Below are 52947 nucleotides of genomic sequence, written 5' to 3' on the forward strand. Positions count from 1 at the left end.
AAGTGTTTGGCTGCATTGTAACTGGCCATCATATAAGCATCTTCGACCGGGACTCCTTGTTCCAGGGCTATGCGGATGCACTGATTCATCATGCCTTTTTCATAAAAAGAAGGTGTCGATCCATCCGTGGTCATCGTAAGCTGGTCGAACTGATCCACGCCAAGTTGTCTGATTTCCTTGAGTATTTCTGGTAAATCAGGTCGGATCGAGGAATAGCGCAGTCCTACCTGATACCCGTTTTGCAGACGTTCCACCACCTCCTGCCCGGACATGGATTCGTGATCGGCACTGGCGCCGAGCAGCTTCATTTTAACCAAGGTATGCTCCGAGGCTCCCGGAAAATGGCCTTCGATCGGTTTTCCCAACCGTTTGGATTCCTGCATCCAGTACAATATTTGATCATCGTCCTCCAATACCTGCGGCCACGAGGTAAGCTCCCCGCCTTGGACAACCGCTTCATGTTCAAGCCAGGACAGAACCTGCGAATTGCTGAACACACCAAGTTCTTCCTGTAAAGAGGATTGGGCATCGAATCTGGCCCACCAATACATCGAAATGGGTAATTCCATAAATCGATCCATTAGTGTAAACGCTCTCTTAACATCCAATAAATAAAGCCAAATCAGGTTGTCATTCATCAAGGTTGTCGTTCCAGACTGGGCAGCATATTCACTCAACTGATGCGGATTATATAATTGCGATGGGTGGGCGTGCGGCTCGATGTAACCCGGTACAGCGTACTTCCCCTTACAGTCGGTTACTTCGGTCCCTTCGATATTTTGCGGCAGGCGTTCCCCGACATAAACGATACGATCCTGATACACCCAAATATGTGCTTTGATCCATTTTTTAAGAAAGACATTTAAATAAACGACATTTTTCAATAATAATGTCGGAGCAATCAAACCGTCGATGACGGAAACATGTTCACGTAATTGTTTATTTCTCCAGCGATAGCGATGCTCATTCATGCAAATTCTCCTATTCTCTGATTGTTTTTTCTATCGTACCATAAGGTATCTTCCCAAAGTAAGCGGTTGCAAGTTAATATAACAAAATTTTCATATTTTCTAATATCATTCTATTCATGCATACAGTTTTTATTAAGAAGGAAGTCAGTACCGTTTGAAAACCGTGCTTTATTCCTGCAGCATGAGTGTTTCTACCTCTTTGTGGCAAAATCATACGGGATGAGCAGCTGCCAATCGTTAAATAGAGGAAAAGCTTTCTTATATATAAGAAAAAATGTTAGCAGCGGAGGAAATACTCGAAGACTCCAGCGGGAGGAAAGGCATCGGTGAGACCCCGCAAAGCGAAGCTTGAGGAGGCTCACCAGCCGCCCGCGGAAAGCGAAGGGTATTTCCGCAGCGCGCAGTACACTTATAAAAACGGTCTTATTTTAGTATCGGAAATGTCGGGAAAATGTTAAGGACATGAAAAGACAGCCGGCGAGCGGCTGCCTTTTCATGCTTTTTCTGTGTTTTGTTGAAAACCGATATCACGACGATAAAAAAAGTCCTCACTGGCGTCAAACCTTTTCAAAAAACGGGAAACCGCTTCCTGAGCAGCCAGCTGATCTTGCTGAACCGATCCCGTCAGCAGTACCCGACCACCTGCAGAGACATACCGATCCTCTTCAAGCTTCGTACCAGCGTGGATGACAAAGCAGCCTTCTGCTTCTGCCCCGTCAAGCGAAGGTAGCGGTCTCCCCTTTTCATACGCACCCGGGTAACCGGCAGAAGCAACCACTGTGCCGATACAAGCTGCATCCTTCCAGGTAAGCTCTGGATCTTTTCCTGCTTTGACGTCGATAATCACTTGCATGAAATCATTTTCCAGAAGCGGAAGGACTACCTGCGTCTCCGGATCGCCCATCCTGGCGTTGAATTCAATGACCTTCGGACCATCGGACGTTTCAATTAAACCAGCATAAAGCACACCCGAGAAGGGGCGGTTTTCTATTACCATACCAGCCGCGGCAGGTTCAAGGATGTCGGCAATTGCCGTCTCGACAACGGCAGCTTCTAAGTCAGGGATAGGTGCATAAGCTCCCATTCCACCCGTATTCGGTCCCTGGTCCCCCTCATATGCCCGCTTGTGGTCCCGGGCAGGCACCATCGGATAAACCTGCGAGCCGTTTACAAAAGCCATCAGGGAAAACTCTTTTCCTTGTAAAAACTCCTCGATGACGATTTTGCTTCCCGCACTGCCGAACTCAATATCTAGCAGTATATGATCAACTGCGGCCAGTGCCTGTTCCAGCGTCTCAGCGACGACTACTCCTTTTCCGGCTGCAAGTCCATCTGCTTTGATTACAATCGGGACTCCGTGCTCACGGATATACGCCTTGGCTTCACCAGCATCGGTAAAGGTTTGATAGGAAGCTGTCGGGATACCATATTTGTGCATGAACCTTTTGGCAAAATCTTTGCTTCCTTCTATAATGGCCGCTTCCTGTGCAGGACCGAAGATTTGCAGCTGCTCTTTTTCAAAGGCATTGACAATTCCGGCAGCCAACGGATTTTCCGGACCGACGATCGTCCAATCGATAGCCGCCTCCTTTGCAAAAGCAGCAAGTTCTTCAATTTGGCTATCGTTTATCGGAACACACTGTGCATCCCTGCTGATTCCACCGTTTCCCGGCGCCGCATACAACTTTTCTACAAGCTTGCTTTCCTTTAGTTTTTTGATCATGCTGTGTTCCCTTCCGCCGCCGCCAATTACTAATACGTTCATCCAATCCCTCCCCTTTACTGGTTGGTGGAAAGCAGCGGAGCCCTTGCCTCTGGTTCCGCTGTTGCGTTTACTTTTAGTGTTTAAAGTGCCTCATGCCGGTAAACACCATAGCTATGCCATGCTCGTCACAGGCTTTAATGGAATCTTCATCCCGTTTCGAACCACCAGGCTGAATAATCGCACTGATTCCTGCCTTTGCAGCGGCTTCTACCGTATCGGGCATCGGGAAAAAGGCATCGGAAGCCATAACCGCTCCTTTCGTCTGGTCTCCGGCTTGTTCGAGCGCGATTTTAGCAGCACCCACACGATTCATTTGTCCGGCACCAACACCTAAAGTCTGATCCTGATTCGCTATGACAATCGCATTGGATTTAACATGCTTGACTGCTTTCCATGCAAACAGCAAATCTTTCATTTCCTGCTCAGTCGGCTTTCTTTTCGTCGCCACAGTTAACGCTTGTTCAGTGACTCGGCCCTCATCGACATCCTGAACAAGCAAACCACCGATCACACTTACGACTTTTTGTCTGGTCGTACCGGCGTCTTCCATCGGAATTTTTAACAAACGGATGTTTTTCTTTCCTGTCAGCAGTTCCATTGCCTTCTCAGAGAAGGAAGGAGCAATGACGATTTCCAGAAAAATCGCCTTGAGCTGTTCCGCGGTTGCTGCATCGACTTCACGATTCAAAGCAACGATGCCGCCGAAAATCGAAACGGGATCCGCCTGATATGCCTTTTGAAACGCAGCAGCTACTGTATTCCCAATCCCAATGCCGCAAGGGTTCATATGCTTGACGGCTACTGCGGCGGGCTCTTCATATTCGAGTACCATTTCCAAGGCTGCATTTGCATCCTGGATGTTATTGTAGGAAAGCTCTTTTCCATGCAATTGTTCCGCATTGGCAATCGAAGCCCCTTTTACGTTAGGCTGTTTATAAAAGGCCGCTTGCTGGTGCGGATTCTCTCCATAGCGCAATGATTGTACTTTCTCATATGTAATCGTATATGTTTCCGGAGTGATGTCCCCGGTAATGTCGGAAAAATAACCCGCAATCATCGCATCATAATTCGCAGTATGACGGAAGACTTTGGCAGCTAACCGTTTTCGGTTTTCCTCCTGCAGGCTTTCCTGTTCCAATTTGTCCAGAACCGGCTGGTAATCATCAGGATCGACAACCACTGTTACATCCCGGAAATTCTTTGCCGCTGCCCGAAGCATTGTTGGTCCGCCGATATCAATGTTTTCAATCGCTTCTGCTTCCGTTACACCGGGTTGATCAATCGTTTGTTTAAATGGATACAGGTTGACTACCACGATATCAATCGGATCGATTTCCCGCTCTTCCAGCTGCTGACGGTGTCCGGCATCATCCCGTTTGGCGAGCAGCCCACCATGGATATTCGGATGCAGTGTCTTGACCCGGCCATCCAAAATTTCTTCAAACCTGGTGACATCCGAAACAGGAATCGCCGGCAGGCCTGCTTCCTGCAGTTTCTTCAAGGTTCCTCCTGTTGAAACCAATTCATAGCCGAGCCGGTCCAGTCCTTTCGCAAAATCAACGACATTGCTTTTATCTGACACACTGAATAATGCGCGCTTTTTCATGATTTAATCTCCTCTTTCTTTTCTGTCTGAATGAGTGCTTGGATCGTTTCCGGAAAAAGCCGGTGTTCGATAATTTGAATGTTTGCCTGTAAAGAGGCTCGATCATCGTTTTCCTGAATTCTTATCGCCTCCTGATCAATAATTGATCCGGTATCCATCCCTTCATCGACGAAGTGGACGGTCACCCCGGTCTGTTTGACTCCCGCCGCGAGTGCCTGCCCGATTGCATCTTTTCCCGGAAATGCGGGCAGCAGGGAGGGATGGATGTTGACGATTCTCCCTTCGAAAGGGCTAAGGAGCGTATTGCCGATCAACCGCATATAACCGGCCAAAATCAGCCAATCGACGTGATAGTCGTACAGTCTTCGCAAAATCTCCTGTTCATAATCGGCTTTTGCAGGGTATTTTTTAGCGTGAAATACAAAAACAGGTATTTGACGGTTTCTTGCTTTTCCGATAACTTTAGCTTCAGGTTGATCACAAACCAGCAAGGCGATTTCAGCATCGAGACGATCTTCATCTATTGCTTCTGCAATGGCGGCAAAGTTGCTGCCGGTCCCGGAAGCAAATACAGCCAAACGCTGTTTGTTAGTCATGACAAACGTTCACTCCCTTATTTGCCGTCACTTGCCCGATATGATACGCCTTTTCTCCCTGCCCTTCCAACAACGAGATTGCATCGGCTGCCTCGGAATTCGGTACGATGATGGCCATTCCAATTCCCATGTTGAATACGCCAAGCATCTCCTCAAATGATAGGCCCCCATATTGCTGAAGTACATCATATACTAGTGGGATTTTCCAAGAACCTGCCTCTATCTTAACGCCCAATTGGTCCGGAAGTGCACGCGGAAAGTTTTCATAAAAACCGCCGCCGGTAATATGGGAAATACCTTTTACCTCGATTCGACCGCGAAGCGATTTAACCGCCCGCGCATAAATCTTCGTCGGTGCCATCAATGCTTCACCCAGTGGTTGTGCCAACGGCTCATATGTTTTGCTCCAATCGAGTCCATGCTCCTCGACAATTTTTCGGACAAGCGAAAAACCGTTGGAATGAACGCCGCTCGAGGCCAATCCGATAACTGCGTCGCCAGGCTGGATGTCCCTTCCGGTAATGATCTCCCGCTTCTCGGCAATGCCTACGACAAATCCGGCCAGATCGTACTCACCGTCCTGATACAAGCCCGGCATTTCAGCAGTTTCCCCTCCGATTAGTGCGCAGCCTCCCTCCACGCAGCCTTCCGATACCCCTTTTACGATTTGTTCGATTTTTTCCGGGACGTTTTTACTGCATGCAATATAATCGAGAAAAAACAACGGATCCGCTCCTTGCGCGACAATATCATTGACGCACATAGCCACCAAATCAATTCCCACTGTATCATGTTTATCCATTTCAAAAGCAAGCTTCAGTTTTGTTCCGACCCCATCTGTTCCAGAAACAAGAACCGGATCCTGGTAGGAAAAGGAACCGAGTTCGAACAATCCAGCAAAGGCACCGACACCTCCGATCACTTCTTTTCGATCGGTTTCGGCAATGTGTTTCTTCATCAACTCTACTGCGCGGTAACCAGCTTCGACATCCACGCCTGCTTGTTTATATGCTTCACTCATAAAAACGCTCCTTTTCCATCCACCTGCATAATGTGGTATTCGGCAGGATTGCTATCCTTTTGTAGCCGGAAGTGCCGTTTCAGGATAAATTTCTGTGGGATAATTCCCGGTAAAACAGGCATTGCAGATGCCGTGTTCCGCTGTGTTCCCGCCAGCGACAATCGCATTTTCCAACCCTTCTGTCGTCAAGTAGGAGAGACTGTCGGCACCGATCAGTTCTCTGATTTCTTCCACGGTGTGGTTCGAAGCGATCAATTCACCTTTTGTTGAAGTATCGATTCCATAATAACAAGGGTTCTCAATCGGCGGGGAGGCAATCCGGACATGGACCTCTGTCGCGCCAGCTTCCTTCAGCAACCGGACAATTCGTTTACTTGTCGTGCCGCGGACAATCGAATCATCGACCATGACTACACGTTTGCCATCTACGATTCCTCTGACGGCAGAAAGTTTCATTTTGACGCCCTGTTCACGCAGCTCCTGGGACGGTTGGATGAATGTCCTGCCGACATAACGGTTTTTGATCAATCCGAGTTCATATGGAATCGCGGAGGCTTCCGAGTAGCCGATAGCGGCAGAAATGCTGGAATCCGGCACACCAGTCACTACGTCTGCTTCAACCGGTGCTTCCTTGGCTAGTTCTTTCCCCATCATTTTTCGCGAAGCATGGACGTTCTTTCCGTTCAGATTACTATCGGGACGAGAGAAATAAACATATTCCATCGAGCATAGCGTCCGATTCAACGGAGAAGCAAAGGTCCTGGAACTCACTCCGTGATCGTCTATGATCAGCAGTTCTCCTGGCTTAACCTCTCGCAAATAGGAGGCGCCAATCACGTCAAATGCACAGGTCTCGGAGGAAACGACATAAGCACCGCTGAGCATTCCCAGGGACAATGGGCGTAAACCACGCGGATCAAGAGCTATGTAAAGCTTGTTCTCAGTTAGGATGGAAAAGGCATAAGCACCTTTAATCATACTTAGCGCCTGGATGATCGCTTCTTCCATCTGCAAATGGCCGCTCCGCTTTATCAAATGAGCCAACACCTCGGTATCAGAAGTCGTCTGCAGAATGCTTCCTTGCGCTTCCAACTGATGCTTCAAGGCATAAGCGTTGACTAAGTTTCCATTGTGGGCAAGTGCCATGCTCTCTTTTTGGGAACGGAAAACGAGAGGCTGTACATTCTCATAACCGCCGCCACCTTGTGTTGCATAGCGGACATGGCCTAACGCTGCATGACCCTTCAACCTGGAAAACTCATCCTGTTGAAAAACGTCATTGATCAGGCCGTTTCCTTTATGCAAATGCAAGGATTCCCCATCACTCGTCACAATTCCTGCGCCTTCCTGTCCGCGGTGTTGCAGTGCGTGCAGGCCGTAATAGGCGACTTCTGCCGCCTTTTCGTGCCCCCAAATGCCGAATACGCCACACTCTTCGTTTAAGCCTTTGATTTCAGCAAGCATGGTATGGCCCCTTTCCACAGTGCTTTCAAGCTTTCTACTGACTGGTCGATCACTGATTCCCCATTTAGATGGACGCGGTACTGCCCATCGTCTGTGACGGAGCCGATTTGAATCGCATCGTCCATGATTTTTTCAAACGCCTGTTGTTGCTCACGATTAACGGAAACAAGGAATCGGGACTGCGTTTCGCTGAACAACTCGGTAACAGCGTCCCCTTCGAGTTGAACGTACAGGCCGACCTGGCCGGCGAAACAGCTTTCCGCCAGCGCTACTGCAAGTCCGCCTTCCGCCAGGTCATGAGCAGAGGCGACAGTACCTTTCCGGATTGCCTCCAGCAGCTGATTTTGCCGCTTTGCTTCCAGTTGTAAATCCAAGGCTGGCGCTTTGCCGAAGTAGTCGTTTTCCAGTACATTCTGCAATTCGCTTCCGCCAAATTCCGGTTTCGCTTTGCCGATTACGTAAATGGCATCTCCTGCTTCCTGAAAGAAGGAAGGGGTCACATGATCCAGCGACTCCAGGAGGCCGACCATTCCTACGACAGGTGTCGGGAAGATCGACTGGCCATTCGATTCGTTATATAACGACACATTCCCGCTGATGACCGGCGTATTCAATGCAAGACTTGCCGCACTCATGCCATCAACGCTCTTTTCCATTTGCCAGAAGTTTTCCGGTTTATCGGGGTTTCCGAAGTTGAGTCCGTCGGTCAAAGCAAGCGGCTTACCGCCAGAACATACAATGTTCCGGGCTGCTTCTGCGACCGCTATTTTTCCGCCGGTTTCCGGGTCTAAGTAAATGTAACGGGAATTGCAGTCAGTAGTCATCGCCAACGCTTTATTTGTCCCCTTTACCCTGATGACGGCCGCATCGGAGCCAGGCATGACAACGGTATTTGTCTGTACCATCGAATCGTACTGATCATACACCCATTCCTTGCTTGCAATAGTCGGCTGTTGCAAAAGTGCTTTGAGCGTTTCTCCGTAATTCCGGACACCTTCCGGATAGTAAACAGCACCTTGCTGAAAAGTTTTAAAGTAAGCAGGTACCTTGGAAGGTTTATGATAAACCGGCGCATCCTCCGCCAGGGAGTCTACCGGTATATCCGTGACCACTGCCCCTTTGTGCAGCAGACGAAATTGCTTATCGTCCGTTACCCGTCCTACCGCGACAGCTTCAAGTCCATACTTTTTAAAAATATCGATGATTTCCTGTTCTTCGCCCTTTTTTACCACCATCAACATCCGTTCCTGTGATTCGGAAAGCATTAGTTCGTAGGGAGTCATTCCTAATTCTCGCTGCGGTACCAGGTCAAGGTCCATTTCCATCCCCATCCCTGCTTTACTGGCCATTTCACTGGCAGAGGAAGTCAATCCGGCAGCTCCCATATCCTGCATGCCAACTAGTGCTTCACTATGGATGGCTTCGAGGCAGGCTTCAATCAAAAGCTTTTCCATAAATGGATCGCCGACTTGGACAGATGGACGCTTGCTTTCTGATTCTTCCGACAAATCTTCCGATGCAAAGGTTGCGCCATGGATGCCATCCCTTCCGGTAGGCGCTCCGGCATATAGTACAGTATTGCCGCTTCCGGCAGCGATTCCTTTTTGTATATCCTTCTGATCAATCAATCCGACACACATAGCGTTGACGAGCGGATTGCCCTCATAGCAATCATCAAACTGCACTTCCCCTCCGACAGTCGGGACGCCGACACAATTGCCGTATCCGGAAATGCCGTTTACAACCTCTTCAAACAAATAGTTGACCCGTTCAGAAGCAAGTTTTCCAAATCGGAGCGAATTCAGCAAAGCTACCGGCCGTGCTCCCATGGAAAAAACATCGCGGATAATTCCTCCGACACCGGTGGCCGCTCCCTGGTAGGGTTCTACTGCTGAGGGATGATTATGGCTTTCGATTTTGAATACGGCTGCCTGACCATCTCCGATATCGATGATTCCTGCTCCTTCTCCCGGTCCTTGAAGGACATGCGGCGCCTTTGTCGGGAACTTCTTCAATAGCGGCTTTGAGGTTTTGTAGCTGCAATGCTCCGACCACATGACCGAAAAAATGCCTGTCTCAGTAAAATTGGGCCTGCGGTTTAATACGTTTTTGATGTGCTCGTATTCTGCATCGGTAAGCCCCATCTCTCTGTAAAGCAAATTCTTTTCAATCAATTCCGGGCTTATCTCAGACGCCTGCAACATATGCTTCCCTCCAATGGTTCACGACCGATTTAAATAGCTTCAATCCATCAGCATTGCCCAACACCGTTTCTGTGGCCCGTTCCGGATGAGGCATCATGCCAAGTACATTTCCTTGTTTATTGATGATTCCAGCAATATTTCCGACTGAGCCATTCGGATTGTCCGCGTAACGGAATACAATTTGTCCATTCGCTTCCAGATCAGCCAGTAATTCCTCGTCACAATAATAATTGCCTTCCCCATGCGCAATTGGCAGACGAATCATTTCCTTATTCGCATAGGAAGAGGTAAATCGGGTGTGATTATTCTCCACAATCAGCGATTCCTGACGGCAGATGAATTTCAGTTTCTTGTTGCGCAGCATGGCGCCGGGCAGCAGACCAGACTCCAACAATATCTGAAATCCGTTGCAAACACCTAAAACCGGCGTGCCCGCAGCCGCCCTTTCCTTGATTTGATCGACGATGCTGGAAGATGCAGCAATCGCACCGGAGCGTAAATAATCTCCATAAGAGAAACCACCAGGCAGCAGGATGGCGTCAAATTCAGACAAGTCCGCATGCTCATACCAGACGAGTTCCGCTTCTTCACCGAGGGAGTCCTTCACAGCGTGATACATGTCTCTGTCACAGTTCGAACCTGGGAAAACAATCACCGCAAATTTCACTGGACTGCTCCCTCCTCAATCGTATATTGATAGTCTTCAATCACTGGATTGGCCAGCAGTCTGGCACACATTTCCTCGATTTGCCGGTCGACATCCGTATGTTCATCCAACTGTAGTTCCATGTATTTGCCAACCCTGGCTCCCTGTACTTTTGGAAACCCTAATTTATTTAAAGATTCCTGAACTGCTTTCCCCTGCGGATCCAATACACCTTGCTTTAATGTAACCGTGATTTTCACTGTTTTCATACCGCTGCCTCCAGTCGTTGAAGAATCGTGTTATATACTTGCAAAAGGTCACCCAAATCCTCCCGAAAAACATCCTTATCCATTTTCGCTCCACTGTCTTTATCCCAGAGACGGCACGTATCGGGGGAGACCTCGTCAGAAAGAATGATGTCGCCAGCTTTATTCCTGCCAAATTCAAGCTTAAAATCTGCCAGTTTCAGATTGATATTTTCAAAGAATGCCTGAAGATGCTTGTTTACTTCTAATGCCATGGCTTTAATCTGTTTCAACTCTACCTGTTCGACATCCGCCAGCATCATCGCATGTTCGTCGTTGATCAACGGGTCGCCGAGCTCATCTTGTTTGTAAAATAACTCTACCAATGGAGGTGTGAACACTGTCTTCTCCTCAATGCCGAGCCGGCGTGTGATACTGCCGGCAGCCAAATTCCGGACAACTATTTCAACCGGAATGATCGTTGTTTTTTCCACGAGCTGTTCAGAATCGTTGAGGCTGCGGACAAAATGACTGGGAATACCTTTTTCCCGCAAATAATCAAATACTCTTGCCGATATCAAATTGTTGTACTTGCCTTTACCCGAGAATACCGCTTTTTTCTCGCCGTTGAATGCAGTTGCGTCATTTTTATAAGACAGCACTAATTGATCGTTATTGCTTTCCGCCTGAAATACTTGCTTTGCCTTGCCTTCGTACAATAGCTCGCCCTTCATTACGTCACCCCATCCATATTTGTTTAGTTGTCCGGATTTTGGCTTCTCATCCAGCTTTAAAGGCCGATTCGTTCAAAAATGCCATCCACATTTTTCAAATGGTACGTATAATCGAAACAGTCCTCAATTTCTTCTTTCGTTAACAGGCTGGTGATCTTAGGCTCCGCTTCTATCAGACTGCGGAACGGAGTCCCTTCTTCCCATGCTTTCATGGCATTTGGCTGTACCAAATCATACGCTTCCTCCCGGCTCATCCCTTTATCGATCAATGTGAGCAGCACCCTTTGGGAGAAAATGACGCCGTATGTTTTATTAATATTGGCTTTCATGTTTTCTGGGAATACCGTCAGGTTCTTCACGATAGTTGAAAAACGGTTCAACATGTAATTCAAGGCAATCGTTGCATCGGGAAGAATGATCCGTTCTGCTGAAGAATGCGAAATATCCCGCTCATGCCAGAGGGCCACATTCTCATAGGCTGTCACCATATGACCGCGCAGCACACGGGCTATGCCAGTCATATTTTCCGAACCGATTGGATTGCGTTTATGCGGCATTGCCGAAGAACCCTTTTGCCCTTTTGCGAAAAACTCCTCCACCTCACGGGTTTCGGTTTTTTGCAGGTTACGGATTTCCACTGCGAACTTCTCAATCGACGTGGCAACCAGTGAAAGGGTCGACACATAATGCGCATGACGGTCACGCTGCAAGGTCTGCGTCGAAACAGGTGCTGGTGTAAGTCCCAGCTTCTCACAAACATACTTTTCGACAAACGGATCAATATTGGCATACGTTCCTACTGCGCCCGAAAGTTTGCCTGTCTCGATTGACTTTGCTGCTGCGTCAAACCGCTCTAGGTTTCGCTTCATTTCCTCGTACCAAAGTGCCATCTTTAAACCAAATGTCGTCGGCTCTGCATGAACACCATGTGTGCGCCCCATCATCACGGTGTGCTTATGCTCCTGTGCTTTAACAGCCAGAATATCGATGAACCGCTGAATATCGCTGCGCAAAATATCATTGGCCTGTTTCAGCAAGTAAGATAATGCCGTGTCGACAACGTCCGTCGATGTCAGACCATAATGAACCCATTTACGTTCTTCCCCCAACGATTCTGATACAGCTCTTGTGAAGGCAACGACATCGTGGCGTGTTTCCTGCTCAATTTCCAGAATACGGTCGACGTCAAAAGTAGCGTTGGCTCTTAACTTCTCCACATCTTGTTTCGGAATGTAGCCAAGCTCACTCCACGCTTCACAGGCGAGGATTTCCACTTCCAGCCACGCCTTGTATTTATTTTCATCTGTCCAGATTGCTCCCATTTCTTCTCTTGTATAACGATTGATCATAAACGTACCTCCTGAATGTACACGACTCAGTGATCGCCTTTCTCTTAGTATCCTTCAAAGAAGAAAAACTACTGACGAATCACTGATTCTTTCTCTACTTTATTTAATAAATCTGTTAATTTTCGACCGACAAACGTGATGTGGCCCATTTTCCGGTTCGGCTTGACGCCATTTTTTCCATAAATATGCAAGTGCCCTTCAGCGAAGGACGAAATATCCTCGAGACATGCAGTCATTTCTTCGCCGAGCAGGTTCTTCATGATCGCTGCCCCGTGGAACCACACTGGGACAAGCGGCAAACCACATACCGCACGGACATGCTGTTCAAACTGCGATACGTTGCATGCTTCGATGGTAAAGTGTCCAGAGTTATGTGGTCTCGGTGCCATTTCGTTGATCAATACCTGTTCACCGGCTACGAACATTTCGATTGCAAACGTGCCGACAACTGCAAGACTTTCCGCAGCGGTTTTGGCTGCAGTCAGCGCTTTATCCCGCACGGCGTCGGAAACAGCAGCAGGAGCCTTGGTTTTATGAAGGATATGGTTCTTGTGCTCGTTTTCCGCAACAGGGAAAAAGGTGATTTCGCCTGTTGTCGATCGCGTAAAAACGACCGATATTTCTTTATCGAAAGGAATCCATTCTTCCAAAATACAACGGCCGCTATTGGTGATGAACTGATAAGCCTTAGCCAAATCTTCTTCCGTTTTAGCTGTCATTTGGCCTTTCCCGTCATAACCACCCCGACAAGTCTTCAACACGAAAGGTAAGCCCACTTTTGCGACTGCTGCGGACAATTGCTGTCCATCTTCAATAATGGTAAAAGCAGGTACAGATAGTCCGCTTTCCACCAAACGTTTCTTTTCCGTTTCACGGTCCTGCGTGACTTGCAACAGTTCCGCTCCCTGTGGAAGAACCCCTTCCCGCTCCAGGTAACGCGCTGCCTGTAAATCGACATTTTCAAACTCATAGGTCACCACGTCACTGATTTCCGCCAATTGCTTGATTGCTTCCATATCATCGTAGGCAGCAATGATGTGGTAGTCGCTTACTTGGGCTGCCGGGCAGTCCGGCGTTGGGTCCAGGACAGTGATTCGGTATCCCATATGTTTAGCTGTCGTTGCCATCATTCTTCCGAGTTGCCCGCCTCCAAGTATTCCGATCGTACCGCCAGGTAAAACCTTATTTGTCTGCAAGCTGATCCCTCATTTCCGAAACTTTTTGTCGCTGCTTCATTTGAAATGCTTCCAGTCTTTCAGCTGTCTTTCCATCGAACGCTCCAATCATTTGAGCGGCTAGCAATCCGGCATTTTTCGCACCTGCCTTGCCAATCGCCACGGTGGCTACCGGTACACCGCCAGGCATTTGTACGATGGACAACAGGGAGTCCATCCCATCTAAAGCCTTTGACTGGACCGGAACGCCGATTACCGGGAGAGTCGTCTTTGCAGCCACCATTCCAGGCAGATGAGCGGCCCCGCCTGCTCCGGCAATAATGACTTTTAAGCCCTTCTCTCTCGCCGATTCGGCATAAGTAAACATGTCGTCTGGTGTGCGATGGGCGGAAATAATGTTCTTTTCATAGCTGATGCCGAGCTCCTCCAGCATCAGACAGGTGTGTTCCATCGTTTCCCAGTCTGAAATACTTCCCATGATAACCCCTACACTTGCCATAGCAGACTCTCCATTTCCGATTTATTATGTAGCTCAAACGGATCTTAACGAATGGAAAATGAAAATGCCCATTCTTCTCCTCCTCACTTGCATGAGAGAAGATGAATGGGCACACGTCTACTGTATATAGATGCATCCATAAAACCACCCGAACATGGACAATCCATGCAGGTGACATCCTCCCTCATAGTCCGTCATTTACGGTGACGGGTAGAGACTATCGGGCCGTATTCCCGAAATTATATGAGGAGTGATTCATTTAGCTGATTATGTTGATGCGGCTTCGAAACTCCGCCCTAATTTGCGAATGCATATCTATGATAACAAGCTTTATAAAAATGGTCAATAAAAATCGAACAATTCATCAATGAATGTTTTTAATGTTCGTGTTTTGCTGGAACAGCTTCGAAAATGATTGTTCGATCCACAGGCTGATAGCTGGTTTCTCCATTTTCGGACACCTCCGCAAAAATCGGTTCCTCCGTCCGCCTGATCGGTCTATAACCTTCCTTGGCAATCCGTTCCAGACACTGATCGATGGTTTCCCCATCCTGCAATTCAAATTTCCGTTTACTGCTGTTCGTTTTGCTCGATGGATTCCTGTTGTTCCTGCTGTTCTTCTTTCTTGGCACTTTTGATCCGTCCCCTCCTTACTTGTTTCACCCAAAATCCGCCGTAAATTTGCTTTGGTTCATAGGCGATAATGAAAGCCTTCGAGTCAATCAGGCGGATCGTTTCGTAAAGCTGCAGCTCGTATTTACGCGGGGTCAAAATTTGCATGGCGAGCCGATCACCATCCATTCCGTAAGCGTACCAGCTGGTTACACCATATCCTTTGTCACGCAGCTGTTTGGTAAATTCTATTTCCGGATCAGAAGAGATGACGTTTACGGTTATATAACCGAGGGCAAGCTTTTCTTCAATCATCGAGCCGACGACAACCCCGATTCCGAATCCAAGCGCATAGGCGATAATATTTTCAATTTGATCCAGGTTATCAAGAACAAGGCCGAGCCCTAATACATAAATGGTGATTTCAAACATACTGACAAGAGCAGCTATATATCTTCTTCCCTTCAAGGTCAGAATCATACGGATTGTGGAAAAAGAGACATAAATAATATTGATAACCAAAATGACGGATACCATGATGATCGCATTATCTAGCATGCAATACCCCCTGACTATTACTTAAAAGCCCGGCTCCTATTTTCCGGGACATTCACCTATCTTTGTTTCATGCATACAATATATCGCATTTTAATTGGCCAAAACAACTAAAAGGGGGAAACGCTGTGGATCCATTTAAAAGCATGGGCGAATGGAAGCGGAACATGGATAACTTTTTCGGCGATCACTTCTGGAATGAATTCGAAGGGGTATTGAAACCGCCTCTGCCACAAATCAATCTTTATCAGAAGGAAAAAGAAATTGTCTGCATAGCAAGTCTTCCAGGAGTGAAAAATTTAAAAAATCTCGATATCTTTGTCAACCACGCTACATTGGAAATCAGAGGAAGCATTGATATGAAGGAAGCGGAAGGGCAGGTCGTCCGCGAGGAAATCCTCCATGGCAGCTTTGAACGAAAAATCGATTTACCGTTCCCCGTTCGTCGGGAGAAAGTGGATGCCTCCTACAATCGCGGACTGCTTGTAATCCGTCTGCATCGGCTGATGAAAGATGACAAAAAGCAAACGAGGCTCGAAATCGTCGACATGGAAGATGCATGATTCCCCCTGAGCATAAAGGCATCCTATTATCTACCCTACATTAGTGCTTGGTTTTAAATTCAAAGATTGCTTCGCTCTCCAAGAGGATCATCTCCATGGAAATATAAACCGTGCGATGAGTTGCCGCCAAAGTGTCCCATACCCCAAGGAGTGCCGCATTTTTCCGCACGGGGGTCTGCATCCGCGATACGAATCCGTTAACAACATTTTCCTCAATAAAAAAGCATTACCCGCTACGGGCAATGCTTTTCTTCTTAGCTTAAGAAAATAAAATACAAGATGAAGATCACGAACAATAGATACATAATCGGATTGATTTCCTTTGCTTTGCCTTTCACCAGCATCGTAATTGGATAAAAGACAAAACCGATGGCAATCCCGGTGGCGATGCTGTAGGTCAACGGCATCATGATGATCGTAAGGAATGCCGGAACAGCAATTTCAAAGCTGCCCCATTCAATGTCTCTCAAGGTGGAGCACATCAGAACACCAACGATAATCAAAGCCGGCGCAGTCACGGATGATGTTACAATACTCAACAGTGGAGAGAAGAAAAGAGCGAGTAAGAAAAAGGCTGCTGTTACTACAGAAGTGAAACCTGTCTTCCCTCCAGCACTTACCCCGGTTGTCGACTCCACATAAGAAGTGGTTGTCGACGTACCAAGTGTTGCACCTACGACCGTTGCTGCTGAGTCAGAGAACAGCGCTTTGCCTGCACGCGGCAGCTTGTTGTCTTTCATAATACCTGCTTTGGTCGCTACCGCTACCAAGGTTCCAGCCGTATCGAAAAAGTCTACGAACAAAAACGTCAAGATGACAACAAGCATCTGAATCGTGAAGATATCACCAAAATGTGCGAAGGCTTGTCCAAAGGTCGGTGCCAGGCTTGGGGCAGGACCAACAATATCGCTGGCACTTGACGGCGGGTCGATCAATCCGACGACCATCCCAGCAATCGCAGTGATGATCATTCCATAAAACACGCCGCCTTTCACATTCGCAGCGAGTAAAATCACCGTTGCAACCACTCCGAAGATGGCCAGAAGCGTATTCGGATCGGTCAAGTCACCAAGAGCTACCATTGTATCAGGGTCCCCGATAACAATACCTGAATTTTGAAAGCCAATAAAAGCGATGAACAAGCCAATACCGGCTCCAACCGCCATTTTCAGGTTGGCCGGAATTGCATTGATGATTCGTTCACGCAGCCCTGTAAGTGTCAATACGATAAAAATCAGACCGGATGCAAGTACACCAGCCAAAGCGGTTTCCCATGGAATACCATAGCCAAGGATGACCGTATAAGCAAAGAACGCATTTAAACCCATCCCAGGAGCGAGGGCGATTGGATACTTGGCTAGCAAGCCCATGATCAAGGTACCGACAGCTGCCGCCAGCGCTGTCGCGGTAAATACTGCTCCCTGGTCGATTCTTGTCACGCCTTCGGGTAGTTCATCGACACCTACCAATGCCAATGTGGCAGGATTGACAAACAAAATGTAAGCCATTGCCAAAAAAGTGGTCAACCCTGCAGTGAATTCTGTCCGGTAATTGGTGCCAAACTCTTCAAACTGAAAATATTTTTTCATTCTCTATTCCTCCCCATGACCGTCGAAGGTCTTCCCTTTCCTATAACCTAAAACAAATAAGTGCTACCTCAACAAAAAAGCGCTCCTGGTCTAAACCAAGAGCGCTACCGGATCCACGTACGGGAATCGACAAAATGATTCTATGTCATTCACCAGCGTAGTCAGACCATTTACGGTAGTCCGGTAGAAACTCATGGGCCTTATCCCCAAAATTATACGACGGTTTGTTTCGTATCCTATTTAATTTCATTTCACATTACTTATCATACTAACGTCCTATGCATTCGTCAAGCATTTTTACGAATATTTTCTTATAAAAAACAAAAAATGTTCGTGTCTTATGAATGTTATTCCCACTCTATCGTTGCTGGCGGCTTGCTGGTCACGTCATAAACAACCCGGTTGATATGGTCGACTTCATTCACGATCCGAGTAGAAATCTTTTCGAGTACATCCCATGGAATTCTTGCCCAGTCCGATGTCATTCCATCAATCGAGGTAACCGCACGGATACCGATTGTATAGTCATAGGTTCTGGCATCGCCCATGACACCTACACTTCGGATGTCCGGAAGCACTGTGAAGTACTGCCAAATATCCCTCTCCAAACCGGCCCGTTTCACTTCTTCGCGTAGAATCGCATCCGATTCCCGGACAATTTCGATTTTCTCTTCCGTGACTTCTCCAAGCACCCGAATGCCTAGTCCAGGCCCCGGGAAAGGCTGGCGCCAGACAATTTCTTCCGGCACACCAAGCTCAATACCCAATTCTCTTACTTCATCTTTGAACAGTGTGTTCAGTGGCTCGAGCAGCTCGAACTGCATGTTTTCCGGGAGTCCGCCTACATTGTGGTGAGATTTGATCGTTTGGGCTGTTTCGGTGCCGCTCTCGACGATATCCGTGTACAGCGTTCCCTGCGCAAGGTAATCAATTTCCTTCAGCTTTTCTGCCTCATCATCGAACACATAGATAAACTCGTTGCCGATAATTTTCCGTTTTTGTTCGGGATCGGATACACCGCGCAGCTTTTCTAAAAACCGTTCCTTGGCATCTACACGGATGATATTCATGTGAAAGTCGTCGCGGAAGGTTTCCATCACCATGTCGCCTTCATTTTTACGAAGCAGTCCGTGGTCTACAAATATACAGGTAAGCTGATCGCCGATCGCTTTATGGATCAAGGCTGCGACTACAGATGAATCCACCCCGCCGCTAAGGGCACAAAGAACCTTCTTATCGCCGACTTTGGCGCGAATTTTTTCTACTTCCTGTTCGACGAAGTTTTCCATCGTCCAGTCGCCGCTTGCCTGGCAAACATCAAAAACGAACTGTTTTAACAGATTGTTGCCGTATTCTGTGTTCCTTACTTCCGGATGGAATTGAACACCATACAGTTGCTTATCGGTATTGCTGATAGCCGCAACCGGAGTGGAATAACTGGTGGCATCGATGGAGAAGCCTTCGGCGGGCTCGATAACTTTATCACCGTGGCTCATCCAAACCGTTTGCTTAGCCGGAGTACCGTTAAACAATACCGGACTGCGCTGCAGATCAATATCCGCCTTGCCGTACTCTCTGTCTTTTGCTCTTTCGACATGGCCACCGTAATGATGGGTCATCAACTGCATGCCATAACAGATACCCAGAATCGGAATTCCCAATTCGAATATTTCCTTATCACAGCGGAAACTGTTTTCGTCATAGACACTATGTGGTCCACCTGAAAGGATGATTCCTTTCGGGTTCAAACGCTTGATCGTTTCAGCCGTTAAACGATGGGAATGCAACTCACTATAAACACCGAATTCTCTTATTCTTCTGGTGATTAATTGATTGTATTGACTGCCAAAATCAAGGACTAAAATCATTTCATTGTTTTCCAATCCATCCATCTCCTTAGCTTTGCAAATTGGTTGTCTCATTTTCCTGTCGTGCAGCCGCCGGTGTTATCTTCCGGAATCGGCAGTATCTTTATCCATAAAAAATAGATTTCCGCCTTCCTATCTCCAGGAAGGCAGAAATCTATACGACGACACAGCTTGGCACAGCTGTTGATTTCCACCTCCATAGTCAGAGCGTTTACGGTGCTCCGGTAGAGACTCTCGAACCATATTATCGAGGATATATGAAGTGTTTGTTTACTTTGTTTTCCAGCCCTGAAAAGCCAAGGCTCCGTTTGAATTGTTACTATTCTATCAGCGCTGCAGCAAGCTGGTCAAGACAATGCGCGTTTAATTAAGTTTTCCCACAATTCAGTGATTTTCCTCCACTGTATCGAATCTGTTTCCTTTCGGTAAAGCATCCGTTCATATTGATGTGTAAGCCGGAGCATATCCTGTGACCCAAAGCGTCTATCAACCTGAATAGCGTATTCTCTTAACGTTTGGCCATCCTGCCGTCCCATGCCTTTATGGCTCAATAATTTCAACAGGAACAAATAAGCTTCCTGGTACACCTGCTGGTTTGGCTTGTGATGAAATTTTCTGCTCATCCATACCGCCATCCAACGGTAACGCATGATAAAGGCCAACAAACCTGCAGCAACTACGATAAGGGCTGCACCAACGGCTGTCCAACTCCAGTTGTCGGACAGATTTGCATTGTTATTGCTGGCCGGAGTCGTTTCTTCCTCTTCTGCTCCGACTTCCTGTTGGTTGCCGGGACGCTCCTGTTCTTCCTGTTCAGCAGCTTCATCTGTATCCGTACTGTCCTCCTGCTGGCTGACATCCCGATAAAAATCTACCGGGTTGCTAAAGCCCTGCGTCGGTTCAAACGGTACCCAGCCTACTTCCGGAAAATAAACCTCCACCCACGAATGCGCATTGGAGTTGGTTACTTTATACGTATTCAGCCCCTCTATACTATCCTCAGGTGAAGCTGCCAGCTCCCCTCCGGTGAAACCCTTCACCCAGCGTGCCGGAATACCGAGCGTCCGGAGCATGACCGTCATCGAGGTCGAATAGTTATCACAGTATCCCGCCTGTGTCTCGAATAAAAATTGATCGACATAGTCCTGATTACGGCCTGGTACCGCGACATCCTCTGTTTGGTAGACATAACCGTTTCGGTTGAAGTACTGTTCGACAGCCTTTACCTGCTCATATCTCGTCTCCTCGTCTGAAACGATTTGGCTGGCAAGATTGCCCACCCTATTCGGCAGATCATCTGGAAGCTGGAGATAGCTTTCCTTGATTTCCTCCGGATCCTCTCCGTCGATTTCATTCAGCTGGTCGATTGAAAAGGACGGGTTGTCATAGGAAATCTGATACTGATCGACGATCCCCTGCTGTTCAGGAGCTTCCACGGCAATCGAACCGAATTTGTCGTCGACTAAATAATTTACCTCTTCCTCTCCATTCACCTGCTTGATTCCATACGGGTAGACAAGTTTGGAGAAAAATGCATTGGATTGAAAGGTAACCATGCCTTCAAGCGGCTCGGTATCAACAGAACGTTCGAATGTACTCAAATCCACCGAACCGTCGCTGGTCAAGTTATATTCCGGTTCCCCTGATCGCTCCCAGCCCTTTCCTGTGTAGATGTCCTTTGTTTCAATTCGCCAATAATGCTTTTCCTCGACTTGAGCCTGAAAGACAAGTGTATCGTCCTGAACAAAGGAACCGCCGAGTCGGGAGTCGTCCTCCCCATAACCGACTTTCTGTACACCGCCGATACCTCCTTCTCCGAAACCGGCATCAGGTGATGTGCTTGTTAAATACGGGACAGGATCAGGCCATTGAGGATCAAGCTTCGGAGCCGCAAAACCGACAACACCGGAAAATAAAATCACGGCAACGAGAGGCAGCACCCAGGCGGAAACGCGTTTTAAACCAGTGAAGGTCATTGCTTCCCTGCCCAATTCTTTATAAAAATTGGAGATGCCGAGTGCAATAAGCGACACGGTAAATGCACGAACAATGGCCATATCCGCTTCATAGGTGGTGAATGTATCAAGCACCGTCAAGTAAATGAAGGTCAGCAGCACAAATAGAAATATCCTTTTCGAAATCACAAACCAGTAATACATCAAATAGCTCATCAGCCATAGTAAAACCAAAAACAACAGACTACGGAACAGCGGAGTGATTTCGATCCAATTCTGGCTGGCAATCATTTCGACATTGTATTGCATATGCAGGTAAAGTAAATAAAACCAACCTTTTGTGAACATCGTTTCGGAAATAAACAAACCATCAAGCACGAACAGTAAACCGCCAAATTTCAACAATATCGACAGCCACCACTTCATATCCAGAACCGATATAACAAAACAGAATCCGGTATAAATCACAAAGGCCGACATACTTCCTGTATCGGTCAACGTCTCTAACGGACGGAGCCATTCCCAAAGCAGCAAGAATCCACACAAATAAATGATCATCCGAAAAACAAGCTGGCGTTTATTGCTTGAAGACATTGGCATCAGCTGCTCACCTCAAGCTTCTGCTGTACCAGTAGTTCTTCCGTCAGCACATTGACCGACACGCCACTGGCAGATAATTGATGAATCATTCTGTTATCTTCCCCCGTTACTGTTGAAGATGATTTAATCAAAAAGACAACGATCTTTTTACTTTTTCGTTTTAACCGCTCCAATGCTTTAAGGGTGGCCTGATCCAGCTGATTGGTGACAACCATGGCGACAACTCCCTGCGGAATATTGCGGATTTCCTGTTCAAGCAGCCGGGAAAACGATACATTAACTCCCGGCTGAATCCGGGACAAATAATTTTGGTTTAAAACATTTTTAGCAGGATTTTCTTGGAACGGGAAGAACACCCGCTCCTCGCCAAGGCCGATGAAGGTCAGCTGAGAGGTTTTCCGCTGTAAGGATTCCAGTAAGGAAGCAGTCACTTCGACACTGCCTTCAAAAGCGAGCGGATGTTGATCTGAAAAGGCGACTGCATCCAGGATCAGCACGATGTTCGAGCTCTTTTCCTGTTCGAATTCCTTCGTCATGACTGTGTTTTTTCTTGCAGTCGTTTTCCAATCGATCCAGGAAAAACGGTCACCCGGCATATATTCTCTTACGCCAGTGACAACGTTGGTGTTTTTAGCAGTGACATTATAAGAAGCAGACTCACCCTCTTCAAAACTATTCACTTTTTCCCGGAAGATCATTTCGCGCTCGGAGGGAACAACCAAAAGATAACTCGTAGTCGGATAGACATATTCCTTCTTGACAAAGCCGAAGAAATCCCCGGTTTTTACCCGAAAAGCCCGGAGTTGATGCTCCCCGCGCGGGAGGTTATCTAAGGTATAACGGTACGACCATTTCCGCTTGAACCAGGGAAAGGAAACTCGTTTCTCCACTCTGCGTTTTGTCAGCGCACCCTTTTGATTCATATGCTGGAACTTCAGCCGGCTCGTGTCCTCTTTTTGCAGGCTGACTGGAAAATATTCTTCTACAATGCAGTAATAAAGCGGAAAAGCGAAGCGTCGTTCCAGTTCCACTTCGACGGAAATGTTTCCAGAGGCCTGAACGATATGATTGGACAAGCGGCGTGTCACGTTCCAATTGGAAATCGGATAAATTAGCAATAAAAACATATGGACAATGATCGGAAGAAAGCTGTAAAACAAAAACCAACTGACAAAGCCACCCTGGAACATGGCATAAGCAAAAAACACGCCCAATAACAGGAATACGAAGAAAAATTTTAAGCCCATTGAAACCGAGCGTTTCATTAACTATATTCCTTTCGGACAGGAATTGATGCATTGTCGAGCAGCTCTTCGATAATCATCTCTGCAGTCGTTCCTTCATACTTAGCCTCTGAGGTCAAAATGATTCGATGGGCCAACACGAATGGCGCCAAGTACTTTACATCATCCGGCAGGACATAATCGCGGTCGTGGATATAAGCATAAGCTTTGGCTGCTTTCATCAACGCAATCGATCCGCGGGGACTGACCCCCAAATAGGCAGCCCGATGTTCCCGTGTGCCGGTGACGATATCGATGATATATCGCTGGACGTTCTGGTCCATATATACATCCTTCACTTCTGCTTGGATGGTGATTAATTCTTCTTTGCTGAGCACTGCTTCGATTTCGTGGATGGGATGCGTTTTCGAGGTCTTTTCCAACATTTGCAGTTCTTCCTGGGCGGTCGGATAACCCATTTTCAGTTTGAGCAGAAATCGGTCAAGCTGCGCTTCCGGCAATGGATATGTCCCCTCGTACTCGATCGGATTTTGGGTGGCCATGACAAAGAACGGTTTTTTCAGCTCAATCGTATTGCCATCAACCGTCACACTGTTTTCTTCCATGCCTTCCAGCAGAGCTGACTGGGTTTTCGGCGATGTACGATTGATTTCATCTGCAAGGACGACATTGCCGAGAATGGGGCCGCCACGAAATTCAAACTCCAATTCCTTTGGGTTGTATATCGAAACTCCAGTTACATCGGATGGAAGCAAATCCGGTGTAAACTGGATTCTTTTAAAATCGCAATCTAGCGATTTAGCCAGAGTACGGACAAGCATGGTTTTTCCTACTCCCGGAACATCCTCGAGAAGGACATGTCCATCGGCCAATAATGCAACGAGACTTAACGTCGCTGGCTCATCTTTTCCTACAATCACTTTGTTAATGTTTCTTAGGACTTTACTGATCTTGGAGTTGTACAAAAAAGCGTGCTGCTGGGTCATAAAGATACATACTCCTTCCAATTTTTTTATGTGCAGGTCGTACACATAATTTCCCTATTATAACTATACTACATTCGTACTAGAGCCGTCCAAGCTGCAACAGGAAGAAAAACAGGAAATAAACGGATTTTTCGGAAAAGTCATTCGCTGGGATCCATATTTTTGTCCAGTAAGAAGGGTATCTGCCTATTTCCTTTCCGGATAAGCTCATTTTGGGTATTGGCACAATAGAATATTGGTGAATACAAAAAAAGAAGGTGATTGACTTTGATCCATGAAGATGAGATGAGACAATATCCTCCATTCGGCTATTCAGGGGCAGGCAATTATCCAGGATACGGCCAGGGCGGCTATCCTGGCTACGGTGGTGGTTATCCAGGGCATGGCTACACTCCACATCACGGCGGCCAACCATGGCACCACCATCACGGACCACACCATGGTTATCCTCATTGGAATTATCCAGGTCACCATTACCCTGGGCATGGTTACCCGGGACATGGTTTCCCTGGTCAGGGTGGTTATCCAGGGCATGGAGGAGGATTCCCAGGCCACGGTTACAGCCCATATAGCCAATACGATTACGACGACTTCGACTAACCCTAAATAACGGGGAGGAATCAGAAGAGATAGAAAAACCGGGGACTGACCCCCACCTCATTAGCGCGCTAAAGTGGTAGATCGTTGGGGGTCAGTCCCCACAAACACAAAAAACACCCTGAAGGGCGGCTCCGTTGGGGAGTGTGCTTTCAGGGTGTTTTCCTATCTATAGGGTTTCTAGAAAAGGTTCTGGGCTTGTGGCGTGTTGCCTTTTCCTTGGCCGGTAATACCGGACATCATTGGCATCGACTGTTGGATTGTTTTACCCAGCCCTTGTCCTTTCGTCATGCTGTAATAAGCTGCGGCACCGATTCCTACTGAGGCAATCAGCGGAATCCACATACCTCGTTGCTTGTCCATGAGCTGTTCACCCCCTAGATGGTCGTTCCTTGTTACTTTTCCTCAGAGTGGCCCTTTTGATACAAGGAAGTATCAAGGCAAAGTTGCCATTTTGTGGGCCGTATTGTCCATAATAAGATTAGCCATCAAGGGGAAGCTAAGCCCGTACTGCTTTCCTTTATTTTACCCAATAGGCACTGTTTATTCCTTATCCGGGTAAAACAACACTTTTGCAGCTTTCTCCTCACGATTAACGAGCTTTTTAAACATATCTGGCCCCTCTTCCAGCTGTATCCGGTGCGAAATCATCGGTTCGACTTGGATCGCGCCACTGCTCATATAGTGGATGGTTGACGTCCATTCTTTCCCGGGAAATGGAGCAGACAAAGCATTCCAGGAGCCGAGCACGCGCAATTCATTACGAACGATCTTTTCGAAATAAAACCGTTCTACCTCGATATCAGCATAAGGAATCCCCAAATAGACGACCTCTCCTCCTTTTCGCGGCAGTGCCAGGACATGGGCTGAAGTAACAGGTGATCCGGCCGACTCTACTGCAAGATCGACACCCTGTCCGTTTGTGTGTTCCAGGATTTGCTGGTCGACGGGGCTATCCATTGGGTTTATGGTCACATCTGCACCAAGCTGGCGGGCGATCTCCAATTGTTCTTCATCTACATCGATGGCATAAACCTTTTTGGCACCAAAAATTTTCGCCCACTGAATCGCCAGCAAGCCAATATTGCCCGCTCCCATTACCGCCACTTCGGCGCCGGGGTGTACACTCGTTCGGTAAAACCCATGCGCCACCACGGATGAGGGTTCAACTAGGGCAGCTGTATCGTAATCAACGTTATCCGGCAGGCGCATGTCATGCTCAGCAGGAAGCTTGACATATTCGGCATAGGCTCCCGGATGCCTGGCGCCAATCATAGTCAATTGTTCACAGCGGGAAGGTTTACCGCTACAACAGGATTCACATTCCCCACATGTATAGGCCGGGCACGCCGTAACCCTGTCACCCGTTTTAAAACCTGTAACAGCACTTCCCGTCTCTACAATTTCTCCTGAAAATTCATGCCCGAACGTCATCCCTTTTACATATGGACCGAGCTTTTTATATCGAGAAAGATCTGAACCGCAAATACCTGCCGCTCTTACCTTTATAATAACTTCATTGTCGTGTTCCAAAACAAGTTCAGGAGATAGCTCAAAGCGGAGATCCTTCACTCCGTAAAGGTTGAGTGCTTTCATCCTTCTCATCCTTTCTATCCTTCACCGCACGGTTGTTTTCATTCGTTTGTTTATTGCGGAAAAATAACTGATAAACCGCTGCCCCGACAATCAACGTGTTAAAAACGCTTTGATACTGAAAATAAAAGGAACTGATCATCCGGAAATTGCCGAGCATTAAATCCAAAAAGCTATCAACCATTTTCCCACTCCTTCACTGATTTTTACTGCCCTTCAGCTTCTTTCAACCGACCGGTTTAAGCAGCACTTTGATGGCTTCGCCGCTTTTTATTGCCTCATAAGCCTTACCCCATTCCGTAATCGGAAATTCATGGGTGACAAGCGACGTAGAATTCACTTTTCCTTCGTTCATAAGAGCAAGACTTGGTTCCCAGTCCGCATGCTTTTGGCTTCTCGTTCCTACTACCTGGATCTCCTTTTGAATGATTTTCTCCAGGTCAAAGGCAACTACCGCCTCCGGAAACAAGCCGACTTGGACATATTGCCCTTTCTTTCGAAGTAAATCCAGTCCTTGTTTTGCCGCCGGAACGGCGCCGGAGCATTCCATTACCACATCTGCCCCATAGCCGTCCGTTAAGCGGTTGATCAATTGTTTCAGGTCCTCATGCTGAATATTGACGACATGATCAATCCCGATTTCTTTCGCCTTTTCTAAACGGACCTGATCCTGATCCAATCCGGTAATGATGACCACAGCTCCACGGCTTTTGGCAACCTGGGCAGTCAAAAGCCCAATCGGTCCCGGGCCGAGAACGACAACAAGATCGCCTGGATGAATGGCTGTTTTTTCTACCGCGTGATACGTACAGGCCAACGGCTCCGTCATGGCAGCTGCACGGAAATCAACGTTTTTCGGTAGGTGGTGGACACTTTCTTTACGGGCAATCAAATATTCGGCAAAGCCCCCATCCTGTTGGGTACCGAGCCCCTTCCGATTTGCGCATAGGTTATAATCCCCGGTTTGGCAGTATGCACACTCTCCGCAAATCTCGTAAGTCGTTTCAGAGGTGACACGGTCACCGACCTTGAATTCACTTACGTTCTCTCCTACTTCCGTGACGACTCCGGAAAATTCATGCCCCAGCGTCACTGGGACAGCGACGCGATAGTTGCCCTCATACGTATGAATATCGGAACCGCAGATACCGGCATATTTGACTTGAATCTTCACTTGATCTTTTCCTGGTGCAGGTTCTGGACGATCCTGAATCTCCAAATGGCCGAAACCGGGGTCTGTTTTGACTAATGATTTCATCCGAAAGTCGCTCCTTCCATTCGCTTAATTGAATAAGGAGAAAAATCTCCATATAATCCAGTTGATTAAATTTCCGCCTTGATCGATGCTGGAAATCCTCGCCGAATTTTCCGCAATATCCATTTCTAAATCGGCATTTGCTCCCATTTGGGTGAACACGGGTGCGATGTCTGTCGCCATATAAAGCGAGAGTGCAATCATGATGGTCCCGACGATGACGGAATGAATAATATTGCCTCTTGCGGCACCAACAATAAATGCGACAATAAACGGGATCGTAGCCAAGTCTCCAAAAGGAAGCAATGCGTTCCCAGGCAAAATGACTGCTAGAATGACGGTTACCGGAACGAGAATTAAAGCTGTCGCAATGACGGACGGATGGCCGAGCAATACGGCAGCATCGAGGCCGATATTGATTTCGCGGTTCCCGAAATGTTTATTAAGCCATTCACGTGCCGACTCCGAAACAGGCATCAATCCTTCCATCAAAATTTTGACCATTCTTGGCATTAGCACCATGACTGCCGCCATCGCCATGCCGATGTCAATGATGTCACCGACTCCATAGCCCGCGAGAGCACCTATGATTGCCCCTAACGCCAGCCCGATAAAAATGGACTCTCCAAAAATCCCGAATCGTTTTTGGATCGTATCTGGATCAGCGTTCAGATTTTTGATAACTGGCATTTTTTGCAGCAATTTCACGAGCCAGATACCAGGCGCATAGGAAACGGTACTTCCCGTGGCTATCGCCACACCGGGCAAACCGTAAAAGTCTTTAACCATCGGCGCTGTCCAATCGGCAATTTTCAAGGTTGCAATTTGGAAAATAACCGCTGCAATAAGGCCTTGAATAATACTGCCGGAAATAGAATATACGACCGCTCCCATAAAGGTATAATGCCAGAAGTTCCAGATGTCGACGTTCATGATTTTAGTGGTTTTGGTTAAAAGCATGATGACATTGACTACTAATCCAATCGGAATGATAAATGCTGCTACAACCGAGGCCCAGGCAATGGATGAGGTTGCCGGCCAACCGACATCGATTACATTCAGCTCGACTCCGAGCCGTTCCACCATCCCCTGGGCGGCTGGCCCAAGGTTGTTAACAAGCAGGTCGACAACCAGGAAAATACCGACAAACGCTACACCGATGGTCAAGCCGGAACGGAACGCTTTTCCGGGCTTTTGACCAAATACCAAACCCAATATAAAAATGGCTACCGGTAAAATGACCGTCGCTCCTAAATCCAAAAAACCTTGTATAAAATCAACAAAACCTTGCACAATCATCCCCCCTATTTTTAACTTCCTGCCACACATTTTGTGAAGAATATCACAAGTGCACTTTCATCCATCCCAAGTCCAATATGTCTCCCGGTTTTTCGTCTTATTTAAGCAGTGCTTCCAATATTTGCTTTTTGGTGTCTTCCACTCCGATTCCAGTCAAGAAGGACCGGGCCGTAATAACAGGAAAAGGATAGTCCTTTTGAATCGTCGCTGTCGTTACGAGAACATCCGCTGTATCTGCATAGCTGTTTACCTCTGCGATTTTAATTTGTTTAATATCCAAATCAAGCTGATGCTCTTTTGCCATTTCCTCTATTGCATTGTTCACGATTGTTGATGTTGCGATTCCAGCACCACAGGCTACTAGTACTTGTTTTTTTGCCATGTTACTTCTCCTCCTTCATGAATTACATCCAATTCTTTTTTGATAAGCTGGACGATTTTCGTTTTGTCCTGCTCTTGAGCGATCTTCTTCAACATGCTGTTATGTTGAAAAATTTGCATCAAACGTTGTAACAAATAAAGCTGAGAATGCGCTTCATCCATCGCCAGCATGAATACCACCTTGACTGGCGTGGTTTCCTCCGGGTCCCCCATGACTCCGAACTCCACTTCGTCTTTTAAAACTCCGATACAGATTGACTTCTGCTTAACATGTTCGATATCGGTATGGGGAATGGCTACAGACAGACTGCTGGTCGGCAGCCCTGTCGAGAATGCTTCTTCCCTGGCAATTACCGCCTCGACAAAGCTCTTCCGGACCAATCCAAGCTCCTGTAATTTCTCCCCCATTCTGGTTAATACGTCTTTGTAGCTTTCTGCTCCCAGATCTAAAAGTACATTGTCTTCTTCAAAATAGAAGTCATTCATGTCTTCACCTCGCTACCTTGTTGTGAATAATAAGTGTCGGTATATTGCTTAATAACGGCATAAACGGCGTCACGGGAATCTGCTTTCATCACTTGTCTGCGTCCTTTTTCTGACCTGGCCAGTTCCATCAACTGGATCAACGCTTTTAAATGCTTCTTTTTATCAACAGCTGCAATTACCACAATGATCTGAATCGAGTAATCCTTGGTGAAGGACACTCCCTGTTCCAAACGCAGCAGGCTCATTCCGACTTCCCGCACGCCCTGGTCAGGTGCAGCATGGGGAATGGCCATGTTTGGCGCAATCACAATATAAGGGTCTTTTTCCGGTTCCAGCATTGCCTCCACGTATTCATCTGTGATCGCCCCGTCCTCCAGCAATGGACCGCTTGCAATCCGGACTGCTTCTTCCCAAGAACCTGCCGATGGTTGCATCGTTATCCGTTCCGGGGTCAATAGCTCCGCCAAGGTCCAATCATCCTTATCCGGATCGTTGCGTTTAATCGCTTCAGTCGGATCGCGATGGATATAATGATATAGGGCAGAAGCTAACTGTCGCTCATTTCGGATGTCGGCGTAGTCTGAAATGACTATTAGCAATTCGTCGACGTTGATTTCCGATGGCACCACACCGCTTAACTCCAACATCACTTGTTTTTTGAGCCGTTCCTTTTCGTCTTGTTCCATAATCGGACTGGCGATGAACAGCTTCTTGTTCGTATTTATCGGAACCGAGGAAAATACGATATCGTAATCCAAGGGATAGTCTTGATATTCCCGCATCGACAGGGTATCGAGAAAAATGAAATCAGGAAATAAGTCACGCAGCTCGCTGTACATCATTCTGGATACCGATACACCTTTCGGGCAAACAACGATCGCTTTCCACTTTTGCTGGATATCGTCGCCCTGCCTGGTCATCCACCCGCCGATTAACAAGGTCAGATAACTCGTTTCACTTTCCGGAATCGGCAATCCGATCAATTCTTCCAATGGCCCAGTCGACTGCTTTACTAAGTGATGGAGTTGCTGAAGCTGTTTGTTCTGTTTATGTGGATTGTCTGTCATTTCTGTCAACTGATATTTGATCCGATAATAAGCAGGTTTGACATGCAAAAGGAGTTTGTTGAGCAGCTGATTCTTATCCTGCAACGTAATGCAAGCACGCTTTTCAAATAACCGCAGCATTTGCTTAAGCGCGTCCATCAGATTCGGTATCGTTTCTTCCGTCAAAAAACCCGACCAATAAACATTGGTAGATAGGAGAAACAGCGTGATAAACAGGCGCTCTTCCATCGGAATTTGCTCCATATCGGATAAAATTCTTTCCGTCGCATGGTATTGCTTGGTATCGGACAGTTCTTCATATTTGATGTAAAAGGAATTGATCACATATCCTTTCTTGATTCTACTGATGACCAACGAAAGGATATACGGCATTGTGGTCAATTTTTCATCAGTGAATTTCAATCCGAGCTCTTTTTCCACTTCACTAATTCTTTCTGTCAGTACGTGAATATCACTTTCTTTAATACCGGTGATGCTTTGAAAATGTGTTTTGCCATTCACCATTTCGAGTGTTTTGTTTGTGATATACGTCAATAAGCGCCGGACTTGAAACTCATTTCCTTGCAGAAGGTAGCCCATTTTCCGTGAATAGCGCACGGTAAGATCAAATTTCCCGACTAGCTCCTCCACCAGCTTCAAATCCTGCAGAATCGTGTTTTTGCTGACATAAAATTCACTTGTAAAATGGTAAAGGGACAGATCTTCGTTACTAATCAGCATCAACGCTATCAAATACACGCGCTGCTTTTCCGATAAAATGGCCGCCGCGTCCTCGATAGCTTCGGCATCCCGATTGAAATAAAAATATACTTCCTGGCCGATTAAAAACTTGCCTTGCCGGGTCCTTTCGATGACGGGCAGTTTGTTCTCTTTCAGCCTGCTGTTGATTTTGCTAAGACTGTAGCCAAGCTGGCGTCGCGATAAATTGTACTTCTTTTCCAGCTGTTTACTGGTTGTTCCAGGATAATTCAGTATCTCTTTTAAGATTCGATCACTGCGATCGTCCAAACTGCATCACCCCCTCTTGCTGATTTCATTGTAGCACGGAGAAAAACGTCGTTGTATACGCTTTCAGTCCAGATTGATGAACAACGATTGTGCAGTGTTGTGATTTACTTATCCAGATACTGCTTTGTGCCGTGTTGCCGGGATAAAAGCGCAAGCGCCTCACCACCAGCCGAAGCTGACCAGTCTTTCTGGGAAAGGACAACTCAGTCGTGTAAAAAAATGACCATGTCCATCCCATTGTTAAAACATCCAATACGCAAAAATAGCCATTAAAAAACCATTCTGTTGACTGTTTGTCTGCCGTCAACAGAATGGTCTTTCTATCGTTTGAACTGTTATTTTGCTATGTCGACCCACTTATAATTGTCGGCGCTGACCTGGTAGGTGATCAAGTCCTTCACATAGTCTTTTTGCAGGTAGGCACTGCCTTTCTGGTACAACGGGACGAGTACTGCGCTGTCCTCTATCAGCATTCTCTCCGCCTTCAGCAAACCATCCCAACGCTCCTGCGGCTTGTCGGCCAAATCGGATTTCGCTCCCAGGACAAGTCTGTCGTACTCTTCATCGGAATAGCCAGTGTGGTTCCCCGGACTATCGGTAATGAACAGGTTCAAATAAGTAAGCGGGTCTTGGTAGTCACCGTTCCAGCCGGTCAATATAAGTTCATACTCTTGATTGACGTTCGCTGAAATACTTGCCTTCGGCGGCACGCTTTTGACGTTCAGCGTCAAGCCGGGAAGGTTCGACTCCAGTTGATACTTCAAGTTTTCGGCAAATTGCTTGGACGTTCCGGAATCAGAAGTGGTCAGCGTAAATTCCAGCTCTTGTTTTCCTAATTCCTCCAAGCCCAGCTGCCACTGCTCCTTAGCCTGATCTGCGTCATATTCGACCAAGTCACCATTTTCTTCACGGAAATCTTCTCCGGTCTCCGGATTTTCCGCCAGACCCTTCGGCACGTTGCCATTCACGACAATCGAGCCATTATTAAGGATCGTATCGACCATTTCCTGCTTATCCACTGCCATGTTGATCGCTTTGCGGATATGCAAATTGGCCAAGTCCGTCGTTTCCCCATCCTTCCCCTGATTCATTTTCAGGTACGAGGTCGCACCGGTCAAAAAAGTATGATATTCTTCATTATCTTGATACTCATTGACATAATCGCCGGTCAGTTCGATCCGATCCAGCTGGTCCTTTTTGTAAAGGTTGACAGCTGTGGACGTGTCTTTCACGACATTCATTTCAATTCTATCTACATTCACGGCTTGTTTGTCCCAATACTCCTCATTCTTTTCGAAGGTCCAGGATGAATCGGTACCCTGCCAATCTTCCAGGACGAACGGACCGTTGAACAACATATGCTCCGAATCCCTTGCATACTCTTCTCCTTGTTCCTCAACGAATGCTGCCGGCTGCGGAAAGAAAATAGCCGTAGTCAACAATTCCTTGAAGAAAGGAACCGGATTTTCCAGCGTCACTTTTAAGGTATACTGATCAAGGGCTTCGACTCCAAGCTCATCTGCCGGTTTGTCACCGGTTAAAATTTCGGAAGCATTGGCGACAATCTCCTCAAACTGCGGCCCATATGCAGCTGCCGTGTCCGGGTCGACAGCCTTCTTCCAGGCATACTCAAAATCCTCGGCAGTAACCAGCGAACCGTCCGACCATTTCGCATCTTTCCGGATCTTGAAGGTGTAAACTTTACCATCTTCACTTACTTCCGGCTCTGCTGCTGCCAAGGCCAGCTCCGGATTCCCTTCCTTATCGAGACGATATAATCCTTCAAATACTTGATTGATCATGTTGAAGCTGAAATCGTTGTCTGCCATCGTCGGGTCCAATCCAGGAATTTCTCCAGGAACGCTAAGCCGAAGAACTTTTTCTTCCTCTCCGTCCGTATTTCCATCGTTTGTCCCGCTGCTTTCGCTATTACTGCAGGCAGCGAGTAGCAATGCCAATGCTATGATTGGCAAAAACTTTCTTATGTATCCCAATTGCTTTTCCCCCTATTCTTTGCTGTAACGCTTTTCATTATATAGAGGAGTGTGGGGAAAAAACAACCGGGACCGTTCCATTACAGCGACAATCCAATCAACGAAACGCTCGGATTTGTCCAATCTTATTACCTTTAAAGTAACTTTCCTATTTCTCTACTAATTTTTCTCTTAAATCATCTAACATAAGGTTCGCCGCCATCACTCCTCCAGCGGTATTCCAAATTGTATCACTTACTTCGTAAGCATTCCCGGCTTGAACTGCGTCCAGTTTGTTCCATAAAGGATCATTAATCCACTTGTCCGCAGCCTCTTGTCCATCGCCTTCTTTTTCATAAGTGAAATAAAAAATTACGTCCCCATCCATTTCCTCGATTCTTTCTTTGGTGACTCCTTTTGCAGCAAAGTCATCAACATCCTGTGGTGCCGGACGCGCCAGTCCAATTTCGTCTAGAATGATGCCGGAGAAAGAGTCCTTATGGTACACACGTACATCTTCAGGCATAAACCGGACCATGGATACTTTGGTATCAAGTTTGTCTCCCAAATCTTCTTTCAACGCTTCCACCCGATTATTGTATTCATCCAGGACTTCCTGTCCCTTTTCCTGTTTATTCACGGCTTCTGCAATCAATTTGAAGTTCACCTTCCAATCTCCCCGAAGTGTTTCCTCGAAAACGGTAGGTGCAATAGCACTTAATGCCTCATAATGCTCTTCTTGTCTCATCTTGTTACCAATAATCAAATCTGGCTGTAACGCTGCAATCGCTTCTAAATTAATATCACTTTCGGTACCAACTACTTCTACTCCGTCCATTTGAGCGGAGATATGGTCATACCAGGGATCTCCTGTCCACGATTTAACCGCTCCAACAGGAGTAATTCCCATGGATAACAATGCTTCTGTACCATGGTTCGTTAATACGACAACACGCTTGGGTGTCTCGTTTAGCGTCGTAGTCCCCATTGCGTGGTCGATTGTATAGCTTTCACTTGCTTCCTTGCTCTCTCCGGCCGTTTCCTGTGCGTCTGATTGATCGTCCGCAGAACCACAAGCCGTTAACACGAAAACAAACGTAATGAATAGAAGCATGAATGGAAAAATTCTTTTTAACATGTGAAAACATCCTCCTATGTAATTTAATTGATAATGATTATCATTCACATTAAAGGATAATTAGAGAAAAATCAATCAAATTTCCGTTATTTTTAAAATTAAATGAAAATGATTCTCATAGTCATTGACATGGATTCTCAATTAAAATAGACTAACAACCATATAAGAATGTTTCGGAATGAGCCATAGAAAGGTAATTAACTATGATCAAAAATAACGCCATGAAGCTAACAGGACTGCTGATCGGTTCGTTTATCGTCTTCAGTTTATTATGGGCTAGTATCATTCTGGGGTTAACCAATATCACACCGGAGATGGTGCTCGATTCCTTTTTCCAATTTGATGGTTCGAAGGAACATATCATCATTCAAGATACAAGGGTTCCACGGTCTCTCATTGCCGCATCAATCGGAGCAAGTCTGGCAATAGCAGGAGCAATTATGCAAGGATTAACCAATAATCCTTTAGCATCTCCCAGTTTATTCGGGGTTAATGCAGGAGCAAGTTTTGTGGTTGTACTGGGAATTAGTTTTTTTGGCGTTTCCTCTTTGGATGCCTTAACTTGGCTTGCCTTTACAGGTGCTGCGGTCTCCGCAATCATCGTATATGTAATCGGGTCTGTAGGGCGTGAAGGATTGACCCCCATCAAAATCACCTTGGCAGGTGCAGCGATGGCTGCTTTACTCTCGTCTTTGACACAAGGGATGCTTACCTTGAATGAGCAGGCATTAGACCAAGTTCTTTTTTGGCTAGCCGGATCGATTCAAGGCAGGGATTTGGAAATTTTGCTCAGCGTACTGCCTTACATCGTGATTGGATGGGCCGCCTCTTTCCTTATCGGCAGGCATATCAACGTGCTTGCGATGGGAGAAGACATGGCAAAAGGGCTCGGACAGAAAACGTTGTTGGTTAAAATTTGGGGCGGTGTGATTATCGTTTTTTTGGCTGGAGGAGCTGTTGCGGTCACTGGCCCGATTGGTTTTATCGGCATTGTCATCCCTCATATAGCAAGATGGATGGTGGGAATCGATTATCGTTGGATCCTTCCTTACAGCGGATTACTTGGAGCAATGCTGCTACTGCTTGCAGATATTAGCGCCCGATATGTGATTATGCCTGCCGAGCTTCCGGTTGGTGTGATGACTGCATTGATCGGGGTTCCCTTCTTCATCTATATTGCCAGAAGGGGGGTCAACGAATGAAAAAAAATACCCCCATTCGATTAGGAAAGATATCCTTTCTGATTAACCTTCATTCGTTTGCCATCTTAATTGGCTTGTCATTTCTATTAATCATGCTGATGATCATTAGTCTTGGCATTGGGCAGATGCTGATTTCTCCTTGGGATGTAGTAAAAGCAATCGGTCGTGCAAGCAATGAAATGAATAACTTAGTTGTTCTGTCATTCAGGATGCCCCGAATCCTTTTAGCTGTTTTGGCCGGAGCAGCACTGGCCATGTCGGGCGCGATTTTACAAGGCATTATCCGCAACCCGCTGGCATCGCCTGATATTATTGGAATTTCCGGCGGGGCTGCCGCTACTACTGTAGCGTTTCTAGCGCTATTCAGCGACCGAAGCAGTACGCTCACACTGAGCATTCACTGGTTACCGCTCGCATCTTTTACAGGTGCTATTGCGATGGGCTTCCTAGTTTACTTTTTAGCCAGGAAAAACGGCGGGATTTCGCCGATACGCCTCGTCCTTATCGGAGTTGGAGTCTCAGCTGCAGTTCAAGCGATCACCACCATGATGATGCTTCTAGGTCCGATATATACGGCCTCCCGAGCGAATATATGGTTGACGGGAAGCGTGAATGGGGCTAATTGGAGTCAAATTATCACTATCGCACCATGGGTGTTCGTTTTGACCATAATTTTGTTTGGCTATGCGAGAAGACTGAACATCCAGGAGTTAGGGGAAGAATTGGTGGTAAATGCAGGCGGACTCGTTCAAAAAGACCGTTTCATATTACTGCTTTTAAGTACAGCACTTGCCGGCGGTGCGGTGGCATTTGCCGGAGGAATAGGTTTTGTCGGTTTGATGGCCCCACATATCGCAAGGCGGTTGGTCGGCGCAAATTATGGAGCGCTTTTACCCGTCTCAGCCTTGATCGGAAGTATGATTGTCCTTGTTGCCGATTTGATTGCCCGGACTGCTTTTGCACCACTTGAGGTGCCGGCAGGGGTATTCACTTCTGCAATCGGAGCGCCTTACTTTATTTACTTACTGTTCAGAAGCAGAAACAAGTAATTACATTCGGAATGAAAGGGGTATGGAAATGGATGCACTATCAACTAATTCGTTAACATTAGGATATGGGGAAGAAAGCATTATTAAGGAATTGGATTTGACTATTCCAAAAGAAAAAATCACTGTGTTTATCGGTAGTAATGGGTGTGGGAAATCAACCTTGCTTCGCTCTTTGGCCCGTTTATTAAAACCCCAACAGGGTTCGGTTATTTTAGATGGAAATGATATTGCACATACCCCCACGAAAGAAATCGCCAGGAACTTAGCCATTTTGCCTCAATCCCCTGTAGCCCCTGAGGGATTAACCGTTTTACAGTTGGTAAAACAAGGGAGATATCCCTATCAAAGCTGGCTGCAGCAATGGTCGGAACAGGATGAAAAAGCTGTTTACGAGGCGCTGGAGTTAACAAACATGCTGGAATTCGCTGATCGGAAAGTCGATTCTTTGTCTGGAGGACAAAGACAGAGGGCCTGGATTGCGATGACACTTGCTCAAGATACAGATATTCTGTTGTTAGATGAGCCAACCACCTATTTAGATCTGACCCATCAGATCGATATTCTCGATTTGTTGTATGATCTTAATCAAAGTGAACAACGGACCATTGTGATGGTTTTACATGACCTTAACCTGGCATCCAGATATGCTGATCATATCGTAGCCATCCATAATAAAAACATTTACAAGCAAGGCGATCCTGATACTATTATAACCCCAGAGCTTGTACACAGCGTTTTAGGCCTGCATTGTCAAGTAACCGCTGATCCAATCTGCGGGACGCCTTTATGTGTACCATTTAGCAAAGGGAGACACTTAAACGCGATGAAAAATGCTGTTACATCAGTGAGCCAATAAAAAGATAAAAGAAAATTTCTTGATTAAGCGACCCGCTGGAAGAGCTAGTAGAAGCTATTAGCCTTATCATTCCTTTCATAGTACACGTGAAAAAAGAGTGACTTTCTTTATCACAAAGAAAATCGCTCTTTTTAGTTTGGCCTGCTGCTTCGACGATAAGCGATTTTTAAGAGGAAAGGACTTTTACAGCAACCCCCGTCTTGCCATGCTTTTTTCCTAAAGTTCATAGGAATTTTTAAAGTATTATGAATTAAAAAAAGCATTTTCCGGGCTTCTTACATAGAATGCTTTTAGAGGTGATACAAAAATGGCAAGAGTAAAATATACAGACAATGACGTGAACTTAGTGGCTAGAATGATGCGTGCGGAGGCAGAAGGGGAAGGAAAACAAGGAATGCTGATGGTTGGAAATGTCATTGTAAATCGGCTGAAAGCGAATTGCTCCGACTTTGAAGAATTACGATCCATACGGGATGTCATTTTCCAAGTACAAGGTGGAAACTTCTCTTTCGAAGCTGTGCAAAAAGGAAATGTCTTTTATAATAGGGCGAGAAGCGCAGAAAAAAGGTTAGCCCGCCAAGTATTAGATTATTGGAGGGAACATCCTTCCAAGTTCGCTCTTTGGTACTTCAATCCTTATGGTCCATGTCCACCTGACTGGTATGGCCAGCCATTTACCGGACAATACAAAGAACATTGTTATTATGAGCCGGAGGCTAATACGTGCGAAGGTGTTTATGGCTGGTAATGATTGAACCCCACTTTTTGTGGGGTTTTTTCATTCTTTGCTCAAGACGCTGTACACTTAGTCGGATATTTCAGGTTATCCCTATAATGCCCTCCTTAAAATGTACGTTGATAAAGAGGGCGTTTCGACGTCTACTTTAAGAGGGCATTCTGATTTTTTGGCGGGCTTCCATCGATTCAACCCTATAATTTAAAACCATCCTCGGGCATAACTCAGAATCTACGTCGCCTTTCCATGTCAGGAAAATCGTATATTTTTGGTCTGCTCACCCGAAGGTGACTCTCATTCGATTTCCTATTTTTACGGTCTCTTTCTACTAGACGATCCAACTTTTGCACAGCCTTATCCAACTCTCGTTCCGAGAGATCGCCTCTACCATATAAACTGCATATAATTCCATAAGCGATGGCTTTCGTATCTATATCAATATTAACTTCCAAGTCAACATCAGAGTTGCCACTATTTTTTAGTAGCGTTCTTAAATTGTTTTCCACTGGTTTTTGCATGCTAACCCCTCCTCATCCCTTAAATAAAAGAGATACTAGAGTCTAGTATCTCTTTTATAGGTTCATTCGTCTTAAAAATCAATATCTTGATCTTGATCCTGTTCTTGATCTTGGTCTGATTCCGAATCTGATCTAGCACGAACACGGGCTCGTGAATCGCTATCCACGGTAATATCTACATCTAATCTGGAATTTCCACTGTTAGAGACTCTAGCCCTTGCTACATTTGTATTTTTGTCTTTTAGTCTAATATCATTTTCATTATCATTCTCATTATCAACATCATTGTCTAGTTCAGCATCCAGTCTGTTATCAACTTCTACGTCATTACGGCCACTACTATTAGAATTTCTTCTTCTTTTTTGGTTCCCGAAAATATCTTCATTACGCCATACGTTACTCATATTGACCCTCCTTTTTATTTGGTAATACATGCTATTCAAAAATTAGGAGGATGTTTGGACAAAGGTCCATGGAAAATTTAGATGAAAACACATTTTGACAATTTTGATTATATAACCTATCAACTTAAATATGTTTTAGCACATAGAGAAAAACAAAGAGGGAGTACTTCCAGATATGGCATGATGATCGAGAAATGGGAGTATACCGCAATCCAATAGTAGGAAGTGACAGTAAGATTTTCTTGGAAACGGTCTTATGATTGGAATAGTTTAAAGCTGGAGATAAAACGAAGAGCAGAAACGAAAATGCATGCGCGTTCCCCTTCAGCTGGGGAAGATGGTGTCTAATTAGTCCCTTTATCTTAAGGAATCCATGCGTGGTAGGATAATAGAAAATTAGATACCATTCTATTGACCTTCACGGGAGGAGGATATCAAATAATAGAGAGTATGCAAGTGACTGGCACCTTACACACTCTCTAAGTATCCGAAAGAATATTTATTCTTCCACATCATAGCCTTGTTCTTCGATCGCGTCTTTCATAGCATCCAAAGTAACTTTTGATTCGTCATAGGCAACATTTACATTCCCAGATTCTAAATTAACTTCAGCGGATGAAACGCCATCTAAATTTTTCAAGGCACCTTCAACGGACATTTTGCAATGACCACAGGACATACCTTGTACATTCAATGTTCTCTCCATGATCTTTCACCTCCTTTTAATTCTAGTGCAGCCATCCATATGGCTCTGCTTCCCGTTTCATCAGAAGTAAACCATCTGTGTTAGGCGGAATTTCCGAATGACGGAAAGGCTCCCTTTATAGTTTCGCTCGTTTTAAGCGAAGGGCATTGGAAACGACACTAACAGAACTCAATGCCATTGCCGCACCTGCAATCCATGGGGCAAGCAATCCTACTGCCGCAATCGGGATTCCTGCTGTATTGTAGCCGAAAGCCCAGAAAAGGTTTTGACGGATATTTCGAATCGTTGCATGACTGATTTTAATTGCTTTTGGTATAAGCAACAGTTCTCCGCCAAGAATCGTCACATCTGCAGCTTCAATCGCCACCTCTGTTCCCGTTCCAATGGCAATCCCGATATCTGCTGTAACTAGGGCTGGTGCATCATTCACCCCATCACCGACCATCGCTACCTTTTTCCCTTGCAAATGAATTTCTTTTACTTTATCTGATTTCTCTTCAGGCAGTACCTGGGCAATAACGTGATCGATGCCTACTTGTCTCGCGATCGCATGTGCGGTTCTTTCATTATCACCAGTCAACATGAAAACTTCTATTCCCAATTCTTTTAATTGCTTAATAGCTTGAGGGGCTGTTTCTTTAATAGTGTCTGCCACTGCAACAGTCCCTCGATATTTCCCATCAATGGCCACCAACATAGCTGTTTTACCATTTTTCTCATGCTCCACTAACATTTCTTCATAGTTTTCCATCTCTATGTGGTGATTTTGCATCAGCTTTCGATTTCCTACCAGCACGTGTTTTCCAGAAATGGTTGCCTCGATACCATGGCCAGGTATCGCAGTGAAATCATCGACATCCAGAAAATCAACGCCCTTTTCTGTTGCGTAGGTCACGATTGCTTCGGCGAGCGGATGTTCTGAACCTTTTTCTGCACTGGCCAACAACTGCAAGGCTTCTTCATCGCCAGAAAAATCGGTTACTTCCGGCTTTCCTTTTGTAATGGTTCCCGTCTTATCAAGAACGATTGCTTGTATTTGATGTGTTCCTTCCAGGTGTTCTCCACCCTTGAACAATATTCCGCTTTCTGCCGCCTTTCCTGTCCCAACCATAATAGAGGTAGGAGTGGCCAATCCCAACGCACACGGGCAAGCAATGACAAGTACCGCTATTGCTGCCACCAATGCCGGTTCCAATTGACCTGGCGAAACAAAAACAATCCAGATGCCAAAGGTTACGATGGCTATACCGACTACAATCGGTACGAAATAACCGGAAATCACATCCGCCAATCGCTGGATCGGCGCCTTTGATCCTTGTGCTTCTTCCACTACTTTTATGATCGATGCAAGTGCCGTATCTTTGCCAACCTTTGTAGCTTCCATTTCGATCGAACCGTTTTTATTGATGGTGGATCCAATTACTTTTGCCCCTGCGTCCTTCTCAATTGGAATCGATTCCCCCGTAAGCATGGATTCATCGACAGAAGTTCTCCCTTTTACGACGGTACCATCTACGGGTATTTTTTCCCCTGGTTTGACAACCAAATGGTCTCCCACTGCGACTTCTTCCACTGCAATCATCATTTCTTTCCCGTCTCTTATAACGCGGGCTTCTTTTGCCTGTAAATGGAGCAGTTCAGAAATGGCGTTCGTTGTTTGACTCTTCGCTCTCGTCTCCAAATATTTTCCAAACAGAATCAGGGTAATTAATATCGCACTTGTTTCAAAGTAGAGATGCGGCATATATCCTGGGTTACCGATCGTCCTCAACGCTTCGACTAAACTGTAAAAATAAGCAGCGCTAGTACCCAGGGCAACTAGGACATCCATGTTGGCGCCGCCATTTTTCAGATTTTTATAGGCACCAACGTAAAATTGCCATCCAATGATAAATTGAACGGGTGTCGCTAAAGCGAATTGGAACCATGGATTCATCAGGAGATCAGGTACCCTCATGTTAAATAAATGGACGAGCATTGTTAACAATAAGGGAACGGATAAGACGGCTGAGATTATTAACTTTGTCTTTTTATCCTGCAGTTCCTTTTCTTTATACGTTTGTTTTTCTTCGGATTCAGCCTTTGGTTTAGCATCATATCCGAGCTTTCGTATTTTTTCGATCAACGTATTAGGATTTACTAACACAGGGTTATATTCAATAGTGGCACTTTCTGTCGTTAAGTTGACCGCGGCCTGGGAAACCCCTTCTTGCTTATTCAGCACCTTTTCAATCCGGTTCGAACAAGCAGCACAAGTCATCCCAAATACATCCAGATCAGCTTTTTCCGTCCGAACGCCATAGCCTATATTTTCTATTTTTTTCGTGATGTCTTCCATTGTTGTTTTCTCCGGATCGTAATCCACTGTCGCTTTTTCTGTCGTCAAATTGACTTGGGCTTCTACCCCATCCATTTTATTGAGGACTTTCTCGATCCGGCTCGAACAGGCTGCACAAGTCATCCCTGTTACGCCAAGCGTGACATGCTTTTCTTCACTCACCTTCAACCCTCCCTACTTGGAAAATTGCTTCAGGACACCCATCAATTCTTCAATTGATTCCTGGCCTTCCCCTTTTTTAATCGCATCGCTTACGCAATGGTTGATGTGCCGCTCTGTCACAGAGAACCCCACGTTCTTCAGTGCAGATTGAATCGCACTGATTTGAACTAAAATATCCATACAATAGCGATCCTCTTCCACCATTTTTTGTATCCCACGAACTTGACCTTCTATACGTTTTAATCGGTTAATGACTTTTTGCTTTTCATCTTCTGTTCTTGGTTTACTTGGGTGATCATGCAAGAATTTATCTTCCAAATGATTCACTTCCTTTTCTTTTCTCACTTATACTATACCCCCCTATGGTATAGATGTCAACAAAAAAACCCTATTTTGGGCTCTACGCCTCCATACGGTTTGCAAGCAGGCTCTGCTTATTCATTCCAGTTCCAGTTATTTTTCAACATTTGCTTATTTTTATGAAGGTTCTATTAACATTTAAAGTTGATATTAGTACAAAAACGGAACTTCCTGATTTGTGGAAGTTCCGTTTTATTATTATTTGGATTATTCAACTAACGCAATCGATATGTGAGTGAATAGAATCAAATTTCAATCCTTCATTTTATTCCCAGAAGCAAACCTGCAATTTATTGTTGTCTAAGTCATAGAAATCAAAAAAGTTATTGTCACCATCATCTTCTAATTCTGTTACGGCTACCCCTTTTTCTTGGAGCTTTTTATATGTATCCTTAATATCCTTAGTGAAAAAAATAGGATACGTTTGATTCTCTTCTTTGGTTATACTTCCTTCTTCAATAGTTAATGGAACTTCACTATTTCCAACGGTTAAGACTCGATAGCCTTTTCCTTTAAAGGCTACTTTAAAACCCAATTCTTGATACCAGGCACTTGATTGTTCCACATTCTTAACTGTTAAACATATAGTGTCTATTCTCTCAAACATATTATCGGCACCCCCTTTATTATTATTTATTTGTAAATTCTATATTTAATAGAAAATCCCTTTATTTTTTTCCATTCTTCTTCCAATACTCCCCGACAAATTTATGTTGAATCGTTGTATCCACCCTTTAAGCCAACTGTGGTATTTGTTGGCGGTCTGGTTGTGTTTTCAGAGCCTTATAAAAATACACAGGGGGCGTATGACCATTTAGCATCACGAAGGGTGAATGTATAAACTTTGGTGTCTTCACTTACCTGAGGCTCTTCGGCAGCAAGAGCAAGCTGCGGTTTTCCCTCTTTATCCAAGCGGTATAACCCTTCAAACACCTGGTTGATCTTACCAAAGCTAAAATCGTTATCTGCCATCGTCGGATCAGGCCCGGTATCTCTCCCGAAGCACTCAGCTGTACAATTTCTCCCCCTATTCTTGTTGCAGCAATGCTTTCCATTAGAAAGAGAGAAGACATAAAAATTGAACTTTGGCTGGTTGAAATGTATTATAAAAATTTCTTGCTTATAGCTAATCTCAAATGATTCATTTGAGGTTCTGGACATCCTTCACACCAAAATTTTCTCCCATATACAAAAACCAAGATACTCATAGAGATTCTATAAGCACCTTGGGGTATTACATCGGTGTCAATCCTGTATTAAGCTGTTTCTGAGATAAAAAGCTAATACTTCCTCAAAGGCCCTTCCATAAATGTTCAAAAAGCGTTATGGAACCGGAAAGTAACAACACTCCCTAATGCCGGAGGAATACCCTTATGCCATTACACAAAATTATTGACACTACCAATTTATTTCGAGGAAGTACAGAGAAATTCTTAGATGTTTAGTCTTGCAAATAACGAGGTAGACAAATACATGTCCTTACAAGATTACAGGAAAGGATGTGTCAACATGCCAAAAAATCCATTGGAAAAATATTATCACAAAGATTATCCTAAACAATATCAGAACCCGCCGGGAATCCAAAAAGAAATGAACCCTGTACCGGATTGTGGAGAAAAAAGCTACGAAGGTTCCGGCCAGCTGAAAGGTAGAAAAGCCCTGATTACCGGAGGCGATTCCGGTATCGGCCGCGCTGCCGCGATTGCGTATGCACGGGAGGGAGCCGACGTTGCCATTAACTATCTTCCCGTTGAAGAACCAGATGCTCTTGAGGTGAAAGAGTTAATCGAACAAGAAGGGCAAAAGGCAGTCCTGCTGCCCGGAGATTTACGCGAAGAAGAATTTTGCCGATCATTGGTACAAAATGCAGTTAAGAAGCTGGACGGGCTCGATACATTAGTACTTGTTGCCGGTGAACAACAAGCAGTAGAAGATATCGCAGACCTTACAACAGAACAAATCATATCTACTTTCCAGACAAATGTATTTTCCATGTACTGGATGGTTCAAGAAGCGCTTCCTCATATGCCTGAAGGAAGTTCCATAATCACCACCTCTTCCGTAGAGGGCTATAATCCTTCACCGCTGTTATTGGATTATGCAGCAACGAAAAGTGCAATTATCGGTTTTACAAAATCACTGTCCAAGCAGTTGTCCTCAAAAGGGATACGGGTGAATTCCGTAGCGCCGGGACCATTTTGGTCTGCCTTGCAAATTTCCGGCGGCCAGCCGCAGGAAAACATTCCGAAGTTCGGCAAGGAAACACCAGAAACACCGATACAGCGCGCTGGCCAGCCTGTTGAGCTGAGTGGAATTTACGTTTTCCTGGCATCTGAACAAGCCAGCTATGTAACAGGTCATGTCTATAGTGCAACCGGAGGATTAAATGCAGATTAAACAGGTGGCTTAAACTTGTGCTCTCTGTTGAGAGACCACTGAAAAAGTACTTTTTAATCTAAATATGCTGTCAAGGTTTGTTGTTGATTGCAGAACCGCTTGTTGGTGGTCACTTGCCACGGTCACGGCATCAGCTAATTTGGATAAGAAAATCACTTGACCAAGTGGATCTTCGGCTTGCGCTGTACCGGCCGTCACCACCGATCACTCGCTGGAATCAACAGGGGCCATTCTAAAAAGAGTGATTTTCTTTGATTTATAAAAGAAAATCACTCTTTTTTTCTTGCACAACATAAAAGTGGGGGGATTCTAAGCTAGACCGTCAATTATCCATGGATGATAGTCAGTACGAAGGGCTCTACGATATGATAGCCCCTAAGGACCATCTTCATCTGCTGAGGCACGTTTTTTTTCGTATTTAGTATGAAAATCTAAGGTGAATCGAATAGCTATGACTTTTTTCAGACAAAAAAGAGAAGGCACTCTATCACTATTGTTTGCTCTCAGGCAAATACATTTTGATAGAGACCTTCTCTTCATACATGGCTTAACCAGTTACGGTACCTGCATCTGCCGGATGTACTCCATGACGGTAGTAATCGGCATGAATAGGGTCCAGCGGTTTTCGTCCGAGGATTAAGTCTGCCGCCTTTTCCGCCAGCATCAAGACAGGTGCATGGATATTCCCGTTTGTGACATAAGGCATCGCGGAAGCATCGACCACACGTACATTGTCAAGCCCGTGGACCTTCATGGTTTGCGGGTCTACGACAGCCATAGGATCTGAAGCTGGTCCCATCTTTGCCGTACAAGACGGGTGCAGGGCGGTTTCCGCATCGTTTCTTACCCATTCCAGAATTTCCTCATCTGTACGAACGGAAGGACCCGGAGCGATTTCCCCTGCATTGTAAGGTTTCATAGCTGGTTGAGACATAATCTCACGAGTGATTCTGATCGCTTCTACCCACTCGCGTTTGTCTTGTTCCGTAGAAAGATAGTTATAAACCATGCTCGGATGCTCTTTCGGATCTTTGGAACGAATCTTTAATGATCCGCGGGCATCCGAGTACATCGGTCCGATGTGCACTTGGAATCCGTGAGCAGTATCCGCTTTTTGTCCATCGTACCGAACCGCTACCGGAAGGAAATGGAACATCAGGTTCGGGTAATCGACATCCTCATTGGAACGGACAAAACCGCCACCCTCAAAATGGTTGGTAGCTGCCGCTCCCGTACGACCGAGCATCCATTGCAATCCGATCCAAGGCATCCGCAATTTATTTAAGTTAGGCTGTTCGGAAACCGGTACCGAACAAGCATGTTGGACATAGACTTCAAGGTGATCCTGGAGATTTTCTCCTACACCTGGAAGATCCACCACTGGTTTAATGCCAAGGGAACGTAAATGTTCGGCATCGCCAACACCAGAAAGTTGAAGCAGCTGCGGCGTATTGATGGCACCGCCTGAGAGGATGACTTCTCCTGCTTGAACCTGATGTGTCTGCCCGTTACGCCGATAGGTCAAACCTTTAGCACGCGTACCATCGAAATCGATGTTCATCACAAAAGCGCGCGTCTTGACCGTCAGATTCTCCCGCTTCATCGCCGGGCGCAGATAAGCGCGTGAAGCTGATAATCGCTGTCCTTTGTAAACATGCTTATCAAAAGGCCCGAATCCCTCCTGGCGAAAACCATTTACATCAGGTGTTCGGGAGTAACCAGCCTCTACCCCTGCGTTGAAGAAAGCTTGGAACAAAGGATTTTTAGCTGGTCCACGCTCCAATTTGATCGGTCCGTCGTGGCCACGAAGATCATCATCTGGTGATCCTAAAGCATTTTCCAACCGTTTAAAATACGGAAGACAGTGCGCAAAATCCCATGTTTCCATACCTGGATCGGCTCCCCAGCGTTCATAGTCCATCGGGTTTCCACGTTGATAAATCATTCCGTTGATGGAACTTGAGCCTCCGAGCACCTTTCCTCGGGCATGCTTAATACGTCGCCCATTCATATGCGGCTCAGGGTCCGACTCGTATTTCCAGTCGTAAAGGCTTTTACCAGCCGGAAACGGCAAGGCTGCCGGCATTTGAATCAAAAGGTCCCATGGATAATCACTGCGTCCAGCCTCCAGAACCAAGACACTCTTTTTTCCATCCTTACTTAGACGGTCACCGAGTACGGAACCCGCACTGCCGCCGCCAACAATCACAATATCATATGATTCACTCATCTTCTGTTCCTCCTTGGGTGTTTGAAAATGAAAGAAAGGGTTACGCAACATTCTTTCTTCCATTTTATAAGTTATTGTTTTTCTTCTATCATTTACTGTGAATTTCGGGCTTTAAGTTGGGAGGGCTTGTAATGATCCCTCCCAATCTTGAATATATTAATAGATTGATAGTTTAGAACCAGTTAATCGATTCCGGTTTCAGGTTTTGGAAGATATGCTTTGTTTCTGTATATTCTTCCATCCCTAGCTTTCCTAGTTCGCGTCCGATCCCAGACTGCTTGAACCCACCCCATGGTGCATGCGGGAAGTAAAGGTTGAAGTCATTGATCCAAACGGTACCCATGCGCATCTTTGCTACACAGCGTTCCGCCTTTGCAATATCTGTAGTCCAAACACCGCCGGCAAGGCCATAGATCGAGTCGTTTGCAAGCTTCACCGCTTCGTCCTCTGTCCGGAATTTTTCGACCGTGATGATCGGACCGAAAGCTTCGTCTTGCACAATGCTCATATCGGTTGTGCAGTTTGTAAAAATGGTAGGCAGATAGAAAAATCCATTCTGTAGTTCTGGATCATCCGGACGGCTGCCGCCAACCGCTACGGTTGCGCCTTCTTTGATACCTGTTTCTACATACTTTTCTACTTTTGCAAGATGCTCAGCTGAAATAAGCGGTCCCATTTGCGTGTCTTCATCAAATCCGCTTCCAAGCTTGAACTTTTGCACTCGCTCAACAAGTGCGTTTACGAACTCATCATGAATACTTTCTTCGACGATGACTCTTGTACCGGCGGAACAGATTTGTCCTGCGTGGAAAAAGACCCCATTTAACGCCTGATCGACTGCAACCTCGAAATCAGCATCTGCAAAGATGATATTCGGGTTTTTTCCGCCTAGCTCAAGTGCCAGCTTCTTCACATTCACGCTTGCCGCTTGCATGATTTTCTTCCCGGTAACAATGCCGCCTGTAAAGGAAATAAGGTCTACACCCGTATTACTAGACAACTCTGCTCCTACGGTACTGCCAGAACCAAGTACCAGATTGGCAACACCAGCAGGAACCCCTGCCTCTTCCATGAGCTCGAATACTTTTATCGTCGTCAGTGGGGTAATTTCACTTGGCTTCATGATTAACGTATTTCCGGTCGCAAGCGCCGGAGCCAGCTTCCAGGAAGCCTGGAGCAATGGATAATTCCAAGGTGTTATTTGGCCGCAAACACCTACAGGCTCGCGGACCACTTTACTAATAGAGTTAGGGATCGGCGAGTCGATCAGCTCCCCGCCATCTTTATCAGCAAGCTCGGCAAAGTAACGAAATACACAGGCGATATCCTCCATATCTCCGCGGCTTTCTTCCACTGTTTTGCCAGTATCCAATGACTCTAAATGGGCCAATTCTTCTTTATCTCTTTCTATTAGTTCAGCAATTTTCCTTACGATGGCTCCCCGCTCCGTTGCTGGGGTAGCTGGCCATTCTCCTTTGTCAAATGCTTCTCTGGCTGCAGCGATTGCTGCCCTTGTATCGGATTCATCCCCTTCCGGAACCGTAGCAATAACCTCCTGGTTAAATGGGTTAATGATATCTCGCTTATTTCCGGTGTTGGCGTCCACCCATCTGCCATTAATGTATTGTTGTTGTTTTAAATCCAAATCAACCAACTCCAATTTTCAATTTTTGATTAAGTTTATTAAAAATATATTTAACGTTTAAAAATAGTAACACGTCTTTTTAAAGCTGTCAAAAAATGATCCGTCCTAACTTTTTTCAAAAATTGAAATAGCCGATAATCGTTGTGAAGTCTATGGTAATAGGCATTTACTAAGGAGGATTTACAGCATTTTGATTTGACATTTCAGCTAAACACGTTAACATGAAGTTTGTGAAAAAGATTTGATTAATATTTAACACGCTTTACTTTATCGTGAAGGAGCTACCTTATGAGCGAATCTACAGAACGATCCAGAGCCAAAATAGAAGAAGCTAAAGATAAAGTCATCGGCGCCATTGCAGAGACAATGGATTTATATGGAGTGACACCGTCTGCTGCGAATTTGTATGCGACCATGTACTTCAAAGATCAGATGACCCTTGATGAAATGCGTACGGAGCTAGATATGAGCAAACCAAGCATGAGTACCAGTGTCCGCAAGCTCCAGGAGATAGCCATGGTGAAAAAGACATTTACACGTGGTTCCAGAAAGCATACCTATGCAGCGGAGAAAAATTTCTTCCGTTCCTTTATGGTGTTTTATTGTCAGATGTGGGAGCGCGAAGTGAAAATGAATATGGAAGCAATTGGGGAAGCACAGGAAGATTTAATCGATGTCATAAAAGATTCCGCCAGCACACCGGAAATTGTTGCAGACGCAAAAAAATACTATGATCAACTAGAAGATTCGAAAACCTACTACCACTGGTTGGACGACTTAGTTGCGAGTATCAGAAGTGGAAAGATATTTGAGTTTTTACCGAAAGATAAATAAGAATAAACCAAAAAAGGGATCAGGTAGTCTATAGAAGGTTAGCTATATATAGACTACCCCACTATAGGTATGAAAGGCTCTTTGGAAAAAAGAGACGGTTTCGTATTGTCTTTACGTTAAAATGTTTCTAAATACATTTAACATTTTAAATGTATTTAAACTAATATATAAAAAACAAAGGGGAGTTTTTTCAACATGAACAATTGGAAAAAAGAACTTAGTTTACTATTAGCGCTGCTAATGGTCGTTGTACTGACAGCTTGTGGAAGCACAAATGGGGAATCAAACAGTGAACAAGCAGGTACAGAGGCAAGTGGGGAAACATTAACAATTGGCCAAATTAACTGGGCTGAAAATATTGCCGTCACCAATATGTGGAAAGCCATTTTAGAGGAGAAAGGCTATAATGTGAAGTTAAATGTACTGGACATGGGTACGACGATGAAGGCTTTAGAAGATGGCGAATTGGATGCGAGTTTAGAAATATGGCTGCCTGTCCAGGATGCTAACTACCTGGAGAAATACCAGGATACGGTCGATTTCTCAGAGGCTACCTGGTATGATACCGCAAAAGTAGGGCTTGTCGTGCCAAGCTATTTAGAAGAAGTGAATAGCGTAGAAGACTTGAACGAACATAAAGAACTGTTCGATGGGGAAATCGTCGGCTTTGATCCTGGTGCAGGGACGATGGAGGTCACTGAACAATTAATCGAAGACTATGATCTCGATTATGAGCTGCTGCCAAGCTCTGAACCTGCGATGTTGGCTGAAATCGGAGAAGCAGTAAAAGCTGAAGAACCAATCGTTGCACCACTTTGGAGCCCACACTGGATTTTTTCCAAATATGATCTGAAATTCCTGGAGGACCCGCAAGAAACATTCGGCGGTATCGAGAAGATCCACCATGCAACTAGACAAGGGTTTGCGGAAGATTACCCTGAAGTAAGCGAATGGTTTAAAAATTGGAAGATGGATGATAAACAAATCGGCGAGCTTATCGACTACACAGAAAATGCCGAAGAACCGCTAGACGGAGCAAAAGAATGGGTCGAAGAAAATCAGGATTTGATTGATGAATGGGTAAAATAAAGCGCCTTTTATGAAAAGGATGCAAGGAAGCCAGTCTCTCTATTTTGGAGGGACTGGCTTTCTGTTTGGATGATGCCTTTCACGGTTTGGAGTCACTCACCTTCACCATTCCAGCCCGATTCCCTTATGATTCCCCTTTTCAAGTGCCGAAAATGTTTTCCGCATTTATCCATCGCGTTTACAACAATGGAAAAACACCTCCTGTCGGCCGAGACCACTGAAAAAGTCCTTTCTAATCCAGAAGAGATTTTAAAGTTTGTTGTTGATTCTCACGAATCGCTTATCGGTGGATGCTTGCCGCGGGCACGGCCTCAGCTAACTTGGTCAAGAAGATCACTTAACCAAGTGGATCTTCGGCTCGCGCTGTTCCCGCAGGCGTCACCACCGAACGCTCATCGTGGAATCAACAGAGGGTAAACGAAAAAGAAGTGATTTTCTTTGAAGGGCACCAGAAAATGACGTCATTGACCCCAGCTTACTAGCTCACTTCCGTCGTAAACGTCTGAAAGACATCAACCTTTTAGATCTCCTGAAGGGAAAAACCGTGGAGGTCGCGCTTGAGAAAGGCGTGATTCAATCGAAGTCTCTCATCCTTGATGCGACACACACCAAAGCACGATACAATCAAACATCTCTTCAAGAAGTATTGCGCTCCCGTTCCAAAAACGTCCGAAAAATGATTTATTCTATCGATGAATCCATGAAGGAATAGAGGGCACAAATCATTGAAATTAGATAAAAGCGGTCTGTATGGAAATCAAATTCCATACAGACCGTTTTTTTAAAATTCTACTTTTCAAAGACCTTCAGTTTTTCAGTGGCCTCTGTCGGCCGTTACGTTTTTTCGACCGAGGAGGTGTTTCTATCATCCTACTTAAGCCCCTTCCATCAAATCCCGTCTATGATAGCCCAGATAGCCAATTATCATCAAAGCGATGCTAATGACGATGATTGTAAGGAAGCTTGGAGCATTAAAATCTTCTAATGGCATTCGAGATAGCCAGCTTTGAATGGCCGTTTTGGAAAACCACTCCGGCAAGTCTAAAATGTTACCAAAATAGTTCAACGCAAAAGAGTAGCCAAGATAAACATAAACCACTTTACCTAATCGAGGTGCCCAACCGAGAGCTAATGCCGCTAAACCAATAAAAAATAATACGGAGGGTAAGAAATTGAAACCAGCAGCAAAAAAATCAACCATATCCATCGTTTCGTTCCCCCCCATGGCTGCGCTAGCTGTCCCTCCGAGACTGCCTGCTGCTAAGAAAATGCCTGCCAGGCCTGCCAAAACGGCTAAACCCATACTGGTCCAATAAAATTGGCTGCGGGTCACTTTAGTCGCATAAAGCTGACCTAAGCGCGATCGCCTTTCTTCTG

General features: G+C 45.7%; 47 protein-coding genes, 3 pseudogenes and 3 riboswitches (1 of these 53 only partly in view). Of the genes and pseudogenes, 10 read left to right on the forward strand and 40 right to left on the reverse strand.

What is annotated here, in order from left to right:
* The 15 genes from BN1067_RS02250 to BN1067_RS02325 form a co-directional block, all read right to left on the reverse strand.
* Positions 1 to 971, reverse strand: the 5' portion of a protein-coding gene (locus tag BN1067_RS02250) for an adenine deaminase C-terminal domain-containing protein (protein ID WP_053217305.1). It extends 772 nt beyond the left edge of the window; the window shows 971 of its 1743 coding nt (coding positions 1-971); it begins with the start codon at positions 969 to 971; the stop codon falls past the left edge of the window.
* 493 nt (positions 972 to 1464) lie between these two features.
* The gene (purD, locus tag BN1067_RS02260) at positions 1465 to 2736 is read right to left on the reverse strand and encodes a phosphoribosylamine--glycine ligase (RefSeq protein ID WP_053217306.1); all 1272 of its coding nucleotides are present in this window, start codon (positions 2734 to 2736) and stop codon (positions 1465 to 1467) included.
* 73 nt (positions 2737 to 2809) lie between these two features.
* A complete protein-coding gene (gene purH, locus BN1067_RS02265; protein ID WP_053217307.1) occupies positions 2810 to 4342 on the reverse strand; it encodes a bifunctional phosphoribosylaminoimidazolecarboxamide formyltransferase/IMP cyclohydrolase in 1533 nt (510 codons plus the stop codon).
* On the reverse strand, positions 4339 to 4938 hold the full coding sequence (purN, locus tag BN1067_RS02270) for a phosphoribosylglycinamide formyltransferase (protein ID WP_053217308.1): 600 nt from the start codon (positions 4936 to 4938) through the stop codon (positions 4339 to 4341). The genes purH and purN overlap by 4 nt, the downstream gene beginning before the upstream one ends.
* Positions 4931 to 5959, reverse strand: coding sequence for a phosphoribosylformylglycinamidine cyclo-ligase (gene purM / locus BN1067_RS02275; RefSeq protein WP_053217309.1), 1029 nt, complete (start codon positions 5957 to 5959; stop codon positions 4931 to 4933). The genes purN and purM overlap by 8 nt, the downstream gene beginning before the upstream one ends.
* 51 nt (positions 5960 to 6010) lie before the next feature.
* Positions 6011 to 7423, reverse strand: a complete 1413-nt coding sequence (gene purF / locus BN1067_RS02280; RefSeq protein WP_053217310.1) for an amidophosphoribosyltransferase — start codon at positions 7421 to 7423, stop codon at positions 6011 to 6013.
* A complete protein-coding gene (purL, locus tag BN1067_RS02285; RefSeq protein WP_053217311.1) occupies positions 7399 to 9627 on the reverse strand; it encodes a phosphoribosylformylglycinamidine synthase subunit PurL in 2229 nt (742 codons plus the stop codon). The genes purF and purL overlap by 25 nt, the downstream gene beginning before the upstream one ends.
* Entirely contained in the window at positions 9611 to 10294 is a 684-nt protein-coding gene (gene purQ, locus BN1067_RS02290; protein ID WP_053217312.1) for a phosphoribosylformylglycinamidine synthase subunit PurQ, read from the reverse strand. Before purQ ends, purL begins: the two co-directional genes overlap by 17 nt.
* The gene (gene purS, locus BN1067_RS02295; protein WP_053217313.1) at positions 10291 to 10542 is read right to left on the reverse strand and encodes a phosphoribosylformylglycinamidine synthase subunit PurS; all 252 of its coding nucleotides are present in this window, start codon (positions 10540 to 10542) and stop codon (positions 10291 to 10293) included. Before purS ends, purQ begins: the two co-directional genes overlap by 4 nt.
* Positions 10539 to 11252, reverse strand: a complete 714-nt coding sequence (purC, locus tag BN1067_RS02300) for a phosphoribosylaminoimidazolesuccinocarboxamide synthase (RefSeq protein ID WP_053217314.1) — start codon at positions 11250 to 11252, stop codon at positions 10539 to 10541. Before purC ends, purS begins: the two co-directional genes overlap by 4 nt.
* A gap of 56 nt (positions 11253 to 11308) precedes the next feature.
* Positions 11309 to 12601, reverse strand: coding sequence for an adenylosuccinate lyase (purB, locus tag BN1067_RS02305; RefSeq protein ID WP_053217315.1), 1293 nt, complete (start codon positions 12599 to 12601; stop codon positions 11309 to 11311).
* A gap of 68 nt (positions 12602 to 12669) precedes the next feature.
* The gene (purK, locus tag BN1067_RS02310; RefSeq protein WP_053217316.1) at positions 12670 to 13797 is read right to left on the reverse strand and encodes a 5-(carboxyamino)imidazole ribonucleotide synthase; all 1128 of its coding nucleotides are present in this window, start codon (positions 13795 to 13797) and stop codon (positions 12670 to 12672) included.
* Complete coding sequence (gene purE / locus BN1067_RS02315) at positions 13784 to 14275, reverse strand: 5-(carboxyamino)imidazole ribonucleotide mutase (RefSeq protein WP_053217317.1); 492 nt, start codon at positions 14273 to 14275, stop codon at positions 13784 to 13786. Before purE ends, purK begins: the two co-directional genes overlap by 14 nt.
* Before the next feature lie 167 nt (positions 14276 to 14442).
* Positions 14443 to 14542: riboswitch (purine riboswitch) on the reverse strand.
* 110 nt (positions 14543 to 14652) lie between these two features.
* Positions 14653 to 14907 (reverse strand): NETI motif-containing protein, encoded by a 255-nt coding sequence (locus BN1067_RS02320; protein ID WP_053217318.1) that lies wholly within the window; start codon positions 14905 to 14907, stop codon positions 14653 to 14655.
* Entirely contained in the window at positions 14846 to 15445 is a 600-nt protein-coding gene (locus tag BN1067_RS02325) for a DUF2179 domain-containing protein (RefSeq protein WP_053217319.1), read from the reverse strand. The genes BN1067_RS02320 and BN1067_RS02325 overlap by 62 nt, the downstream gene beginning before the upstream one ends.
* A gap of 125 nt (positions 15446 to 15570) precedes the next feature.
* Here BN1067_RS02325 and BN1067_RS02330 point away from each other — a divergent pair, with 125 nt between their 5' ends.
* Positions 15571 to 16005, forward strand: a complete 435-nt coding sequence (locus BN1067_RS02330) for an Hsp20/alpha crystallin family protein (protein ID WP_053217320.1) — start codon at positions 15571 to 15573, stop codon at positions 16003 to 16005.
* A gap of 254 nt (positions 16006 to 16259) precedes the next feature.
* On the opposite strand, the gene BN1067_RS02335 is transcribed toward BN1067_RS02330, so the two are convergent.
* The 5 genes from BN1067_RS02335 to BN1067_RS02355 all read right to left on the reverse strand — a co-directional run bounded on the left by BN1067_RS02335 (position 16260) and on the right by BN1067_RS02355 (position 24247).
* Complete coding sequence (locus tag BN1067_RS02335; protein ID WP_053217321.1) at positions 16260 to 17594, reverse strand: NCS2 family permease; 1335 nt, start codon at positions 17592 to 17594, stop codon at positions 16260 to 16262.
* Positions 17595 to 17732: 138 nt separating this feature from the next.
* Positions 17733 to 17834, reverse strand: a riboswitch (purine riboswitch).
* Between the two features lie 107 nt (positions 17835 to 17941).
* Positions 17942 to 19462 (reverse strand): glutamine-hydrolyzing GMP synthase, encoded by a 1521-nt coding sequence (gene guaA, locus BN1067_RS02340; protein ID WP_407701346.1) that lies wholly within the window; start codon positions 19460 to 19462, stop codon positions 17942 to 17944.
* 179 nt (positions 19463 to 19641) lie between these two features.
* Positions 19642 to 19743: riboswitch (purine riboswitch) on the reverse strand.
* Positions 19744 to 19809: 66 nt separating this feature from the next.
* A complete protein-coding gene (locus BN1067_RS02345; protein ID WP_053217323.1) occupies positions 19810 to 22017 on the reverse strand; it encodes a transglutaminase TgpA family protein in 2208 nt (735 codons plus the stop codon).
* The gene (locus tag BN1067_RS02350) at positions 22017 to 23282 is read right to left on the reverse strand and encodes a DUF58 domain-containing protein (RefSeq protein ID WP_053217324.1); all 1266 of its coding nucleotides are present in this window, start codon (positions 23280 to 23282) and stop codon (positions 22017 to 22019) included. The genes BN1067_RS02345 and BN1067_RS02350 overlap by 1 nt, the downstream gene beginning before the upstream one ends.
* Positions 23282 to 24247: an AAA family ATPase gene (locus BN1067_RS02355; protein WP_053217325.1), complete on the reverse strand. Its 966-nt coding sequence runs from the start codon at positions 24245 to 24247 to the stop codon at positions 23282 to 23284. Before BN1067_RS02355 ends, BN1067_RS02350 begins: the two co-directional genes overlap by 1 nt.
* Positions 24248 to 24629: 382 nt before the next feature.
* Here BN1067_RS02355 and BN1067_RS02360 point away from each other — a divergent pair, with 382 nt between their 5' ends.
* A complete protein-coding gene (locus tag BN1067_RS02360) occupies positions 24630 to 24857 on the forward strand; it encodes a hypothetical protein (protein WP_053217326.1) in 228 nt (75 codons plus the stop codon).
* A 167-nt stretch (positions 24858 to 25024) separates the two neighbouring features.
* Here BN1067_RS02360 and BN1067_RS02365 read toward each other — a convergent pair whose 3' ends face one another.
* From BN1067_RS02365 to BN1067_RS02410, 10 genes are all read right to left on the reverse strand, one after another.
* Positions 25025 to 25207 carry a hypothetical protein gene (locus BN1067_RS02365; protein WP_053217327.1) on the reverse strand — a complete coding sequence of 61 codons (183 nt, stop codon included), beginning with the start codon at positions 25205 to 25207 and terminating at the stop codon, positions 25025 to 25027.
* A 180-nt stretch (positions 25208 to 25387) separates the two neighbouring features.
* Complete coding sequence (locus BN1067_RS02370; RefSeq protein WP_053217328.1) at positions 25388 to 26440, reverse strand: galactitol-1-phosphate 5-dehydrogenase; 1053 nt, start codon at positions 26438 to 26440, stop codon at positions 25388 to 25390.
* Positions 26397 to 26621 carry a hypothetical protein gene (locus BN1067_RS02375; RefSeq protein WP_053217329.1) on the reverse strand — a complete coding sequence of 75 codons (225 nt, stop codon included), beginning with the start codon at positions 26619 to 26621 and terminating at the stop codon, positions 26397 to 26399. The genes BN1067_RS02370 and BN1067_RS02375 overlap by 44 nt, the downstream gene beginning before the upstream one ends.
* 42 nt (positions 26622 to 26663) lie before the next feature.
* Positions 26664 to 27695 (reverse strand): zinc-binding dehydrogenase, encoded by a 1032-nt coding sequence (locus tag BN1067_RS02380; protein WP_053217330.1) that lies wholly within the window; start codon positions 27693 to 27695, stop codon positions 26664 to 26666.
* Positions 27696 to 27719: 24 nt separating this feature from the next.
* Positions 27720 to 28985 (reverse strand): galactitol-specific PTS transporter subunit IIC, encoded by a 1266-nt coding sequence (locus BN1067_RS02385; protein ID WP_053217331.1) that lies wholly within the window; start codon positions 28983 to 28985, stop codon positions 27720 to 27722.
* A gap of 103 nt (positions 28986 to 29088) precedes the next feature.
* On the reverse strand, positions 29089 to 29373 hold the full coding sequence (locus BN1067_RS02390; protein ID WP_053217332.1) for a PTS sugar transporter subunit IIB: 285 nt from the start codon (positions 29371 to 29373) through the stop codon (positions 29089 to 29091).
* Positions 29352 to 29858: a PTS sugar transporter subunit IIA gene (locus BN1067_RS02395; protein ID WP_053217333.1), complete on the reverse strand. Its 507-nt coding sequence runs from the start codon at positions 29856 to 29858 to the stop codon at positions 29352 to 29354. The genes BN1067_RS02390 and BN1067_RS02395 overlap by 22 nt, the downstream gene beginning before the upstream one ends.
* Entirely contained in the window at positions 29855 to 31933 is a 2079-nt protein-coding gene (locus BN1067_RS02400) for a BglG family transcription antiterminator (RefSeq protein ID WP_053217334.1), read from the reverse strand. The genes BN1067_RS02395 and BN1067_RS02400 overlap by 4 nt, the downstream gene beginning before the upstream one ends.
* A gap of 335 nt (positions 31934 to 32268) precedes the next feature.
* Positions 32269 to 33927: a peptide ABC transporter substrate-binding protein gene (locus BN1067_RS02405; protein WP_053217335.1), complete on the reverse strand. Its 1659-nt coding sequence runs from the start codon at positions 33925 to 33927 to the stop codon at positions 32269 to 32271.
* A 148-nt stretch (positions 33928 to 34075) separates the two neighbouring features.
* A complete protein-coding gene (locus BN1067_RS02410) occupies positions 34076 to 35044 on the reverse strand; it encodes an ABC transporter substrate-binding protein (protein ID WP_053217336.1) in 969 nt (322 codons plus the stop codon).
* Between the two features lie 203 nt (positions 35045 to 35247).
* On the opposite strand from BN1067_RS02410, the gene BN1067_RS02415 reads away from it, so the two are divergent.
* From BN1067_RS02415 to BN1067_RS02430, 4 genes are all read left to right on the forward strand, one after another.
* On the forward strand, positions 35248 to 36246 hold the full coding sequence (locus BN1067_RS02415) for a FecCD family ABC transporter permease (protein WP_053217337.1): 999 nt from the start codon (positions 35248 to 35250) through the stop codon (positions 36244 to 36246).
* Positions 36243 to 37295: a FecCD family ABC transporter permease gene (locus BN1067_RS02420; RefSeq protein ID WP_053217338.1), complete on the forward strand. Its 1053-nt coding sequence runs from the start codon at positions 36243 to 36245 to the stop codon at positions 37293 to 37295. Before BN1067_RS02415 ends, BN1067_RS02420 begins: the two co-directional genes overlap by 4 nt.
* Before the next feature lie 28 nt (positions 37296 to 37323).
* Positions 37324 to 38151 carry an ABC transporter ATP-binding protein gene (locus tag BN1067_RS02425; protein WP_053217339.1) on the forward strand — a complete coding sequence of 276 codons (828 nt, stop codon included), beginning with the start codon at positions 37324 to 37326 and terminating at the stop codon, positions 38149 to 38151.
* Positions 38152 to 38458: 307 nt separating this feature from the next.
* Entirely contained in the window at positions 38459 to 38899 is a 441-nt protein-coding gene (locus BN1067_RS02430) for a cell wall hydrolase (protein WP_053217340.1), read from the forward strand.
* A gap of 212 nt (positions 38900 to 39111) precedes the next feature.
* On the opposite strand, the gene BN1067_RS02435 is transcribed toward BN1067_RS02430, so the two are convergent.
* From BN1067_RS02435 to BN1067_RS20470, 7 genes and pseudogenes are all read right to left on the reverse strand, one after another.
* Positions 39112 to 39405 (reverse strand): hypothetical protein, encoded by a 294-nt coding sequence (locus BN1067_RS02435; protein ID WP_053217341.1) that lies wholly within the window; start codon positions 39403 to 39405, stop codon positions 39112 to 39114.
* Positions 39406 to 39476: 71 nt separating this feature from the next.
* A complete protein-coding gene (locus tag BN1067_RS02440; RefSeq protein ID WP_053217342.1) occupies positions 39477 to 39809 on the reverse strand; it encodes a hypothetical protein in 333 nt (110 codons plus the stop codon).
* 499 nt (positions 39810 to 40308) lie between these two features.
* The gene (copZ, locus tag BN1067_RS02445) at positions 40309 to 40515 is read right to left on the reverse strand and encodes a copper chaperone CopZ (protein ID WP_110943266.1); all 207 of its coding nucleotides are present in this window, start codon (positions 40513 to 40515) and stop codon (positions 40309 to 40311) included.
* A 115-nt stretch (positions 40516 to 40630) separates the two neighbouring features.
* The gene (locus BN1067_RS02450) at positions 40631 to 43015 is read right to left on the reverse strand and encodes a heavy metal translocating P-type ATPase (protein WP_053217344.1); all 2385 of its coding nucleotides are present in this window, start codon (positions 43013 to 43015) and stop codon (positions 40631 to 40633) included.
* Positions 43016 to 43027: 12 nt separating this feature from the next.
* Positions 43028 to 43360: a metal-sensing transcriptional repressor gene (locus BN1067_RS02455; RefSeq protein WP_407701343.1), complete on the reverse strand. Its 333-nt coding sequence runs from the start codon at positions 43358 to 43360 to the stop codon at positions 43028 to 43030.
* Between the two features lie 280 nt (positions 43361 to 43640).
* Complete coding sequence (locus tag BN1067_RS02460) at positions 43641 to 43982, reverse strand: VOC family protein (RefSeq protein ID WP_053217345.1); 342 nt, start codon at positions 43980 to 43982, stop codon at positions 43641 to 43643.
* A 200-nt stretch (positions 43983 to 44182) separates the two neighbouring features.
* Positions 44183 to 44353, reverse strand: a pseudogene (locus tag BN1067_RS20470) (peptide ABC transporter substrate-binding protein); the annotation flags it as partial.
* A 531-nt stretch (positions 44354 to 44884) separates the two neighbouring features.
* Here BN1067_RS20470 and BN1067_RS02470 point away from each other — a divergent pair.
* The gene (locus BN1067_RS02470; RefSeq protein WP_110943267.1) at positions 44885 to 45772 is read left to right on the forward strand and encodes an SDR family oxidoreductase; all 888 of its coding nucleotides are present in this window, start codon (positions 44885 to 44887) and stop codon (positions 45770 to 45772) included.
* A 547-nt stretch (positions 45773 to 46319) separates the two neighbouring features.
* On the opposite strand, the gene betA is transcribed toward BN1067_RS02470, so the two are convergent.
* Both betA and betB read right to left on the reverse strand, forming a co-directional pair.
* Positions 46320 to 48002, reverse strand: coding sequence for a choline dehydrogenase (betA, locus tag BN1067_RS02475; RefSeq protein ID WP_053217348.1), 1683 nt, complete (start codon positions 48000 to 48002; stop codon positions 46320 to 46322).
* A gap of 172 nt (positions 48003 to 48174) precedes the next feature.
* Positions 48175 to 49647, reverse strand: coding sequence for a betaine-aldehyde dehydrogenase (gene betB / locus BN1067_RS02480; RefSeq protein ID WP_053217349.1), 1473 nt, complete (start codon positions 49645 to 49647; stop codon positions 48175 to 48177).
* A gap of 288 nt (positions 49648 to 49935) precedes the next feature.
* On the opposite strand from betB, the gene cudC reads away from it, so the two are divergent.
* From cudC to BN1067_RS20065, 3 genes and pseudogenes are all read left to right on the forward strand, one after another.
* Entirely contained in the window at positions 49936 to 50481 is a 546-nt protein-coding gene (cudC, locus tag BN1067_RS02485; RefSeq protein ID WP_053217350.1) for a choline uptake/conversion transcriptional regulator CudC, read from the forward strand.
* Between the two features lie 195 nt (positions 50482 to 50676).
* Positions 50677 to 51570 carry a glycine betaine ABC transporter substrate-binding protein gene (locus tag BN1067_RS02490; protein ID WP_053217351.1) on the forward strand — a complete coding sequence of 298 codons (894 nt, stop codon included), beginning with the start codon at positions 50677 to 50679 and terminating at the stop codon, positions 51568 to 51570.
* Between the two features lie 445 nt (positions 51571 to 52015).
* Positions 52016 to 52279 (forward strand): annotated as a pseudogene (locus BN1067_RS20065) (IS5/IS1182 family transposase); the annotation flags it as partial.
* A 165-nt stretch (positions 52280 to 52444) separates the two neighbouring features.
* On the opposite strand, the pseudogene BN1067_RS02495 reads toward BN1067_RS20065, so the two are convergent.
* Positions 52445 to 52947: pseudogene (locus BN1067_RS02495) on the reverse strand (tetronasin resistance protein); the annotation flags it as partial.

Source organism: Virgibacillus senegalensis (genome assembly GCF_000821245.2).
GTDB lineage: Bacteria > Bacillota > Bacilli > Bacillales > Amphibacillaceae > Sediminibacillus > Sediminibacillus senegalensis.

Excerpts from the sequence above, each read along its gene's own strand:
- purD (WP_053217306.1), bottom strand. The coding sequence starts at position 2,736 with ATGAACGTATTAGTAATTGGCGGCGGCGGAAGGGAACACAGCATGATC.
- purH (WP_053217307.1), bottom strand. The coding sequence starts at position 4,342 with ATGAAAAAGCGCGCATTATTCAGTGTGTCAGATAAAAGCAATGTCGTT.
- purN (WP_053217308.1), bottom strand. The coding sequence starts at position 4,938 with ATGACTAACAAACAGCGTTTGGCTGTATTTGCTTCCGGGACCGGCAGC.
- purM (WP_053217309.1), bottom strand. The coding sequence starts at position 5,959 with ATGAGTGAAGCATATAAACAAGCAGGCGTGGATGTCGAAGCTGGTTAC.
- purF (WP_053217310.1), bottom strand. The coding sequence starts at position 7,423 with ATGCTTGCTGAAATCAAAGGCTTAAACGAAGAGTGTGGCGTATTCGGC.
- purL (WP_053217311.1), bottom strand. The coding sequence starts at position 9,627 with ATGTTGCAGGCGTCTGAGATAAGCCCGGAATTGATTGAAAAGAATTTG.
- purS (WP_053217313.1), bottom strand. The coding sequence starts at position 10,542 with ATGAAAACAGTGAAAATCACGGTTACATTAAAGCAAGGTGTATTGGAT.
- purC (WP_053217314.1), bottom strand. The coding sequence starts at position 11,252 with ATGAAGGGCGAGCTATTGTACGAAGGCAAGGCAAAGCAAGTATTTCAG.
- purB (WP_053217315.1), bottom strand. The coding sequence starts at position 12,601 with ATGATCAATCGTTATACAAGAGAAGAAATGGGAGCAATCTGGACAGAT.
- purE (WP_053217317.1), bottom strand. The coding sequence starts at position 14,275 with ATGGCAAGTGTAGGGGTTATCATGGGAAGTATTTCAGACTGGGAAACG.
- BN1067_RS02325 (WP_053217319.1), bottom strand. The coding sequence starts at position 15,445 with ATGCTAGATAATGCGATCATCATGGTATCCGTCATTTTGGTTATCAAT.
- BN1067_RS02335 (WP_053217321.1), bottom strand. The coding sequence starts at position 17,594 with ATGAAAAAATATTTTCAGTTTGAAGAGTTTGGCACCAATTACCGGACA.
- guaA (WP_407701346.1), bottom strand. The coding sequence starts at position 19,462 with ATGATTTTAGTCCTTGATTTTGGCAGTCAATACAATCAATTAATCACC.
- BN1067_RS02345 (WP_053217323.1), bottom strand. The coding sequence starts at position 22,017 with ATGCCAATGTCTTCAAGCAATAAACGCCAGCTTGTTTTTCGGATGATC.
- BN1067_RS02350 (WP_053217324.1), bottom strand. The coding sequence starts at position 23,282 with ATGAAACGCTCGGTTTCAATGGGCTTAAAATTTTTCTTCGTATTCCTG.
- BN1067_RS02355 (WP_053217325.1), bottom strand. The coding sequence starts at position 24,247 with ATGACCCAGCAGCACGCTTTTTTGTACAACTCCAAGATCAGTAAAGTC.
- BN1067_RS02360 (WP_053217326.1), top strand. The coding sequence starts at position 24,630 with ATGGCTACACTCCACATCACGGCGGCCAACCATGGCACCACCATCACG.
- BN1067_RS02365 (WP_053217327.1), bottom strand. The coding sequence starts at position 25,207 with ATGGACAAGCAACGAGGTATGTGGATTCCGCTGATTGCCTCAGTAGGA.
- BN1067_RS02370 (WP_053217328.1), bottom strand. The coding sequence starts at position 26,440 with ATGAAAGCACTCAACCTTTACGGAGTGAAGGATCTCCGCTTTGAGCTA.
- BN1067_RS02375 (WP_053217329.1), bottom strand. The coding sequence starts at position 26,621 with ATGGTTGATAGCTTTTTGGATTTAATGCTCGGCAATTTCCGGATGATC.
- BN1067_RS02380 (WP_053217330.1), bottom strand. The coding sequence starts at position 27,695 with ATGAAATCATTAGTCAAAACAGACCCCGGTTTCGGCCATTTGGAGATT.
- BN1067_RS02390 (WP_053217332.1), bottom strand. The coding sequence starts at position 29,373 with ATGGCAAAAAAACAAGTACTAGTAGCCTGTGGTGCTGGAATCGCAACA.
- BN1067_RS02395 (WP_053217333.1), bottom strand. The coding sequence starts at position 29,858 with ATGAATGACTTCTATTTTGAAGAAGACAATGTACTTTTAGATCTGGGA.
- BN1067_RS02410 (WP_053217336.1), bottom strand. The coding sequence starts at position 35,044 with ATGTTAAAAAGAATTTTTCCATTCATGCTTCTATTCATTACGTTTGTT.
- BN1067_RS02415 (WP_053217337.1), top strand. The coding sequence starts at position 35,248 with ATGATCAAAAATAACGCCATGAAGCTAACAGGACTGCTGATCGGTTCG.
- BN1067_RS02420 (WP_053217338.1), top strand. The coding sequence starts at position 36,243 with ATGAAAAAAAATACCCCCATTCGATTAGGAAAGATATCCTTTCTGATT.
- BN1067_RS02425 (WP_053217339.1), top strand. The coding sequence starts at position 37,324 with ATGGATGCACTATCAACTAATTCGTTAACATTAGGATATGGGGAAGAA.
- BN1067_RS02430 (WP_053217340.1), top strand. The coding sequence starts at position 38,459 with ATGGCAAGAGTAAAATATACAGACAATGACGTGAACTTAGTGGCTAGA.
- BN1067_RS02435 (WP_053217341.1), bottom strand. The coding sequence starts at position 39,405 with ATGCAAAAACCAGTGGAAAACAATTTAAGAACGCTACTAAAAAATAGT.
- BN1067_RS02440 (WP_053217342.1), bottom strand. The coding sequence starts at position 39,809 with ATGAGTAACGTATGGCGTAATGAAGATATTTTCGGGAACCAAAAAAGA.
- copZ (WP_110943266.1), bottom strand. The coding sequence starts at position 40,515 with ATGGAGAGAACATTGAATGTACAAGGTATGTCCTGTGGTCATTGCAAA.
- BN1067_RS02460 (WP_053217345.1), bottom strand. The coding sequence starts at position 43,982 with ATGTTTGAGAGAATAGACACTATATGTTTAACAGTTAAGAATGTGGAA.
- BN1067_RS02470 (WP_110943267.1), top strand. The coding sequence starts at position 44,885 with ATGCCAAAAAATCCATTGGAAAAATATTATCACAAAGATTATCCTAAA.
- betA (WP_053217348.1), bottom strand. The coding sequence starts at position 48,002 with ATGAGTGAATCATATGATATTGTGATTGTTGGCGGCGGCAGTGCGGGT.
- cudC (WP_053217350.1), top strand. The coding sequence starts at position 49,936 with ATGAGCGAATCTACAGAACGATCCAGAGCCAAAATAGAAGAAGCTAAA.
- BN1067_RS02490 (WP_053217351.1), top strand. The coding sequence starts at position 50,677 with ATGAACAATTGGAAAAAAGAACTTAGTTTACTATTAGCGCTGCTAATG.